Annotated in this window: 57 protein-coding genes (1 of these 57 cut by a window edge); 27 read left to right on the top strand and 30 right to left on the bottom strand. The window is 59.7% G+C overall.

The genetic code is table 11. The annotated features are described in order from the left end of the window. The 3 genes from VCA57_RS06890 to VCA57_RS06880 all read right to left on the bottom strand — a co-directional run. On the bottom strand, positions 1–1328 hold the 5' portion of the coding sequence (locus VCA57_RS06890; protein ID WP_411184229.1) for a GMC family oxidoreductase N-terminal domain-containing protein. Its footprint begins 268 nt before the window's first position; 1328 of the gene's 1596 nt are visible here — the first part of the coding sequence; its start codon is at positions 1326–1328; its stop codon lies off the left edge, out of view. 154 nt (positions 1329–1482) lie between these two features. Then, entirely contained in the window at positions 1483–2028 is a 546-nt protein-coding gene (locus VCA57_RS06885) for a twin-arginine translocation pathway signal protein (protein ID WP_411184228.1), read from the bottom strand. Positions 2029–2082: 54 nt separating this feature from the next. Next, positions 2083–3525 carry a coniferyl aldehyde dehydrogenase gene (locus VCA57_RS06880; RefSeq protein ID WP_411184227.1) on the bottom strand — a complete coding sequence of 481 codons (1443 nt, stop codon included), beginning with the start codon at positions 3523–3525 and terminating at the stop codon, positions 2083–2085. A gap of 236 nt (positions 3526–3761) precedes the next feature. Here VCA57_RS06880 and VCA57_RS06875 point away from each other — a divergent pair, with 236 nt between their 5' ends. Both VCA57_RS06875 and VCA57_RS06870 read left to right on the top strand, forming a co-directional pair. Next, positions 3762–4421, top strand: coding sequence for a TetR/AcrR family transcriptional regulator (locus VCA57_RS06875; protein ID WP_411184226.1), 660 nt, complete (start codon positions 3762–3764; stop codon positions 4419–4421). Between the two features lie 81 nt (positions 4422–4502). Next, a complete protein-coding gene (locus tag VCA57_RS06870) occupies positions 4503–5378 on the top strand; it encodes a hypothetical protein (RefSeq protein WP_411184225.1) in 876 nt (291 codons plus the stop codon). 18 nt (positions 5379–5396) lie between these two features. On the opposite strand, the gene VCA57_RS06865 is transcribed toward VCA57_RS06870, so the two are convergent. The 4 genes from VCA57_RS06865 to VCA57_RS06850 all read right to left on the bottom strand — a co-directional run bounded on the left by VCA57_RS06865 (position 5397) and on the right by VCA57_RS06850 (position 9999). Next, complete coding sequence (locus VCA57_RS06865) at positions 5397–6386, bottom strand: hydrolase (RefSeq protein WP_411184224.1); 990 nt, start codon at positions 6384–6386, stop codon at positions 5397–5399. A 157-nt stretch (positions 6387–6543) separates the two neighbouring features. After that, entirely contained in the window at positions 6544–7152 is a 609-nt protein-coding gene (gene rsmD, locus VCA57_RS06860; protein WP_411184223.1) for a 16S rRNA (guanine(966)-N(2))-methyltransferase RsmD, read from the bottom strand. After that, a complete protein-coding gene (locus VCA57_RS06855; protein ID WP_411184222.1) occupies positions 7152–8651 on the bottom strand; it encodes a M16 family metallopeptidase in 1500 nt (499 codons plus the stop codon). The genes rsmD and VCA57_RS06855 overlap by 1 nt, the downstream gene beginning before the upstream one ends. Then, positions 8644–9999, bottom strand: a complete 1356-nt coding sequence (locus tag VCA57_RS06850; RefSeq protein ID WP_411184221.1) for a M16 family metallopeptidase — start codon at positions 9997–9999, stop codon at positions 8644–8646. The genes VCA57_RS06855 and VCA57_RS06850 overlap by 8 nt, the downstream gene beginning before the upstream one ends. Positions 10000–10204: 205 nt before the next feature. Between VCA57_RS06850 and ftsY the strand changes: the two genes are divergently transcribed. From ftsY to VCA57_RS06825, 5 genes are all read left to right on the top strand, one after another. Beyond that, on the top strand, positions 10205–11617 hold the full coding sequence (ftsY, locus tag VCA57_RS06845; protein ID WP_411184220.1) for a signal recognition particle-docking protein FtsY: 1413 nt from the start codon (positions 10205–10207) through the stop codon (positions 11615–11617). Between the two features lies 1 nt (position 11618). Then, the gene (ftsE, locus tag VCA57_RS06840; RefSeq protein ID WP_411184219.1) at positions 11619–12287 is read left to right on the top strand and encodes a cell division ATP-binding protein FtsE; all 669 of its coding nucleotides are present in this window, start codon (positions 11619–11621) and stop codon (positions 12285–12287) included. Beyond that, entirely contained in the window at positions 12284–13303 is a 1020-nt protein-coding gene (ftsX, locus tag VCA57_RS06835) for a permease-like cell division protein FtsX (RefSeq protein ID WP_411184218.1), read from the top strand. The genes ftsE and ftsX overlap by 4 nt, the downstream gene beginning before the upstream one ends. A 113-nt stretch (positions 13304–13416) precedes the next feature. Continuing rightward, entirely contained in the window at positions 13417–14271 is an 855-nt protein-coding gene (rpoH, locus tag VCA57_RS06830) for an RNA polymerase sigma factor RpoH (protein ID WP_411184217.1), read from the top strand. A 133-nt stretch (positions 14272–14404) separates the two neighbouring features. Further along, positions 14405–15016: a hypothetical protein gene (locus VCA57_RS06825; RefSeq protein WP_411184216.1), complete on the top strand. Its 612-nt coding sequence runs from the start codon at positions 14405–14407 to the stop codon at positions 15014–15016. On the opposite strand, the gene mtgA is transcribed toward VCA57_RS06825, so the two are convergent. Further along, a complete protein-coding gene (gene mtgA, locus VCA57_RS06820) occupies positions 15017–15757 on the bottom strand; it encodes a monofunctional biosynthetic peptidoglycan transglycosylase (RefSeq protein ID WP_411184215.1) in 741 nt (246 codons plus the stop codon). It abuts the gene before it with no gap. 67 nt (positions 15758–15824) lie between these two features. Between mtgA and VCA57_RS06815 the strand changes: the two genes are divergently transcribed. From VCA57_RS06815 to VCA57_RS06795, 5 genes are all read left to right on the top strand, one after another. Beyond that, a complete protein-coding gene (locus tag VCA57_RS06815) occupies positions 15825–16211 on the top strand; it encodes a DUF423 domain-containing protein (protein ID WP_411184214.1) in 387 nt (128 codons plus the stop codon). A gap of 102 nt (positions 16212–16313) precedes the next feature. Next, complete coding sequence (gene thiS, locus VCA57_RS06810) at positions 16314–16514, top strand: sulfur carrier protein ThiS (RefSeq protein ID WP_411184213.1); 201 nt, start codon at positions 16314–16316, stop codon at positions 16512–16514. Positions 16515–16753: 239 nt separating this feature from the next. Next, positions 16754–17548, top strand: coding sequence for a thiazole synthase (locus tag VCA57_RS06805; RefSeq protein ID WP_411184212.1), 795 nt, complete (start codon positions 16754–16756; stop codon positions 17546–17548). Between the two features lie 9 nt (positions 17549–17557). Continuing rightward, positions 17558–18277 carry a tRNA (guanosine(46)-N7)-methyltransferase TrmB gene (gene trmB, locus VCA57_RS06800; RefSeq protein ID WP_411184211.1) on the top strand — a complete coding sequence of 240 codons (720 nt, stop codon included), beginning with the start codon at positions 17558–17560 and terminating at the stop codon, positions 18275–18277. A 179-nt stretch (positions 18278–18456) separates the two neighbouring features. After that, positions 18457–19800: a DUF1329 domain-containing protein gene (locus VCA57_RS06795; RefSeq protein WP_411184210.1), complete on the top strand. Its 1344-nt coding sequence runs from the start codon at positions 18457–18459 to the stop codon at positions 19798–19800. Positions 19801–19927: 127 nt separating this feature from the next. On the opposite strand, the gene VCA57_RS06790 is transcribed toward VCA57_RS06795, so the two are convergent. From VCA57_RS06790 to VCA57_RS06740, 11 genes are all read right to left on the bottom strand, one after another. Then, positions 19928–20251 (bottom strand): DUF3392 domain-containing protein, encoded by a 324-nt coding sequence (locus VCA57_RS06790; protein ID WP_411184209.1) that lies wholly within the window; start codon positions 20249–20251, stop codon positions 19928–19930. A 30-nt stretch (positions 20252–20281) separates the two neighbouring features. Beyond that, positions 20282–21442 (bottom strand): radical SAM family heme chaperone HemW, encoded by a 1161-nt coding sequence (hemW, locus tag VCA57_RS06785; RefSeq protein WP_411184208.1) that lies wholly within the window; start codon positions 21440–21442, stop codon positions 20282–20284. Next, positions 21439–22035, bottom strand: a complete 597-nt coding sequence (gene rdgB, locus VCA57_RS06780; RefSeq protein ID WP_411184207.1) for an RdgB/HAM1 family non-canonical purine NTP pyrophosphatase — start codon at positions 22033–22035, stop codon at positions 21439–21441. The genes hemW and rdgB overlap by 4 nt, the downstream gene beginning before the upstream one ends. After that, complete coding sequence (locus VCA57_RS06775; RefSeq protein WP_411184206.1) at positions 22032–22451, bottom strand: DUF4426 domain-containing protein; 420 nt, start codon at positions 22449–22451, stop codon at positions 22032–22034. Before VCA57_RS06775 ends, rdgB begins: the two co-directional genes overlap by 4 nt. Before the next feature lie 40 nt (positions 22452–22491). Continuing rightward, the gene (gene metW / locus VCA57_RS06770; protein WP_411184205.1) at positions 22492–23112 is read right to left on the bottom strand and encodes a methionine biosynthesis protein MetW; all 621 of its coding nucleotides are present in this window, start codon (positions 23110–23112) and stop codon (positions 22492–22494) included. A 2-nt stretch (positions 23113–23114) separates the two neighbouring features. After that, on the bottom strand, positions 23115–24254 hold the full coding sequence (locus VCA57_RS06765; RefSeq protein ID WP_411184204.1) for a homoserine O-acetyltransferase: 1140 nt from the start codon (positions 24252–24254) through the stop codon (positions 23115–23117). Between the two features lie 457 nt (positions 24255–24711). Next, positions 24712–26694, bottom strand: a complete 1983-nt coding sequence (locus tag VCA57_RS06760) for a dynamin family protein (RefSeq protein ID WP_411184203.1) — start codon at positions 26692–26694, stop codon at positions 24712–24714. 218 nt (positions 26695–26912) lie between these two features. Beyond that, positions 26913–27209, bottom strand: a complete 297-nt coding sequence (locus VCA57_RS06755; RefSeq protein ID WP_411184202.1) for a DUF167 domain-containing protein — start codon at positions 27207–27209, stop codon at positions 26913–26915. 12 nt (positions 27210–27221) lie between these two features. Beyond that, positions 27222–27812 carry a YggT family protein gene (locus VCA57_RS06750; RefSeq protein ID WP_411184201.1) on the bottom strand — a complete coding sequence of 197 codons (591 nt, stop codon included), beginning with the start codon at positions 27810–27812 and terminating at the stop codon, positions 27222–27224. A 9-nt stretch (positions 27813–27821) separates the two neighbouring features. Then, on the bottom strand, positions 27822–28640 hold the full coding sequence (gene proC / locus VCA57_RS06745; protein ID WP_411184200.1) for a pyrroline-5-carboxylate reductase: 819 nt from the start codon (positions 28638–28640) through the stop codon (positions 27822–27824). 35 nt (positions 28641–28675) lie between these two features. Further along, complete coding sequence (locus VCA57_RS06740; RefSeq protein WP_411184199.1) at positions 28676–29362, bottom strand: YggS family pyridoxal phosphate-dependent enzyme; 687 nt, start codon at positions 29360–29362, stop codon at positions 28676–28678. Between the two features lie 63 nt (positions 29363–29425). On the opposite strand from VCA57_RS06740, the gene VCA57_RS06735 reads away from it, so the two are divergent. Both VCA57_RS06735 and VCA57_RS06730 read left to right on the top strand, forming a co-directional pair. Continuing rightward, on the top strand, positions 29426–30460 hold the full coding sequence (locus tag VCA57_RS06735) for a type IV pilus twitching motility protein PilT (protein WP_411184198.1): 1035 nt from the start codon (positions 29426–29428) through the stop codon (positions 30458–30460). 107 nt (positions 30461–30567) lie between these two features. Then, positions 30568–31713, top strand: coding sequence for a PilT/PilU family type 4a pilus ATPase (locus tag VCA57_RS06730; RefSeq protein ID WP_411184197.1), 1146 nt, complete (start codon positions 30568–30570; stop codon positions 31711–31713). Here the strand turns inward: VCA57_RS06730 and VCA57_RS06725 are convergent. Both VCA57_RS06725 and VCA57_RS06720 read right to left on the bottom strand, forming a co-directional pair. Beyond that, the gene (locus tag VCA57_RS06725) at positions 31679–32557 is read right to left on the bottom strand and encodes a TIGR03915 family putative DNA repair protein (RefSeq protein WP_411184196.1); all 879 of its coding nucleotides are present in this window, start codon (positions 32555–32557) and stop codon (positions 31679–31681) included. The two genes, VCA57_RS06730 and VCA57_RS06725, sit on opposite strands and share 35 nt — an antisense overlap. Continuing rightward, on the bottom strand, positions 32557–33768 hold the full coding sequence (locus VCA57_RS06720) for a putative DNA modification/repair radical SAM protein (RefSeq protein WP_411184195.1): 1212 nt from the start codon (positions 33766–33768) through the stop codon (positions 32557–32559). The genes VCA57_RS06725 and VCA57_RS06720 overlap by 1 nt, the downstream gene beginning before the upstream one ends. 151 nt (positions 33769–33919) lie before the next feature. Here VCA57_RS06720 and VCA57_RS06715 point away from each other — a divergent pair, with 151 nt between their 5' ends. Both VCA57_RS06715 and VCA57_RS06710 read left to right on the top strand, forming a co-directional pair. Beyond that, on the top strand, positions 33920–34324 hold the full coding sequence (locus VCA57_RS06715) for an NINE protein (protein ID WP_411184194.1): 405 nt from the start codon (positions 33920–33922) through the stop codon (positions 34322–34324). 164 nt (positions 34325–34488) lie between these two features. Next, complete coding sequence (locus VCA57_RS06710) at positions 34489–36267, top strand: acyl-CoA dehydrogenase C-terminal domain-containing protein (RefSeq protein ID WP_411184193.1); 1779 nt, start codon at positions 34489–34491, stop codon at positions 36265–36267. A 124-nt stretch (positions 36268–36391) separates the two neighbouring features. On the opposite strand, the gene VCA57_RS06705 is transcribed toward VCA57_RS06710, so the two are convergent. The 5 genes from VCA57_RS06705 to VCA57_RS06685 all read right to left on the bottom strand — a co-directional run bounded on the left by VCA57_RS06705 (position 36392) and on the right by VCA57_RS06685 (position 39439). Continuing rightward, a complete protein-coding gene (locus tag VCA57_RS06705; RefSeq protein ID WP_411184192.1) occupies positions 36392–37048 on the bottom strand; it encodes an endonuclease I family protein in 657 nt (218 codons plus the stop codon). A gap of 195 nt (positions 37049–37243) precedes the next feature. Continuing rightward, entirely contained in the window at positions 37244–37456 is a 213-nt protein-coding gene (locus tag VCA57_RS06700; RefSeq protein WP_411184191.1) for a hypothetical protein, read from the bottom strand. A gap of 46 nt (positions 37457–37502) precedes the next feature. Continuing rightward, the gene (locus tag VCA57_RS06695) at positions 37503–37910 is read right to left on the bottom strand and encodes a PaaI family thioesterase (protein WP_411184190.1); all 408 of its coding nucleotides are present in this window, start codon (positions 37908–37910) and stop codon (positions 37503–37505) included. 42 nt (positions 37911–37952) lie between these two features. Beyond that, positions 37953–38852: an alpha/beta fold hydrolase gene (locus VCA57_RS06690; RefSeq protein ID WP_411184189.1), complete on the bottom strand. Its 900-nt coding sequence runs from the start codon at positions 38850–38852 to the stop codon at positions 37953–37955. Then, complete coding sequence (locus VCA57_RS06685; RefSeq protein WP_411184188.1) at positions 38849–39439, bottom strand: TetR/AcrR family transcriptional regulator; 591 nt, start codon at positions 39437–39439, stop codon at positions 38849–38851. Before VCA57_RS06685 ends, VCA57_RS06690 begins: the two co-directional genes overlap by 4 nt. Positions 39440–39636: 197 nt before the next feature. On the opposite strand from VCA57_RS06685, the gene VCA57_RS06680 reads away from it, so the two are divergent. The 8 genes from VCA57_RS06680 (at position 39637) to VCA57_RS06645 (ending at position 48442) form a co-directional block, all read left to right on the top strand. Beyond that, positions 39637–40233: a LemA family protein gene (locus tag VCA57_RS06680; protein WP_411184187.1), complete on the top strand. Its 597-nt coding sequence runs from the start codon at positions 39637–39639 to the stop codon at positions 40231–40233. Between the two features lie 17 nt (positions 40234–40250). Beyond that, on the top strand, positions 40251–42197 hold the full coding sequence (locus tag VCA57_RS06675) for a M48 family metalloprotease (RefSeq protein WP_411184186.1): 1947 nt from the start codon (positions 40251–40253) through the stop codon (positions 42195–42197). 233 nt (positions 42198–42430) lie between these two features. Beyond that, positions 42431–43516, top strand: coding sequence for a GGDEF domain-containing protein (locus VCA57_RS06670; RefSeq protein ID WP_411184185.1), 1086 nt, complete (start codon positions 42431–42433; stop codon positions 43514–43516). A gap of 132 nt (positions 43517–43648) precedes the next feature. Next, positions 43649–45010 (top strand): putative bifunctional diguanylate cyclase/phosphodiesterase, encoded by a 1362-nt coding sequence (locus tag VCA57_RS06665; RefSeq protein ID WP_411184184.1) that lies wholly within the window; start codon positions 43649–43651, stop codon positions 45008–45010. 323 nt (positions 45011–45333) lie between these two features. After that, positions 45334–46335 (top strand): DctP family TRAP transporter solute-binding subunit, encoded by a 1002-nt coding sequence (locus tag VCA57_RS06660; RefSeq protein WP_411184183.1) that lies wholly within the window; start codon positions 45334–45336, stop codon positions 46333–46335. A 52-nt stretch (positions 46336–46387) separates the two neighbouring features. Next, positions 46388–46864, top strand: coding sequence for a TRAP transporter small permease (locus tag VCA57_RS06655; RefSeq protein ID WP_411184182.1), 477 nt, complete (start codon positions 46388–46390; stop codon positions 46862–46864). Beyond that, the gene (locus tag VCA57_RS06650; protein WP_411184181.1) at positions 46854–48152 is read left to right on the top strand and encodes a TRAP transporter large permease; all 1299 of its coding nucleotides are present in this window, start codon (positions 46854–46856) and stop codon (positions 48150–48152) included. Before VCA57_RS06655 ends, VCA57_RS06650 begins: the two co-directional genes overlap by 11 nt. Positions 48153–48283: 131 nt before the next feature. Further along, positions 48284–48442: a YqaE/Pmp3 family membrane protein gene (locus VCA57_RS06645; RefSeq protein ID WP_411184180.1), complete on the top strand. Its 159-nt coding sequence runs from the start codon at positions 48284–48286 to the stop codon at positions 48440–48442. On the opposite strand, the gene VCA57_RS06640 is transcribed toward VCA57_RS06645, so the two are convergent. Beyond that, on the bottom strand, positions 48426–48815 hold the full coding sequence (locus tag VCA57_RS06640) for a hypothetical protein (protein ID WP_411184179.1): 390 nt from the start codon (positions 48813–48815) through the stop codon (positions 48426–48428). The genes VCA57_RS06645 and VCA57_RS06640 overlap by 17 nt on opposite strands. A 220-nt stretch (positions 48816–49035) precedes the next feature. Here VCA57_RS06640 and VCA57_RS06635 point away from each other — a divergent pair, with 220 nt between their 5' ends. Next, the gene (locus VCA57_RS06635) at positions 49036–50667 is read left to right on the top strand and encodes an ATP-binding protein (RefSeq protein ID WP_411184178.1); all 1632 of its coding nucleotides are present in this window, start codon (positions 49036–49038) and stop codon (positions 50665–50667) included. Positions 50668–50670: 3 nt separating this feature from the next. Here VCA57_RS06635 and VCA57_RS06630 read toward each other — a convergent pair whose 3' ends face one another. After that, complete coding sequence (locus VCA57_RS06630; RefSeq protein WP_411184311.1) at positions 50671–51300, bottom strand: LuxR C-terminal-related transcriptional regulator; 630 nt, start codon at positions 51298–51300, stop codon at positions 50671–50673. A gap of 172 nt (positions 51301–51472) precedes the next feature. Continuing rightward, positions 51473–51940, bottom strand: a complete 468-nt coding sequence (gene soxR / locus VCA57_RS06625) for a redox-sensitive transcriptional activator SoxR (protein ID WP_411184177.1) — start codon at positions 51938–51940, stop codon at positions 51473–51475. An 87-nt stretch (positions 51941–52027) separates the two neighbouring features. Here soxR and VCA57_RS06620 point away from each other — a divergent pair, with 87 nt between their 5' ends. Beyond that, positions 52028–52474: a RidA family protein gene (locus VCA57_RS06620; RefSeq protein WP_411184176.1), complete on the top strand. Its 447-nt coding sequence runs from the start codon at positions 52028–52030 to the stop codon at positions 52472–52474. Further along, positions 52471–53691 (top strand): MFS transporter, encoded by a 1221-nt coding sequence (locus tag VCA57_RS06615; RefSeq protein ID WP_411184175.1) that lies wholly within the window; start codon positions 52471–52473, stop codon positions 53689–53691. The genes VCA57_RS06620 and VCA57_RS06615 overlap by 4 nt, the downstream gene beginning before the upstream one ends. A 392-nt stretch (positions 53692–54083) precedes the next feature. On the opposite strand, the gene VCA57_RS06610 is transcribed toward VCA57_RS06615, so the two are convergent. Beyond that, positions 54084–54455 (bottom strand): hypothetical protein, encoded by a 372-nt coding sequence (locus VCA57_RS06610; RefSeq protein WP_411184174.1) that lies wholly within the window; start codon positions 54453–54455, stop codon positions 54084–54086. Between the last annotated feature and the right edge of the window lie 149 nt (positions 54456–54604).

The raw sequence follows: 54604 nt of genomic DNA, 5'->3' as shown, positions 1-54604 counted from the left end.
CCCAGGGTCTTCACGTAGCCGGCATCGGCATGCAGTGGCAGCACAGCCTTGGCGCCGGCGGCAAATTGAATTTCTGCCATCGTATGGAAGGCGCGACGCACGCCGTCCCAGGTGTAATCGGTCATCTGGTAGTCGAGTACGGGGCTGCCATCACCGCGCAGCTCGACCTTGCCTTCGGCGCTGTCCGGGTGGAAACCGTCACGTAGCAAGGCGAGCATTGCGTTGGTATTGGGCAGCTGTTCCATGCGCATGGCGTTATCCACGCCGAAGCGCCCGAGCAAGGTTGCTGTGAGTGCTGGCTGCAGCGGCGGCACCTCTAGCTTGTAAGACATGCGCCCCGTGGTGCCGTCATCCCACTGAAAATGGTCAGAGTAGATTGATTGCGGCGCGCCATAGAAGGGGTTGATCACCTGATCAAACAGTGCAGCGGAGAAGTTGACGAGGTGCAGGTAGGTGCGTTTGCCCGTGCGCTTATGCGGGTCGGGCGCGCCAGAGCGCAGCAGAAGCCCTGGGGTGTTGATGCCACCACCCGAGAGCACATAGTGCTTGGCCTTGACCGTTATTTTGCGACCGTTGGGGGTGACGCAGCGTTCATCCATGCCCAGGCATTCGATACCACTGACCTTGTCGCCGTCCAGCAGCAAGCGTTCGGCGCGTGCGAGATAGAGCAGCTCGCCGCCTTTCTCAAGGGTTGCTGGAATGGTGGTGACCAACATCGACTGCTTGGCGTTGGTTGGGCAGCCCATGCCGCAATAACCGAGGTTCCAGCAGCCGCGCACGTTACGCGGGATAACATGCCAGGTGTAGCCAAGCTTTGCACAGCCGTTGCTGATAACGGCGTTGTTGGCGTTGGGCGGCACGGCCCACGGTGCGACGCCCAGGCGCTGCTCCATTTGCTCGAACCAGGGGGCCATTTCTTCGGGGCTATGGCCTTTTACGCCGTGCTCCTTGGCCCAGTGCTCCAGTGTTGCGGCGGGTGTGCGAAAGCTTGAGGTCCAGTTAATCAAGGTGGTGCCGCCCACGGCGCGGCCCTGCATGATGGTAATCGCGCCATCCTTGCTCATGCGCCCAATGCCTTCCTGGTAGAGGTTGGCGTAGGCCTTATCTTCAAGCATTTTGAAGTCGTCGCTGGTTTTCAGCGGGCCTTCTTCGATAAGCAGCACCTTAAAGCCTGCGGCGCTGAGGATTTCGGCGGTGGTGCCGCCACCTGCGCCGCTGCCAACGATGGCAACGTCCGCTTCGAGGGTCAGGTCACTGTCCAGGCGCGAACCGTTGTAGGTCTTCCAGCCGCTGGCCAGGCCTTGCTTGAAAATATCGGGTACAGGCATTTTCAGATTCTCTTTTTTATGATCGCGCTGCATAAAAGGTTGAGCGAGCTAGAGCCAGGCTAGGCGCAGATGCGCGAGGACGCGGAGTTTACGAGTTGTAAATGAGCAGTCCGAGCGCATCTGCAACAACGCCTGGCCGACGCGCAGCCAGCCGTCAGACAGTAGGCGGACCTGGGTAGCCGCAGTGCGCCCAAGACTCTGCACGGCTGTACCAGCTCATCATCACTAGCTGCAGCAGCGAGGCATGGCCCATCTTCAATAGGCCGATGGAGCTGTTCTGCCAGCGCTTGAGGAAGGCCTGCACATCGGCGGCCGAGGCGTTCTGCCAACTGCCCCACACGCCAGTCAGTGGCCCGCGAGTGATGGGCAGGGCGAGCACGTCGAACAATTGCACGGTCAGCTTGAGTAGCTCCGGGGACAGGTGGCTGAGGCTGTAATCGAGGTTTTCCAGTGTGGCGCTGATGGCCTGGGGCATCTGCGCTGGGGGCACCGCGCCAGCGAGCATGACGGGAATCAGTGCCTGCAGAAATGGCAGGTCGGACTCGCGAATCACCTTTAAACCGACTTTCGGCGTATCGGCCGAGCAACCGCTGAGGGTGGCTGTTAGTCCGGCAGTGCCGAGCAACGCAGAGCCGAGCAGGCCGACCTTGAGCAGCCTGCGGCGTGACAGGCTTGCTACTTCAAAAGTGGTGTTGTGCATTTATTGTTATCACCAAATCAGGCCATCCGCCCCGGTGTACCAGGGCGGGCGGAATTAACGAACGAACAGTTTGTAAACCAGCTTCTGCAGGGCTTTGCCGTAGGGCGGGTAGATCATTTTTGCGGCATTGAAACGCTGCTTGATAAACACGCCTTTGGCTTTGCTGAAGGTCAGGAAGCCTTCATGGCCGTGGTAGTGACCCATGCCCGATGGGCCGACGCCGCCGAACGGCATGTCGTCTTGGGCCACGTGCAGCAAGGTGTCGTTGATGCAAACGCCGCCGGAGTGGGTCTCGTGCAGTACGCGTTGCTGTTCGCTCTTGTCGTAGCCGAAGTAGTACAGCGCCAGCGGCCGGTCACGCTCGTTGATAAAGCTGAAGGCATCTTCCAATTTGTTGTACGGGATGATTGGCAGCAGCGGGCCGAAAATCTCGTCCTGCATCACCTTCATCTCATCCGTGACATTCAGCAGCACGGCATACGGCATGCGTCGACCCTGGGCTTCGGGGTACAGCGGGATGATGCTCGCGCCTTTATTTTCGGCGTCTTGCAGGTAGCTGTTGAGGCGCTGTTGTTGGCGCTCATTGATGATCGCGGTGTAGTCGGGGTTGTCCGTTAACGTTGGATAAAAGCCCTGCACGGCGTTGCGGTAGGCCTCGACAAAGCCATCTACACGGTCTTTCGGGACCAAAACATAGTCCGGCGCCACGCAGGTCTGGCCGGAATTCATGGTCTTGCCGAAGGCGATGCGTTCAGCCGCATCGGCCAGCGGTACGTCGGCGCTGACGATGGCCGGGGACTTGCCGCCAAGCTCCAGGGTTACCGGGGTGAGGTTGTCGGCGGCAGCACGCATCACGTGTTTGCCGATACTGGTCGCGCCGGTGAACAGCAGATGGTCAAACGGCAGCTTGGAGAAGGCCATGCCCACTTCGGCCTCGCCGAGCACCACGGTGACCAGGTCTTCGGGGAATATTTTAGCCAGTAGCTCCTTGACCAGCTGCGAGGTGGCCGGAGTCGACTCGCTCATCTTGATCATCACCCGGTTGCCGGCAGACAGCGCGCCAACGAGCGGGCCGATAGCGAGAAACAGTGGGTAGTTCCACGGCACAATCACCCCAACCACGCCCAGCGGCTGGTAGATAACCTTGGCAGCAGCGGGCATGAACTGCATGCCGACGCTGCGCCGTGAGGGCTTCATCCATTTCTTGATGCGTTTGGTCGCGTAATGGATGCCATGCAGGCTGGGCATCAGCTCGGCGAGCAGGGTTTCGTCGGCGCTACGGTTACTGAAGTCCTGGGAAATGGCGCTGATCAGTGCATCACGCTGGTCACTGAGCAGATCGCGCAGCGCGTTGAGCCACTGAATGCGCTGTTCGGCGGAGGGCATTGGGTTGGCTTTGAAGGCTTGGCGCTGACGGACAAAGCTGCTCTCTAGCTGGCTAAGCTGTTGTTGGCTGTTTTGCAGGCTTTTTTCAAGATAAGCGACGTCGGCGACCATGTGCTACTCCCAGGCATTTCAGCAGTGCAGCGCCGTCAGATGGCTTGAGGCGGCTGCAGATAAGGTGTGCTGAATTTCTAGAGCAATTGCTCTAATATGTCAAATAGCATGGCTTGGTCGGTCGGCGAGTGCAGCCCAACGAAAAGTTAGTACGTCTCGGCAAGCCGTGTTGCGGTAACACTTCGGGCGTTTCTGCGTGTACCTTTGCCGGGCTTTTGAGTTGAGAACGAGCCGCTATGTCAGCCCCACTGAAAACCCGTCAACGCATCATTCAGGAGAGCCTGGCGCTGTTTAACGCCCAGGGCGAGCGCAGTGTCACCACCAACCATATCGCCGCGCACCTGGGGATTTCACCGGGCAACCTGTATTACTACTTCCGCAATAAGCAGGCGATCATCGCCGAGTTGTTTGACCTCTACGAAAGCCAGGTGAGTACCTTTCTGCGCCGACCTGAAGACCGTGCGCTGACGGTGCAGGACAAAACCTTCTACCTGGAGGCGCTGCTCGCGGCGATGTGGCATTACCGCTTTCTGCACCGTGATCTGGAGCACTTGCTGGAAAGCGACGCCGAGCTGGCCGAGCGTTACCGGCTATTTGCTCAGCACTGTCTCGTTCAGGCGCAGGAGATTTATCAGGGCTTTGTCGAGGCGGACATCCTGCAGATGGATGCTGCGCAGATTGAGGCGCTGGCCCTCAACAGTTGGATCATCATGACCTCGTGGGTGCGCTTTCTTTGCACCACGCGCGGCAACCGCGGCGACCTTAGTGAAGAAATGCTGCGGCGCGGCATCTATCAGGTGCTGGCGCTGGAGGGGGGCTACATCAGCCCGCAAGCCCGTGAGGCTGTTGAGGCGTTGTACGCCAAACTGCATGTGCCGCTGGATCAGGTGATTTGATGGGGCGCTTTCTTGTAGGTGAGCAGTTCTTGTCACAACAGTCGCAGACAATTTACGTCCAATTGCAGTGAGTTTGGGTGTATGCGCGATATCAGGCTTTTACTGGTGTTGCTTGGCGGCCTCATTAGCACGACTGTCTGTGCTGATAGTGGGCTGCGAGTCTGCCAACATGAAACAGAGAAGTACGCCTACCGTGTCGAACTCAGCCAGCTGATTCTCGATCGTACTGCTGAGCGCTATGGTGCTCGTCAGATTCTACCCGGCGATGGCCCTGACCCATCGCAGGAGCGCTGCCTTGCTTTGCTCGCTAAGGGCTCAGTGGACTTGGCCTATGTGCCGCCAACAGGGGATCGCCAGCGCGACTTTCTGACACTACCGTTCGACCTGCACAACGGCATGCTCGGCTTCCGCGTGCTGTTGATCCATCGTGCAGATGCCGCGCGCTTTGCCAAGGTCAATAATCTCGATGATCTACGCCAACTGCTGGGCGGGTTTGGTCGCCAGTGGGGCGACTTCGCCTTGTTCGCGCGCAATCGTTTGCCAGTGGTAGGGGTTGTTAACCCGGATAACCTTTTACCGATGCTCGACAAGCGTCGTTTTGCTTATTACCACCGCGGACTGCATGAGGCCTGGAAGGAGCTTGCGGCACATGCCGAGCAATACCCGCAGTTGATGGTTGAGCCACATCTGGCACTGGTCTACGACATGCCGGTGTTCTTCACCTTTAATCGCGATGACCCGCAACTCCTGCAGCGGTTCGCTGAGGGGCTTGCGTTGATCCGTGCAGATGGCAGCTTCGGTGCGCTATTCCAGCGTCACTTTGGTCAATTGGCTGAGCGGGCGCAGTTGCAGCAGCGCACGATTATTCATCTTGATTACCCAGCATCCCCTGGCTTGCCGCCTCGCGACACCAGCCTCTGGTTGAGCCCTATAGAGGCGCCGGCTCAGGTGCAATGATGCGTCGGGTTTGGTTGGTCAGGTTTGGGCGCGCTCGGCCAGCCACTGTGGGATACGCCGTTCCAGGTAATAACCCGGCTTGCCCAGGCTACCTTCGACAAAACCGACATGGCCGCCGTGGGCGTGCAGTTCAAGCTCAATACTCGCTGACAGCTCACTGGCCTCCGGGAGGCTGTGCGGAAAGACAAAGGGGTCGTCGGCCGCCTGGATGATCAGTGTGGGCGTCTCGATCTGGCCGAGGAAATAGCGGCTAGAGGCGCGCCGGTAATAGTCCTCGGCATCGGCGTAGCCATGCAGCGGCGCGGTGATGCGTCCGTCGAAATCCCAGAAGGTGCGCATATTGTCCAGCGGGCCGAGTTTTTCCAGGATGGAAAGCCGATCGGCCATGCCCTGGTGAGCGAACAGGCGCTGCTTGTCCTTCACATAGGCGACCATCTCACGCATGAAATGGCTTTGGTAAACCTTTGAGAAGCCCATGCCGATGCGGTCGGCGCACTGGTCCAGACGAAACGGCACGGACACCGCTGCCGCACCCTGTAGCTGACTGTCCGTGCCCGTCTCACCGAGGTACTTGAGCAGCACATTGCCACCCAGCGAATAGCCCACCGCATACAGCGGCGCCATGGGTCGTTGGGCGCGCAGGTGGCGCACGGTTTCCGCCAGGTCCTCACTGGCCCCGGAGTGATAACCACGGGCCAACAGGTTCGGTTCACCGGAGCAGCCACGCCAGTTCAGCGCCACGCTGGCCCAGCCCTGGGCTGCCAGTGTCTGCTGCAAACCCAGCACATACAGCGAGTTGGATGAGCCGGTCAGGCCATGCAGCACCAGCACCAGTGGCGTATCGGCTTGATGCGGGCCGTGCCAGTCGAGATCGAGAAAGTCACCATCCTCCAGCCACAGCCGCTCGCGTACGCGCGCCAGCTTCGCCGGCTGGCGACACATTGGGTTCCACAACGTTTGCAGGTGCGGGCCGGGCAGCCACCAGGCGGGCTTGAAGGATGAGCTCATGGGTGGGTTATCAGTTCCGTAGGTTGGATTAGCGAAGCGTAATCCGACAGGGAGCGCGTAGCACTCCGCTCGGCGATGGTTCGGCATTGTACTTGTGGCTGAAGTGGGCTGATCCCGCGACACCCGGATTACGCCTGCGGCTAATCCGGGCTACAGGCTAGTCCGCCGCGCTGCGCCGCCACAATGCGTAGTAGACCTGGCCGGCTTTCTGCTCGCGGTGCAAGCGCCAGTTGCCGGGCATGCCGAGGCAGGACGGGGCGTTTTCGCTCTCGGTGTAGACCCATGCATCGGCCGCTAACCAGCCGTTCTGCTCCAGCAGAGTGCAGGCCGGCAGCAGCAGGTTTTGGTTGAAGGGCGGGTCGAGAAATACCAGGTCAAACGGTATCGCCGCCGAGTTTTGCAGGTAGAGCAGGGCGTCTATCTGCTGCAGTTGGCCGTTGTCGCAGTTCAGCGTTTGCAAGTGCCCGCGCAGGCTAGCGATGGCGGCTGGATTGAGGTCCAGTGCCAGGGCGCTGCCGGCACCGCGCGACAGGGCTTCGAGAAACAGCGCGCCGCTACCGGCGAACAGGTCGAGCACTTTGGCGCCTTCGACGTAGGGCGCCAGCCAGTTGAACAGGGTTTCCCGCACGCGGTTTGGCGTTGGGCGTAAGCCCGCCGCCATGGGGAAGTTGAACTGGCGTGAGCGCCATTGCCCGGCAATGATCCGCAGCTGGCCGTCGCCGCCATGGGCGGGCGCCGCTTTAGCGGGTTTGAGTCGCTTGCTCATCAATGCTCCGGAATGGCAGTAGGTTGTTCGACGGGCCGGTCGGTGGGCGGCGGCAGCTCTTTCTGCGCGACCGTTGGGCCGGCGGTGACAATCACCAGGTCGTTGGGGTTGAGGTGTTTGGCCATGGCGGCTTTGACCTGCTCAACACTCAGCGCCTGCACGTCACGCATAAAGTCTTCCAGGTAGCTCAGCGGCAGGTCATAAAAACCCATGGAGCCGAGCTGGCCGACAATCGCTGCGTTGCTCGCGGTCGACAGCGGGAAGCTACCGGCCAGTTCGCGCTTGGCGTTGTTCAGCTCGTCGGCGGTTGGGCCGTTTTTGATGAAGTCGGCAAGCATGCTTTTGACCAGCTGCAGGGTGCCGTCGCTCAGTTCTGCGCGGGTTTGCAGGTTGATCATAAAGGGGCCGCGTGCCTGCATGGCGCTGAAGCCGGAGTAAACGCCGTAGGTCAGGCCGCGTTTCTCGCGTACTTCAGTCATTAGGCGAGTGCCGAAACCACCGCCGCCGAATACTTGGTTGCCCAGGTAAAGCGCGGCGTAGTCCGGGTCGCGGCGGTCGATGCCGAGCTCAGCGATCATCAGGTGAGTTTGCTTAGACGGGAACTCGATGTGCTGCAGGCCAGGCTTGGGTTCTTCCGGCTGGGCGATGCGCGGCAGGGCCGGGCCTTTTGGCAGCGCGGCGGACACCTCGTTGGCGAGGGTTTCAGCGTCGCTGCGTGAGAGGTCGCCGACCAGCGCGATGATCGCGTTTTTCGCGGTGTAGGCCTTGGCGTGGAAGGCTTGCAGCTGTTCACGGCTAATGCCAGGGATCGACTCGGCGGTGCCGTCGCTGGGGTGCGCGTAAGGGTGCGTGCCGTACAGGCGCTCGAACAGCGCCAGGCTGGCCAGCTTGCCGGGGTTCTGCTTCTGGTATTCGAAACCGGCGAGCAGTTGGTTCTTGATCCGCGCCAGCGAGTCTTCGGGGAAGGTGGGTTGGCCAAGCACTTGGTTGAACAGTTTTATGGCCGGCTCGCGCTGCTCTGGGGCGCTGAGGCTGCGCAGGCTGGCGATGGCCATGTCGCGGTAAGCGCCGTTGCCAAAGTTGGCCCCGAGGTTTTCGAAGCCTGCGGCAATCGCGCCGACATCCTTGCCCGGTACGCCTTCGTTGAGCATGGCGTTAGTCAGCATGGCCACGCCGGCGACGCCGTCGTCATGGCTGCTGCCGGCGGCAAAGGTCAGTTGCAGGTCGAACATTGGCAGCTCGCGGGCTTCGACGAACAACACCTTGGCGCCTTCAGCGGTTTGCCAGGTTTGGATATTCAGCTTGCGCCGGCTGGGCGGCTGGTCGCCCAAGGCAGCGAGAGACTCGATAGTGTTCGACTCGGCCAGCGGCGTTGCCGCCGGTGTCGGAGTTGGCTCGGTGCTGCTAGGCGTGCGGTTGATCACCAGGGCCAGCAACGCCAGCAGTATTAATAGCGCCAAGCCGAGCAGGCCGTAGCGCAGACCATTGCGCTCACTCATTGCGCTTCTCCTCAGGCAGAACATAAGCGACGCTCAGGCGGTCGCGGGTAAAGAAGGTTTTCGCGACTTGTTGAATGTCGGCCGGGGTGACGGCTTCCAGCTCACTCAGTTCCTTGTCGATCAGTTGCCACGACAGTCCCACGCTTTCCAGCTGGCCGATGGCCGTGGCCTGGCTGCTGATTGAATCGCGCTCGTAGACCAGCCCGGCAATCACTTGGGCGCGTACACGGGCTAACTCCTCGGCGCTTGGTGGGTTGTTCTGCAGGTCTTGCAGTTCACGCCACAGGCCCGCTTCCGTTTGCTCCAGGGTTTTGCCGGTTTGCACATTGGGGGTGGCCGAGAGAATGAACAGGCTGTCGCCACGGGAGAAACCGTCGTACCAGGCGGATGCGCCGGACACCAGTTCTTCACCGCGTTCCAGACGTGTTGGCAGGCGTGCGCTGTAGCCGCCGTCGAGCAGGGCGGCAACCAGGCGCAGGGCGTGCACTTGGCGCGGCTGTTCGGCAGTGGCCAGGCCTGGCACGTTAAAGCCCATCATCAGGCTCGGCAGTTGGGTTTTCAGGTGCAGAGTGATGCGTCGCTCGCCGGGCGTGGCCAGTTCAAGTGGAGCCTTGGCGGTGGGCACGCTGCGCTTGGGGATTGGGCCGAAATAGCGCTCGGCGAGGGTTTTCACCTCGGCCACACTGACGTCACCGACTACCACCAGGGTGGCGTTGTTCGGTGCATACCAGGCTTCGTACCAGGCGCGTAGCTCCTCGACGGTCATGCGATCGAGGTCGGCCATCCAGCCAATGGTTGGCGTGTGGTAGCCGCTGGCTGGGTAAGCCATGGCTTTGAAGCGCTCGTAAGCCAGGCTCGACGGTTTGTCGTCGGTGCGCAGGCGGCGTTCTTCCTTGATCACCTCAATCTCTTTGGCGAACTCATCGGGCGGCAGTGCCAGGCTGGCCAGGCGGTCGGCCTCCAGCTCAAGGGCCACGGCCAGGCGGTCGCGGGCGATCACCTGGTAGTAGGCGGTGTAATCGTCGCTGGTAAAGGCGTTCTCCTCCGCACCCAGATCACGCAGCACGCGCGATGCTTCGCCAGGGCCAAGCTTGCGGCTGCCTTTGAACATCATGTGTTCGAGGGCGTGGGAGAGTCCGGTCTTGCCGGGCGTTTCATAGCTGGAGCCGACTTTGTACCAGATCTGCGAGACCACCACGGGGGCGCGGTGATCCTCGCGGACGATGACCTTGAGGCCATTGTCCAGGCTGAACTCGTGAGTCGGTTGGGTTTCTGCGGCAAGGGCTAGCAGCGGGGTACAGAGCACACCGAACAGCAGGGCTGTGGTGCGTTTGGCAATCATATGCATGAATTCTCGACCTGTCGGACGGGCCCGCTTGGTCTTAGCGTCGGCGGGCGCGGAGGTGCTAGGATACGCATCCGTTTTACTGGCGACCACGCCTGCGAAGGCATCTGATGGTTACTGCGTGCACTCTTCAGCTTTTAAAGTTGCGTGAGTAATGCTTTCAGAGCCTTTTGCCTGGCGCGTCGCTCCTTTGAGATAGCCGTCCTCCATGTTTGGTTCCAACGACGACAAGAAGAACCCCGCACCCTCTGCGCCGGCCTCTGCCGAGAAACCTGCAGAGAAGAAAGACCTGTTTGGCTGGCTGCGTAAAAAGCCACAAACACCGGTTAATCCTGAGCCGCAACCGGCCGCCGTTAGCGAGCAGCTTGCGCCAGCGCCCGCGGCAGAAGTTGCCGCACCTGCGCCCGTTGAGCCGCTCAGCGAAACCGTCGGGGCTGATGCTAAGTCGCTCGATACGCCGGCGCTTGAGCCTGTGCCCGTTTCTGTTGAGGCCGCAGCACCCGCTGTATCGACACCGGCTGAAGCGAGCGAGCCGCCACGTCCGTCGCGGTTTCGGATCAATGCGGGCAGTGAAGTGCTGCATAGCCATGTTGAACCCGCCGTGGTGGTTGAGCCCGTCATTGAGCCTGTTGTTGCGCCGGTGCCCGTGGTTGAACCGGTCAAGGCTGTTGCGTCCGCCAAGAGCAGCGAGGAAACCCGCACTGGCTTTTTTGAGCGGCTCAAGCAGGGTTTGTCGAAAACCAGCGTCAGCCTCGGCGAGGGCATGGCCAGTCTGTTTCTCGGCAAGAAAGCCATCGACGATGACCTGCTCGAAGACCTGGAAACCCGCCTGCTGATCGCTGACGTTGGCGTCGAGGCCACCACTGCGATCATTGGCAGCCTGACCAAACGTGTGGCACGCAAAGAACTGGCCGACAGTGGCGCACTGTACAAAGCCCTGCAGGAAGAGCTGAGCCTATTACTCAAGCCGGTTGAGCAGCCGCTAAAAATCGATAGCAGCAAGCAGCCCTATGTGATTTTGGTGGTTGGCGTAAACGGCGCGGGCAAGACCACCACCATCGGCAAGCTGGCGAAAAAGCTTCAGCAGGATGGCAAAAAGGTCATGCTGGCTGCCGGTGACACCTTCCGCGCGGCGGCTGTCGAGCAGTTGCAGGTGTGGGGCGAGCGCAACCAGATTTCGGTGATCGCCCAGCACACCGGTGCCGATTCTGCTTCGGTGATCTTCGATGCGGTGCAGGCCGCCAAGTCGCGCGGCATGGACGTATTGATCGCCGACACCGCCGGCCGACTGCACACCAAAGACAACCTGATGGAAGAGCTGAAGAAGGTTCGCCGGGTGATTGGCAAGCTGGATGACAGCGCCCCCCACGAAGTGCTGCTGGTACTGGATGCCGGCACCGGGCAGAACGCGATCAGCCAGGCCAAGCAGTTTAATCAGACGGTGAACCTCACCGGCCTGGTTCTGACTAAGCTGGACGGCACGGCCAAAGGCGGGGTGATTTTTGCCCTGGCCAAGCAGTTCGCCCTGCCGATCCGCTATATCGGTGTCGGCGAGGGTATCGACGATTTGCGGACCTTTGAGGCCGAAGCGTTCGTTCAGGCCCTGTTCGCGGAGAAGTAGGATGATCAAATTCGAGCAGGTCGGTAAGCGCTACGCCAACGGCCACATTGGGCTGCACGAGCTGAGCTTCCATGTGCGCCGAGGCGAATTTCTCTTCGTTACCGGCCACTCTGGCGCTGGCAAGAGCACCCTGTTACGCCTGTTGCTGGCGATGGAGCGGCCAAGCAGCGGCAAGCTTTTGTTAGCCGGGCAGGACTTGTCGCACATCACCAATGCACAGATTCCCTTCCTGCGTCGGCAGATCGGCGTGGTGTTCCAGAACCACCAACTGCTGTTTGATCGCAGCGTGTTCGACAACGTGGCGCTGCCGCTGCAGATCCTTGGCCTGTCCAAGGACGAGATCGGCAGCCGTGTGCGCACCGCGTTGGAGCGGGTATCGCTGGCCGACAAGGCTGAGCAGTACCCTGGCGACCTGTCCACCGGTCAGCAGCAGCGCGTCGGTATTGCTCGTGCCGTGGTCCATCGCCCAGCCTTGCTGCTGGCGGACGAGCCCACCGGTAACCTCGATCCGCGTTTGGCGGCCGAGATCATGGGGGTGTTTGAAGACATCAACCGCTTGGGCACCACCGTGCTGATCGCCAGTCACGATTTGGCGCTGATTGCGCGCATGCGCCATCGCATGTTGACCCTGCAGCGCGGCCGCTTGATTGGCGACGGGGAGGCCGCATGAGCGCAACCCGTATGCCGCCACCGCAACCGGCGCAGCGCGTCGGTGCCGCGCCGAAGAAAACCGAATCGCCGACGCCAGATGATGACGGCCCGAGCTTTTCTCATCAGTTCCACGCTTGGCTGGAAAACCACCGTGCCAGCCTGGTCGATAGCTTGCGGCGTTTGGCTAAACAGCCGATTGGCAGCTTCTTTACCTGTCTGGTAATGGCCGTGGCCCTGAGTCTGCCGATGGGCCTGTCGCTGTTGCTGAATAACGTCGAGCGGTTGGGTGTGTCTTGGCAGCGTGCCGCACAGATTTCGCTGTACTTGCAGATCGACGCCACTGAGGCGCAAGGCCAGGCGCTGCGCGAGCAGATAGCCGGCATGGATGATGTGGCCGAGGCCGAATGGATCAGCCGAGAGCAGGCGCTGAGCGAGTTCCAGCAACAGTCGGGCCTCGGTGAGGCGCTCAAAGAACTGCCTGATAATCCATTGCCCGGCGTGATTGTGGTGACGCCGCAAGAAGTCGACAAGGTTGCCCTGGAAGCCTTGCGTTTGCGTCTGGCCGAGTTGCCGCGCGTGCAACAAGCGCAGCTTGATTTGCTCTGGGTCGAGCGCCTGAGCGCCATGCTCAAGCTCGGCGAGCGCTTCGTCTTTGGTCTGACCCTGCTATTGGTCATGGCCTTGCTGCTGGTGATCGGCAATACCATCCGCTTGCACATCGAAAACCGTCGTACCGAGATCGAAGTTATCAAGCTGGTTGGCGGCACTGATAGCTATGTTCGTCGCCCCTTCCTCTATATGGGTGCACTGTACGGTGTTGGCGCAGGTGTATTCTCCTGGCTGCTGTTGGCCTTCGGCCTGGATTGGCTAAACGATGCAGTGGTGCGCCTGGCCGGGTTGTATGGCAGCGACTTCGCTTTGGATGGTGTGCCGATGGCCGATGGTCTGTCGCTACTGCTCGGCGCGGTGTTGTTGGGCTATATTGGCGCCTGGCTGGCTGTCGCAAGGCACTTGAGTGAGCTAGCGCCAAGGTAGTAAGTTATTGTTTTTTTTGATATTGACTATGTGTAAGGGAACTTGTAGCTACATACAAAGTCCCATTGAGCAGTGCTAGACTGCTGCACGATTTCGTAAGTCGGAGGATTCAAATGTCCACTTCTTTGCAACCTGTTCATGCTCTGGTTCCGGGTGCCAACCTAGAAGCATACGTGCATGCGGTAAACGGCATCCCGCTGTTGACCCCCGAGCAGGAGCGCGAGCTGGCGGAAAGTCTCTTCTATAAACAAGACCTTGAAGCAGCCCGGCAAATGGTCCTGGCGCACCTGCGTTTTGTTGTGCATATCGCCCGTAGCTACTCCGGTTATGGCCTGGCTCAGGCAGACCTGATCCAGGAAGGTAACGTCGGCCTGATGAAAGCGGTTAAGCGCTTTAATCCGGAGATGGGCGTGCGCCTAGTGTCGTTCGCCGTGCATTGGATTCGTGCAGAAATTCACGAGTTCATCCTGCGTAACTGGCGCATCGTCAAAGTCGCCACCACCAAGGCGCAGCGCAAACTGTTCTTCAACCTGCGTAGCCAGAAGAAGCGCCTGGCCTGGCTGAATAACGAAGAAGTGCATGCCGTGGCGGAAAGCCTGGGTGTTGAGCCGCGTGAAGTGCGTGAGATGGAAAGTCGTCTGACTGGCCATGACATGGCCTTTGATCCGGCCGCCGAGGCTGACGACGAAAGCGCCTTCCAGTCGCCTGCGCATTACCTGGAAGACCATCGCTACGACCCTGCGCGCCAGCTGGAAGATTCCGATTGGAGCGACAATTCCAATACCAATCTGCACGAAGCGCTGGAAGGCCTGGACGAACGTAGTCGCGATATCCTTTACCAGCGTTGGCTGGCCGAGGAGAAAGCCACGCTGCATGATCTGGCTGCCAAGTACAACGTGTCAGCCGAGCGCATCCGGCAGTTGGAGAAAAACGCGATGAACAAGCTCAAGGGCTCGATCGCCGCGTAAGCCGCGCCACTAAAATAGCCGCACTCAGGTGCGGCTTTTTTATGGCCTACTATCCCTGGCGGCCACCCTTCGGGCCGTTGCTGCGCGACGTTAAAATCGCTCCCGGCGATTTTTCTGGCCAAGGAAAACCCTGATGAAATTACCGCCCATACGCCTGCAGCACTGGTTGATCTTTGCTGTGGTTGCCGCCCTGTTCTTTGCTTGGGGCGCGTGGCTGATGCGCCCGCAGCCGGCCGCGCAGCCGATACCTTGGCTGGCGCAATGGCAGGGTGAGGTGCTCACGCCTCTGGCTGATGACCGATTAAACCTGGGGCAGTTGCGCGACACTGTGGCGGGCGAGTTGTGGCTGCAACCCAGTCTGGATGGCGCGCGCCTGCTGTATCGCGGTGAGTTGCAAGATGGCGACGAGACCTGGGCCGTGGAGGCTGAGATCGGCCTCGATAAAGCCGAGCGGGAGAGTTTGCTGGCTGCCGCTGGGCTAAAGCCAACCGACAAGGAGCAGCCATTGGCTAGTCAACTGCTGGAGCCATTGGCTAATCACCCGATTATTGCCTTGACCTTGCTGCCGCCGGCTCCGCTGGATGCTGCGCGTTTGGCGGCTAGCCTCGGCCAGCCGCGCCTGACTCTAGAGTTGGCGCAAGGTCAGGCCTGGGTTTATCCCGAGTTGGGCATGACCGCGCATTTGCAGGATGACGCGCTGTACTTTCTCTATGCGGTGCCGCGGCATCTGCTTCAACAGCGCTAGCTAGAGGCCGCTGGGTAGCCATTCACGTAGCCACTCGGGGCGGTTAGGTTGCAGGCGGTTGAGGTAATTGCTGCCGCCCAGTTGCCACATCTGCTGGCGAATCCAGCTGGCGCGGCGGCTGATGCGTGCGCTGGGGCGGCTGGCGCTCCATTCGCGTGGGTTGGGCAGTACGGCAGCCAGTAGGCTGCTCTGCTGGCGTGACAGATAGGGCGCGCCGACCTTGAAATGATGCCGCGCCGCCGCTTCTGCGCCGAACACGCCATCGCCCCACTCGACGCTATTGAGGTACACCTCAAGAATCCGCTGCTTCGACCAGAGTAGTTCGATCAGGCCGGTAAACCACACCTCGATACCCTTGCGCAGCCAGCTGCGGCCCGACCAGAGAAACAGGTTCTTCGCCACTTGCTGGCTGAGGGTGCTGGCCCCGCGAATAGAGCCGCCTTGCTGGTTATGTTCCAGAGCCGCCTGGATCGCGGCAACATCGAAGCCCCAGTGCTCGGCGAACTTCTGATCTTCGCCGGCAATGACGGCCATCTTCAGGTCGTCTGGCAGCTCACTCCAGGGTCGCCAGGTGCGCTGTAAATCGATGGGTTTGTTATCGATCCAGGACTCAACCTTTCGCTCGACCATCAGCGCGGTGCCGGGTGGTGGTATCCAGCGCAACAGCAGCACCAGCAATGCCGAGCCGAGCATCAGCCAGAGCAGGAGTTTGAACAGTCGGCGAGAGAGGGAGCGAAACATACGCGCTTGGCCAGGATGAATTTGCCGGCCATTATAGCCAGCCCTTTGTTTATAGCTGGAGTGATGCATGGCTCGTCTGTGGTTATTGCTATCTGCCTGTGCTGGTTTTACCGGTGTTGCACTGGGCGCTTTTGCCGCCCATGGCTTGAAAGACCAGCTAACGCCGGCCTACCTCTCGGTATTTCAGACCGGCACGCACTATCAGTTGGTGCACGCGTTGGCGTTGTTCGGTGTTGGGCTGCTGGCCATGCTGCGGCCGTCGCGCTTGGCCAATTGTGCCGGCGCGCTGTTTGCGTTGGGTATTGTGCTGTTTTCCGGCAGCCTGTATGCGTTGACCTTGAGTGGCGTGAGTGCGTTGGGGGTCGTCACGCCGTTCGGTGGGCTGGCGTTTCTCGCCGGCTGGTTGTACCTAGGTGTGGCAGCCTGGAAGCTGACCCCGCGCGTTAGCACCTGATCCGCAGGTCAGAAGGGCAGGTGTGCGGCAGCCTTTCGCCTTGGTCAACGCCCATGATCAGGCTAGAATGCCGGCCCTTTTCCACGTTATGACCGACTCGGTATGCATATTCAGTTAAACGGTGAAACATTCGAATTGGCCGATGGCGAAACCGTCGCCGGGCTTATCGACCGTTTGGATCTGGCCGGCCGCCGCGTGGCGGTAGAGCTCAATCTGGATATCGTGCCGCGCAGCCAGCACGCCACGACTGCCTTGCGCGAAGGTGATCAGGTGGAAGTGGTACATGCCATTGGTGGCGGTTGAGAAACTACCTACGTTGCCCTTCTTTAGAAAAGACAGCAGGCGTTAAAAACAGGTTCAGCAAGCCGTTTACGGCTAACGCGCTTTAGCGCGGCCCGGAGGGCGAGTGGAACGAGTAATGCTCATTTACACCAGTAAACTCCGCTTTTTCGCCTGTTTTTGCCTTGTCTCGGCGGCCTCGGCTACGTTTCTCCGCGACTGGCCGTTTGCCTGACTGTCCGCCCACTTTACGAGGATTACCCATGAGCCACGCTCCCAGCGACAAGCCCTTCACTCTGGCTGGCCGTACCTACCAATCGCGTCTGCTGGTAGGCACGGGTAAGTACAAGGATCTTGAAGAAACCCGTCTGGCCATCGAGGCCTCGGGTGCCGAGATCGTCACCGTGGCAGTGCGCCGTACCAATATTGGGCAGAACCCTGGCGAGCCGAACCTGCTGGATGTAATCAGCCCCGAGCGCTACACCATCCTGCCGAATACCGCAGGTTGTTACGACGCGGTGGAAGCAGTGCGCACCTGTCGCCTGGCCCGTGAGCTGCTCGACGGTCATAAGCTGGTCAAGCTGGAAGTGCTGGCTGATCAGAAGACCCTGTTTCCCAATGTGATCGAAACCCTCAAGGCCGCCGAAGTGCTGGTCAAGGACGGCTTCGACGTCATGGTGTACACCAGCGATGACCCGATCATTGCCCGCGAACTGTCGGCCATGGGTTGTATCGCCGTGATGCCGCTGGCCGGTCTGATCGGCACAGGCCTGGGTATTTGCAACCCCTACAACCTGCGCATCATCCTCGAAGAAGCCACCGTGCCCGTGCTGGTCGACGCTGGGGTCGGCACTGCGTCCGATGCCACCATCGCCATGGAGCTGGGCTGCGAGGCCGTGCTGATGAACAGCGCGATTGCCCATGCGCAAAACCCGATCCTGATGGGCGAGGCGATGAAGCACGCGATTATCGCTGGGCGCATGGCCTATCTGGCCGGGCGCATGCCGAAAAAACTCTATGCCAGCGCCTCGTCGCCGCTGGATGGTCTGATTAAGTAAGAGCACAGCATGACTGAATTGCAGCAACAGCCCGAGCCGGCTGAAGACACCTCCAAGCACCGTGCGATCAAGAGCTTTGTGATGCGCGCCGGGCGCATGACTGAAGGCCAGCAACGTGGCCTTGATCAGGGCTGGCCGAAGTTTGGCTTGCAGCTTGCGGATGGCCTGCAGGATTTCGATCAGGTATTTGGCCGTAGTGCGCCGCGCACCTTTGAAATTGGCTTCGGCATGGGCCATTCGACTCTGGAAATGGCGGCCGCCTCGCCAGAACAGGACTTTATTGGCGTTGAAGTGCACCGGCCGGGCGTCGGTGCGCTGCTTAATGGCTTGATGACCCACAACCTGCAGAACATGCGCGTATACAGCTGCGATGCCCTGGAAGTGCTGCGTGACTGTGTGGCGGATGCCAGCCTGGATCGCGTGCTGCTGTTCTTCCCAGACCCGTGGCACAAGGCCAAACATAATAAGCGGCGCATCGTACAGCCGGCGTTTGCCGAGCTGGTGCGGCAAAAGCTCAAGGTCGGTGGTGTGTTGCACATGGCCACCGATTGGCAGCCTTATGCCGAGTACATGCTGGAAGTCATGAATGTAGCGCCCGGTTATCAGAATCAGGCTGAAGATGGCCAGTATGTACCGCGCCCAACTGAGCGTCCGACGACCAAGTTTGAGCGCCGCGGCGAGCGTCTGGGGCATGGCGTCTGGGACTTGAAGTTTCAGCGCATCAGCTGATTACCCCGCGAAAAGGTAACCACGCAGCAAGAGCATAACCACAAGGATGATTACACCAGATCGGAATAATCCGACGCCCGCCAGGACGGCACCTCACCAAAACGACATATATACCCGGCAGTACGCACGGGTCATAAAAACAGCAGCCCTGTCTCTGACTAGGTTGTGAGGAGATCGTTGTGTTGAGAACACTTTCCATTCTGCTATTGGCGACGTTTACATTGCAGGCGCAAGCCAAGGTCGACAATGCTCAGGCGGCGCGCCTGGGCCAGGACTTGACCCCTTTGGGTGGTGAGCGCGCGGCTAATGCTGCCGGCACCATCCCCGCCTGGGACGGTGGTTTGGCGCAGCCGCCCGCCAACTATCAGCCGGGTATGCACCATCCGGACCCTTACAGTGCTGAGGTGCCGTTGTATCGGGTCAACAGCCAGAACCTGGCGCAGTACCAGGCGCAGTTGCCGGCCGGCCTGAAAGCCTTGCTGGAAAATAACCCGGACTACTTCCTGCGCGTGTTCCCCAGCCATCGCAGTGCTGCCGCGCCGCAGCGCATCTATGACGCTACGCGCTTCAATGCGCTGAACGCCGAACTGATTTCCGGGGGCAATGGTGTCGCCGGTGTGGCGGCTGGTATTCCTTTCCCTCTGCCGAAAAATGGCCAGGAAGCGATCTGGAACCACATCATGCGTTACCGTGGCGATCAGGTTCATTTCGTCACTAACCAGGCGGCTGTGCTGTCCAACGGGGCGTATAACCTGCTCAAATTGGACCGCGATATTTACTTTCTGTACGGGCGTGAAGGCGTTAGTCCGAAGGATCTGGATAACACCCTGTTCTATTACAAGTACAAGGTGGTTGCGCCTGCCAAGTTGTCTGGCTCGGCACTGGTGGTCCAGGAAACCCTCGACCAGGTGTTGGCGATCCGTAAGGCGTGGCGCTTCAATCGTGGCGAGCGCCGCGTGCGCCGTTTGCCGATGCTGGCCTACGACACCCTGCAGCCCGACAGTAACGGTATGGCCACTGCCGACGTGGTCGACGCCTACAACGGTGCGCCGGATCGCTACGACTGGCAGCTGGTGGGTAAGCAGGAAATGCTGGTGCCTTACAACAGCTATGCCGTGCACCAGCAAGGCATTCCCTACGACAACATCCTGCGCCGCAGTACCGTCAACCCTGAGTTGCTGCGCTATGAGCTGCACCGTGTATGGATTGTTGATGCCTCGCTGCGTAAGGGCTTTAGCCATCCATATGCCAAGCGTCGTTTTTATCTCGACGAGGACAGCTGGCAGATCCTCGCCGTTGATCTGTATGACAAGAGCGGTGAGCTGAGCGGCGTGCAAGAAAGTCATCCGATCAGTTATTACGACGTGCCGATGTTTGCGAGCACCCTGGAAACCATCTACGACTTCAAGGGTAAGCGCTACTTCGTCGACGGTTTGGATAACAACGAGCCGATGTACGACTTCAAGGCCAAGCTGACACCGCGTGATTTCACCCCGCAGGCATTGCGCCGCGAAGGTAACTAGGGTCTGTTGCCGTTTCATCGCGAGCCGCGTTGCAGCGAGAAATGGCAACAGATCCTCAGCCGCAAAAAAAACCGCCTCCAAGTAGGCGGTTTTTTCTGCGCGGTGAGTGGGTTGGTGCTCGGGGACCTTAACTACGGTCGGCGAGGATGCCGATGATAAAGAACACCAAAATCAGCACCGGAGCCAGGGTGAAGTTGTTGAAGAAGCCCAGGCCTTTGGCCAGATACGGCGTGGCAAAGATGATCAACAGGCCGTAGCCGACGGCGCAGAGCAGCACGAAGATCAGCGTACGGAAGATGAAGTTCATGCTGCTGGTATTGCGCTGCACCCAGGCATTGATACCAGGGCCGAATAGCACCAGTAGGGTGGCCATGATTGCCAGGGAAATATCGTAGAGGTGACTGCGGCTCCAGCGCGACAGGGTAACGATCAGGTCGAGTAGCAGGTCCATCCGGTTTCCTTAGCCGTGGCGGCGTGTACGTCAGGGTAGAAAGTGTTGCAGCAGGTCATTGAGAAATAGCTGACCTTCGCGGGTTGCACTCAGGCGTGTCGGGTCGCTGTGCAGCAGGCCGCGTTGCTGAGCGTCAAGGCGTGCTTGGGCAAGTTGGCTCAGCGGTAGGCCGGTGCGCTGAGTGAACAGTTCGCTGGCGACGCCGTCTGTGAGGCGCAGCACATTCATCAAAAATTCGAAGGGCAACTCATCGGCACTGAGAACGCGCTCGCCGGCGTTGAAGCGTTTGCTGCTATCCAGGTAGTCCTTGGGTAGGCGGGTTTTCCAACTGCGGCTAATGCTGCCATCGGGATTGCTGAGCTTGGCGTGTGCGCCCGCACCGATGCCGAGAAAGTCGCCAAAGGTCCAGTAATTCAGGTTGTGCCGCGCCGCTTTGCCGGCCTGGGCGTAGGCCGAGACTTCGTACTGCGCGTAGCCTTCGGCGGCCAGCAGGGCCTGCCCGGCTTCCTGAATGTCCCAGAGAATATCGTCCTCGGGCATTACCGGCGGCTGGTTCCAGAACACTGTGTTCGGCTCCACCGTTAGTTGATACCAGGACAGGTGCGTTGGCCCTTGGGCGATGGCGGTGCGCAGGTCGCTGAGGGCGTCCTCGATGGACTGATCCGGCAAGCCGTGCATCAGGTCCAGGTTGAAGTTGTCGAAGCCGGCGGCGCGGGCCATGTCGGCCGCCCGTACGGCTTCAGCGCCGTCGTGGATGCGACCAAGGGCGATCAGCTTGGGCGGCTGGAAGCTCTGTACGCCAATCGACAGGCGATTAATGCCAAGGCTGCGGTAGTCGCGGAACTTGGCTTGCTCGAAAGTACCCGGATTGGCTTCCAGGGTGATCTCGATATCGGCGGCAAACGCCACACGCCGTTCTACGCCTTCAAGCAGGCGGCCGAGGGCTTTGGCGGAAAACAGGCTGGGCGTGCCGCCACCGAAGAAGATCGAACTCAGCGGGCGGTTATGTACCTGCGCCAGGTCGGCATCCAGGTCCGCGAGCAGGGCGTCGACGTATTGCTCTTCCGGCAGGTCCGGCCCGGCGGCGTGGGAGTTGAAGTCGCAATACGGGCACTTCTTCACGCACCAGGGGATGTGCACATAGAGCGCAAGTGGCGGCAGCTCGAAGCCGCCGCCGAACGCCGTGGTCATGCCAGGCCCAGCCGTTGTTTCAATAGGGCCATGGCGCGGGCGCGGTGGCTGATCTGGTTTTTCTCGGCGGCTGGAAGTTCAGCGCTGGAGCAGTCGCGCTCGGGCACCCAGAACAGCGGATCATAGCCAAAGCCCTCTACGCCTTGTGCGGCGTGGAGGATGCGCCCAGGCCAGAGGCCTTCGCAGATGATTGGCAGCGGGTCATCAGCGTGGTGTACCAGGGCCAGACAGCAGACGAACTGCGCACCGCGCTCGGCGTCGGGCACGTCCTTCAGCACGTCGAGCAGTTTGGCGTTGTTCGCTGCATCGCCTTGGCCGTCGGCGTAGCGTGCCGAGTAGATGCCCGGCGCGCCCCCGAGAAAGTCCACCGCCAGTCCCGAATCATCAGCCAGCGCCGGCAGGCCGGACAGCCGCGCGGCATTGCGTGCTTTGAGGATGGCATTTTCGATAAACGACAGGCCGGTTTCTTCTGGCTCGATGTTGGAAAACTCCCCCACCGAGCGCACCTGTACGCTGCTGCCGAGCATGGCTTGCAGTTCTTTGAGTTTGCCGGCGTTATGGCTGGCGAGGACAAGCTGGTTGAAGTGCATCATTCGTCTGGGAAGAATTCCTGGTTGAAATCGAAACTGTGCGCCACGCCATCGGCCGCGCTGACAGTGATAGTGAAGCGCAGCATTTCCCGCTGGGTGAAGGGGAACTGCGCCAGGTAATAGATGGCCTCGCCCTCATTGACCTGCTTGAACACCAGCGGCTGGCTGCGCCCGACTAGATCCTTGACCTCGCCGCTGACGCTGGCATTGCTGGCTTTGCCGGCCTTGAGCACGGAAATGTTCACCACCCCTTGGGTTTTGCTGCGTACCAGGCCGCTGGCGGCGGCGATATCCGGCTGCAGAAAGCCCGAGTTGAAGGCAATGTAGTGCACGTCGAGGTCGCCGTAGCTCTGCTTGCGTTCAGCAAGCGCCGGCAGGCTCAGGCACAGGGCGATAAACAGTAAGGCGATGCGGCGCATGATGCTTCTCCAGCTAGACGGCGGCTTGTATTGCGGCCGCTCAATTGGCGATTGATAGGTCTTTGGCAGCGTGTCCGCTGATCCGGTAAATACCGATCTCACCTAACAGGTTAGGCCAAATACGGCTGGCCCAGCCGTGCCGGTGGTCGCGGTCTACCGCCAAGCGATTGAGGATTTTCGCATCCTGATCGTGGCAGAGGTTTTCGAAGTCTTCGAAGGTACAGAAGTGGATGTTTGGCGTGTTGAACCAGGTGTAGGGGAGAAAGTCCGACACCGGCATGCGGCCCTTGGTGGTGAGGTACCAACGGCAACGCCAGTGGGCGAAGTTGGGGAAGGTAATGATGCAGGTCTTGCCAACGCGCAGCATTTCCGCGAGGACTTTATCCGGGTAATGCAAGGCTTGCAGCGACTGGGTCATGACCACTACGTCGAAGCTGTCGCTGGCAAAGTTACCCAGGCCTTTATCAAGGTTCTGCTCGATCACGTTGACGCCCTTGCCGACGCACTGGGCGATATTTTGCGCATCAATTTCCAGGCCGTAGCCGCTTACCTGCTTGTGCTCCGTTAGCCAGGCGAGCAATTCGCCGTTACCGCAACCGAGGTCGAGCACACGGCTGCCAGCGGGAATCCATTCTTGGATGATCTCTAGATCCGCGCGCATGGCTACACCTTAATCCGTTTCATATAGCTGTCGAATGCCTGCAGGTAGCGCGGGATCGGCATCAGGAACGCGTCGTGGCCCTGAGGGGCATCGATCTCCAAATAGCAGACGTTTTTCCGTGCGGCCATCAGGGCGTCGACTATTTCCCGTGAGCGCGCCGGCGAAAACCGCCAGTCCGTGGTGAAAGACATCACGCAGAAGTCGGCCGTGACGTGAGCCAGGGTCTTGGCTAGGTCATCGTCGAAGGCGGCCGCAGGATCGAAGTAGTCGAGCGCTTTGGTCATCAGCAGGTAAGTGTTGGCATCGAAACGCCCGGAGAACTCCTCGCCCTGGTAGCGCAAGTAGCTTTCCACCTGGAACTCGACGCTGTGGAAGTCGTAATTGAGTTTTTCGCTCTTCAGGCCACGGCCGAATTTCTCCCCCATGGCGTCATCCGACAGGTAGGTGATGTGGCCAACCATGCGTGCCAGCATCAGCCCGCGTTTGGGGATCACGCCCTGTTCCTGGAAGTGTCCGCCATGGAATTGCGGATCAGTCAGGATCGCCTGGCGCGCCACTTCGTTGAAGGCAATGTTCTGCGCTGACAGCTTGGGCGCTGAAGCAATGGCCAGGCAGTGACGCACGCGTTCGGGGTAGCTGATGGTCCATTGCATAGCCTGCATGCCGCCGAGGCTGCCGCCGATCACTGCGGCCCACTGGCGGATGCCGAGGTTGTCGGCCAGTCGCGCCTGGCTGTGTACCCAGTCTTCCACGGTCATTACCGGGAAGTCGGCGCCGAAGGGTTTGCCGGTGGCCGGGTTGAGGCTGCTGGGGCCGGTGGAACCATTGCAGCCGCCGAGGTTGTTCAGGCTGACAACGAAGAATTTGTTGGTGTCGATGGGCTTGCCGGGACCGATGCAGCTGTCCCACCAACCCGGTTTACGGTCTTCTGAGCTGTGATAACCGGCGGCATGGTGGTGGCCGGACAGCGCGTGGCAGATCAGCACGGCATTGCTCGCCGTGGCGTTGAGCTCGCCGTAGGTTTCGAAAATCAGTTGATAGTCGGCCAGGCTGCGCCCGCAGGCCAGCGCCAGAGGCTCTGCAAAATGCAGAACCTGCGGAGTGACCAGGCCAACAGAGTCTTGGGGAAAGGCAGTCGACATCGACCCTGCTCGCAATAAAAGAAGGCCGCAGTCTAGGGTCTGTTCCCATTTCGTCGCAAGCCGCGTTGCTGCGCAAAATTTCGCCATGGCCGGGCGGCGTTCCGCTAGGCGGAGGGCGCAGGTAATGGTTGTTCCCTTGCCAAGTCCTCCAACACAGCATGGCGAAATTTTTCGCGCAACCCGCAGGGCCGGGCCAGTTTTTACGCGATGCAGCGTTTCTCGACACTCATTTGGAATAACCACAAAAGCGCCGGGAGCGTTTTTGCGCGCAAGCCCCGAAGGGGTGAAGCACATGGATGTGCTGAACAAACTTCGTGTCTCGTGCCTTGCCTCGCGCTAAAACAGGCTCCGGCACGGCCGCGCACGAAACGGGAACAGACCCTAAGAGCGCCGCCCCAAGCGGCAAGCGCATGGGGCGGCTGGCGTACGGCGGTCTGGGTGATGATGGCCGCGTTGGCTATTCGCCAATACTGTGTGGACGCGCGCGCCCAGGTAGGTTGACCACTTTGCCTTGCCGTTGCACCGGAGCCGGGCGGCGCAAGACGCGCAGCATGTCGTTGGCCTGTGCCAGTTGCTGCTCCAGCTCGACGCTGTAGTGCGCCAGCTGTTGGCCGCGCTGCCGTGCTTGCTGGGTTTCCTGAGCCAGGGCCTTGAGCCGCAGCATGTGGGTTTCCAGCAGTTGTTTGTGTTCCAGGGTGTGTTGCATCAGGGGCATCAGCGCATCATTGGCCCATTGTTCGGCGTCCTGACGGATGCGTTGGTGCAGGCCGATGACTTCTTGCACCAGGGTGGCGAAGAAGCGCTTGGTCAGGCTGCGCTGTTCGGTCAGCAGGGTTTTCAGCTGCAGGCGGAACTGGTCGGCCTTGGTCTGTTGTTGCTTGAGTTCGCGCAAGTAGCGGTTGATGTTGAACTGTGGTGCATCGACGCCATGCAGCGGGTTCTCTTCGTTATGCCGGCGATAAATGGCCGCCACCATCTTGTTGGCCATCTGGGCTTCGTGCGCTAGGTTGTGCAGATCCTGCTCAACGCTGCGGAAGAAATGCAGGATTGCCTGGTTGATGCCCAGGGTTGTCCAGCTGCCGGTGAGGTTTTTACGCACTTTGTTCAGGTGTTCGTCCAAGCGCTCGCTGCGTGAGGCGTGGCGCAGCAGATCGCCTTGACGCTTGAGTAGGCGCTGGTTGGTTTTCAGGCCCAGCAGGCGTTTGTGATGCTGGCTATGGTCTTCTTTGGTTTTCGCCGTCAGTTCGAAGAGCATCTGGCCGTTGTCATGCTGATGGTTATGCAGCAAACCCTGCTGCTCGTTAACCTTCTCCAGGCGGAGGTTAAGGACGTGCTGGCTGTTCTGCAGCAGAGCCAGTACCTGGTTGACCACGCGGTCTTCGATTAGGCGTTCTTTCTGCGCGATGATGCGTTCGCAGAGCAGGTTTTCCAGATTGCTCATCTGACTGCGCGCGAGCAGTTCTGGATCTTTGCGCACCTTGGCCAGCATCGCCTGCTTGGCCGATAGCGGCAGTACGTCGGAGGCGTCGATGCCGAGCTGTTTGGCGGTGTTGGTCTGGATCTGGCGGATGGCGTTCTGCACAAAGGCTTCACCAGCCAGGTCATCCCAGAGCACGTCGATCTTGTTCAACACGGCAAACAGGCTGGTTTGGGTGTCTTCGTCGAGCTGGCGGATATGTTGCTGCCAGACCGCCATATCGCTAGCTGTTACCCCGGTATCGGCGGACAGCAGAAAGATAATTGCCTGAGCGCTGGGTAGCATCGAGAGGGTCAGTTCCGGCTCGCTGCCCAAGGCGTTCAGGCCTGGCGTGTCGAGGATGCGCAGGCCCTGGCGCAGCAATGGATGGTCAAAGTTGATCATGGCGTGTCGCCACGCCGGCACCAGGACTTCGCCGCGCTTGCTGGTGCTTTCCAGCATGTCGGGGTGGAAGCCCAGGGCAATCGCTTGTTCAACCGGCATGGGTTTGGTGCGCGCGACCTGGTTAAAGGCCAGGGCCATATTGTCCGGGTCAGTGATGTCCAGCGGGATATTCACCCAGTGCCGTGGAATGCGTTTGAACTGCGCGATGCTGGCTTCGGCAACGCGGGTCTCTATGGGTAACAGGCGGATATAAGAGTGTTCCGAGCGCGGGTCGAAGAACAGCTCGGTGGGGCACATGGTGGTGCGCCCGGCCTGGGATGGCAGCATGCGCTGGCCATAGGAGGAGAAGAACAGGCTGTTGATCAGTTCGGTTTTACCACGCGAAAACTCACCGACAAAGGCCAGGGTGATGTGGTCGGTGCGCAGCAGTTTCATGGCGCGTTCAAGCTTGCCTTCGACGGCCTCGGAGTTCAGCCGACTATTGGCCAACCAGCTGCGATAGCGCGTGATCTCGCGCATTAGCTCGCGCTTCCAAGCGACATAAGCATCAACTTGCTGACTGAGACGTTCCATGCTCATTGTCGGTTCTCCTGTTGACGCATCCATTGCGGGCGGTTGGCGCCGTGTGGCGCGAATATGAAGCATGCCGCACGCTGGGTTGGTGCGGCAGATCACCGTTGCAAATCTGTCAAATTACGCCATATCCACGAAGTTTTCGTGATTTGAGCTTCTTGGCATTATGCGGGTCGCAGCTATGGCGTCAATTGCATGCAGTTATCGGCCAGTCTTATGGTCAGTCAGGGCGACTGAACGGTCAGTTGCAGTTCAGCAGGCAGGCGTTGTGGCTGTTTGATGCGTACACGTTTCTGCCGGCTTTGTTGGCCGCTTTCCAGGCTGACCTGGCTTTTGCTGACGGCGAAGGCGCTGGCCAGAAAGGCCAGCAGGTGGGCATTGGCTTTGCCATCCACGGGCGGCGCGGTGAGGCGGATCTTCAGCCGTTCACCATGCAGCCCGGCGAACTCATCGCGGCTCGCCTTGGGTTGCAGGTGACAGTCGAGGATCAAGTCGGCGCCGTCCCAGCGGTAATGACTCATCAGGCGCTCGGCTTAGATCGCTAGGCTGAGGCCTTTGTACATGCCGGTCATAACCGCCAGGTTGCGGATCACCAGCATGTCGAGCAGGTTAAGGATCAGAAACGCGACAATTGGCGACAGGTCCAGGCCGCCCAAGCCTGGCAGAATACGGCGGATTGGCGAGAGCAGCGGCTCGCAGATCTGGTTGATCAGCATCGCGGTCGGGTTATGGCTGCCTTGGGCAACCCAGGAGAGGATCACGCTGATGATCAAGGCGAAGAAGAACACCTTGAGGAACAGTGCGGTCACGCCAATGATCGACCACACCAGTAGCTGTAATGGGTTATCCAGGCCATAGCCGAACAGCATCAAGGTCAGTGCCATCAGCACCAGTTGCACCAAAATCGCCAGTACCAGGGAGGCCAGGTCGAGCCCGGCGATACTTGGGATGATTTTGCGCAGCGGCTTTAGCAGCGGGTGGGTGGCGCGCACGATGAACTGGCTAACCGGGTTGTAGAAGTCAGCCCGCACCAGTTGCAGGATAAAGCGCAGCAATACGATCAGCAGATACAAGCTACCAATGGTCTGCAGGATATAAACAGCGGCGGTATTAAGTCCGATCATCTTCGTTCCTTATTGACCTAGTTGTTTGGCCAGCTCGGCTGAGCGGTGAGCCGCAGCGTTTAGGGCTTTCTCGACCAGCGCTTCAAAGCCATCGGCCTGGAAGCTCTTGATTGCTGCTTCAGTGGTGCCCGCGGGTGAGGTCACGCGGCGGCGCAGTTCGCTGGCGTCCGCGTCGCTTGCTACGGCCATGCGCGCTGCGCCAAGGGCGGTTTGCAGGGTTAGTTGGGCGGCGGTATCACGCGGCAGGCCGAGTTTCTCGCCAGCAGCCGTCATTGCCTCGATCAGCAGGAAGAAGTACGCCGGGCCGCTGCCTGACACGGCGGTCACGGCGTCGATCAGCTCTTCCTTGTCCAGCCACAGCGCCAGGCCTACGGCACTGAGCAACTGCTCGGCCTGCTGGCGCTGGTTTGGCGCTACCAAGGCATTGGCATACAGGCCGCTAACACCCTGACGCAGTAGCGCGGGGGTGTTGGGCATGCAGCGCACGATGGCGCGAGGGCCGAGCCAGTTTTCCAGGCTGGCGCAGCTGATGCCGGCGGCAATCGATACCACCAGTTGTTGTTCGCTGATGTGTGCCGCGAGGTCCAGACAGACGTCCTTCATGACTTGCGGCTTGACCGACAACACGATCACGTCGGCATTCTGGATTGCCTCGGCATTGCTGGCGAAGGTCTCGATGCCATGCTCGGCGCTGATTTTGCTGCGCTGTTCGTCACCACGGTCACTGGCGCGGATAGCCTGGGCGTCGACGCCTTGGGCGCGCAGGCCACCGATCAGGCTGGCAGCCATATTGCCTGCACCGATAAAGGCAATGCGGGGAGAGGTCATACGGGCTTCCTTAATAGGGCAGAAGATAAACTCAATCAGGTTTTGCTGTAATCACGTGCGCCGAACAGTGCCGTACCGATACGCACCCAGGTCGCGCCTTCGGCGATGGCTGCTTCCAGGTCATGGCTCATGCCCATGGACAAGGTGTCGAGGTTCAGGTTCAGGCCTTGCTGCAGTTCGCGCAAGCGGGCGAAGGCCGCGCGCTGCTCAACGGGGTCGTCAGTGGGCTCGGGAATTGTCATCAATCCGCGCAAGCGCAGGTTAGGCAGTTGTGTAACCGCTTGTGCCAGGGCCGTTAGTTCTTCTGGGCTGCAGCCCGATTTGCTAGCCTCGCCGCTGACGTTTACCTGCAGGCAGATATTCAGCGCGGGTAGGTTAGTCGGACGCTGTGCGGACAGGCGTTCGGCGATTTTCAATCGGTCTACCGAGTGCACCCAGCTGAAGTGCTCGGCGATGGGCTTGGTCTTGTTCGACTGGATCGGACCGATGAAGTGCCAGGTCAGTGGCAGGTCATGCAGTTCAAGTTGTTTATCCAAGGCTTCCTGCAAGTAGTTCTCGCCGAAATCCTCGGAGCCAGCAGCAAATGCCTCACGCACGGCAGCCGCCGGTTTGGTTTTGCTCACCGCGAGCAGGCCGATCGACGCACAATCTCGCTGCGAGGCTTGCGCCGCCTCACGTATGCGCACTCCGACCTTTGCAATATTCTCTGCTATCGTGGACATTACTTGCGCCCGCCGCCTGGGTTTTGCGGCATTCTACCTGCTTGTTTGTCATTAGGGAGTCCCATGGATATCACTGAATTGCTGGCCTTCAGCGCCAAGCAAGGTGCATCGGACCTGCATCTCTCCGCTGGCCTGCCCCCGATGATTCGGGTCGACGGTGATGTACGCCGGATCAATTTGCCTGCACTAGACCATAAACAGGTGCACGCGCTGATCTACGACATCATGAATGACAAGCAGCGTAAGGATTTCGAAGAGTTCCTGGAAACCGACTTTTCCTTTGAAGTGCCAGGCGTAGCGCGCTTCCGGGTTAACGCCTTCAACCAGAACCGTGGTTCTGGGGCGGTGTTCCGTACCATTCCGTCGAAAGTGCTGAGCATGGAAGACCTCGGCATGGGCGAGATCTTCCGCAAAATCTCCGATGTGCCGCGTGGCTTGGTACTGGTCACAGGGCCTACCGGTTCGGGTAAGTCGACTACTTTGGCGGCGATGCTCGACTATATAAACAGCAACAAGTATCACCACATTCTGACGGTTGAAGACCCCATTGAATTCGTGCACGAATCAAAGAAATGTCTGATCAACCAGCGGGAAGTGCACCGTGACACCCTCGGCTTCTCCGAAGCTCTGCGCTCGGCACTGCGGGAAGACCCGGACATTATTCTGGTCGGCGAGATGCGTGACCTGGAAACCATTCGCCTGGCGCTGACCGCTGCGGAAACCGGTCACTTGGTTTTCGGCACCCTGCATACCACTTCGGCGGCCAAGACCATCGACCGCGTGGTTGACGTATTCCCAGCCGAAGAGAAGTCCATGGTGCGCTCCATGCTTTCCGAATCCCTGCAATCAGTTATCTCGCAGACCCTGCTGAAGAAGATTGGCGGTGGCCGTGTCGCGGCCCACGAAATCATGATTGGCACCCCGGCCATCCGTAACCTGATCCGTGAGGACAAGGTGGCGCAGATGTATTCGGCGATTCAGACCGGCGGTTCGCTGGGCATGCAGACGCTGGACTCCTGCCTGAAAACCTTGGTCTCGAAGGGCATCGTGACCCGCGAGGCGGCCCGCGAGAAGGCCAAAACCCCGGAAAACTTCTAATTCGACAGTGTCCGGTTGGCATCTGCCGGCCGGGTTCACCCCAGCGGTAATTCACGCGCCTACCGTTGGCCTTTGCATAACCGCGTGCTGCACATGGGCGAACAATGATGGAATTCGAGAAACTGCTGCGCCTGATGGTCGAAAAGGGCGGCTCCGATCTGTTTATTACTGCTGGCGTGCCACCGTCGATGAAGGTCAACGGCAAGATCATGCCGATCACCAAGACGCCCATGTCGCCTGAGCAAACCCGTGAAACCGTGCATTCGGTGATGAACGAGCAGCAGCGTCGCGACTTTACCGAAAACCATGAGTGCAACTTTGCCATCAGTGCCCGTGGTATTGGCCGTTTCCGGGTGAGTGCTTTTTACCAGCGCAACCTCGCCGGTATGGTGCTGCGGCGGATCGAGACCAATATTCCGACCCTGGATGAGCTGAAACTGCCGGAGATTCTTAAGAAACTGGCGCTGACCAAGCGTGGTTTGGTGCTGTTTGTGGGTGCCACCGGCACCGGTAAATCGACCTCGCTGGCGGCGATGATCGGCTACCGCAACAGAAACAGCAGTGGTCATATCATCTCCATCGAAGACCCAATCGAATACATCCACCAGCACCAGAGCTGCATCGTCACGCAACGTGAAGTGGGGATCGACACCGAATCCTTTGAGGTCGCACTGAAGAACACCCTGCGTCAGGCTCCGGACGTGATTCTCATCGGTGAGGTGCGTACTCGCGAGACCATGGACCATGCCGTGGCCTTCGCCGAGACCGGCCACTTGTGCCTGGCCACCCTGCACGCCAACAACGCTAACCAAGCGCTGGACCGGATCATCAACTTCTTCCCGGCGGACCGGCAGAACCAGGTGTGGATGGACTTGTCGCTTAACCTCAAGGCTATCGTCGCTCAGCAACTGATCCCGACGCCGGACGGCAAGGGCCGTCGCGCGGTGATTGAGGTGCTGATCAATACCCCGTTGGCCGCTGACCTGATCCGTAAGGGCGATGTGCACGAGTTGAAGGCACTGATGAAACGCTCCACCGAGCAGGGTATGCAGACCTTTGACCAGGCGCTTTACGCCCTCTACAGTCAGGGCGAGATCACCTACGAAGATGCGCTGCTTTACGCCGATTCGGCCAACGACCTGCGCCTGATGATCAAACTCGGCTCGGAAACCGATGGCGATCACCTGAGCAGCATGACCCAGGGGCTGTCGCTGGAAGTCAGCGAGGACGATCCGGGTCGGCGTTTTCGCTGACCGGCACTTCCTGCGCAGCGCTGTAGCGAATGCGCTTGCCGGTTTGCCGCGCAACAGCCTCAGCTTGGCCGTTGCGCTGCGCGCCAGCGCGGGCCTGACTCATCAATTGTGGAATCAATGGGCCTTCCGGCAAATTCTTCCAGAAGCGCACAGGCAGGCTGCTTTCCAGTGCGCTGCGGTTCAGGCGCGCCGGGTTGAAGGTGCTGCCGTAGTAGGCCAGCCACAGCGCCTCTCCGTCGTCCTCGGGTGATTGCGCCAGGTGTTGCCATTCAGGTGGGCAAGGCCGCTGATAGTGCAAATGTTGGCCATCCCAATACACGCCGTCATCTGGCGTGGCAATCATCCAGGTGCTGCGACCCAGACGTTCGGCAAAGTGCGCGCTGGCGCTGTGCAAGATGTCATGAGCCGGTTCGTGCCAGGCCACTAGTTGCGGTCCTTCTGCATTTGCCAGGCGTGGATGAAAGCGCAGGAACGCATGCAGGTGATGAGCCTCGCGGCGTATCGCTTTGAGCCGTTTGTGCAACTGACTACCGTCGACATCTCCCGGCAACATGGCGGCGCGATCACCTTGGGCGACGCGCCAGAGAATGCGATAGAGCAAGCTCCAGCGGTCCGCGATACGAAAACAGGCGGCGCTCTCCAGCAGCCCAAGTAACTGCTTGGGAATGCGTGGTGTTGATCCTTTTGGCAGTGGGCTGCTGGGTGCCGGCGCATGATCGAACAGGCCGCCACTGTCGCCTTCGCCTAGCCAGTTGATCTGGTGTGGCGGCACGCCTTGCTGCAGTAACGCCCTGGCGACGCCACGCCAGCCGGCAAAGCTGCCGTCAAACGCTGCGCTGTGCATTACCACAGCGCCATTTGCGCGGGCGTTTCGCTCAATTGTTGGCGCAGCAGGAGTGATTCGCGGCTGGCCTGCAGCGGGCGGTAGTCTTGGGTGACGATAAAGGGTTTGGCTTTTTCCAGGGCACAACGCAGGCGTGTTAGGTCGTCGAAACGGATACGTTTCTGTCGGCGCAGGGCGACCAGGCGCTTAGCGCTGAGCACGCCGATGCCCGGCACGCGGGCGATCATCGCTGCTTCGGCGCGGTTGAGGTCGACCGGGAAATGCTCACGGTTATTCAACGCCCAGGCCAGTTTTGGGTCGATATCCAGAGCCAGGTTGCCAGGGCCTCTGAGCAGTTCGCCCACCTCGAAACCGTAACCGCGCAGCAGGAAGTCGGCCTGATAAAGACGGTGCTCGCGTAACAGCGGCGGTGCCTCGAATGGCACGGTGTTGGGGCTTTGCGGGATTGGGCTGAACGCCGAGTAATACACCCGGCGTAGGTGGTAGTCGCCATAGAGCGAGGCGGCGGTGTGCAAAATGGTGCTGTCATCGGTGGCGTCGGCGCCAATGATCATCTGCGTGCTCTGGCCGGCCGGGGCGAAACGTGGCGCGCGTATCTCCGCCCGTGATTCGCTCTCACCCAGATGGATTGAGTGCATGGCCTGCTTGATCGTGCGCACCTGCTTCTCGGGTGCGAGGCGGATAAGGCTGGCTTCGGTGGGCAGTTCGATATTCACACTGAGGCGGTCGGCGTAGCGTCCGGCTTCGGCGATTAGCAGCGGATCAGCGTCGGGAATGGTCTTGAGGTGGATATAGCCGCGAAACTCGTGTTCTTCGCGCAGCAGCTTGGCCACGCGGATCAGCTGCTCCATGGTGTAGTCGGCGGAGCGGATGATCCCGGAGCTGAGAAACAGCCCGCTGATGCAGTTGCGCTTGTAGAAATCGATGGTCAGGGCCACCACTTCTTCCGGGGTAAAGCGCGCCCGCGGCACATCGCTGGAGCGGCGGTTGACGCAGTACTGGCAGTCATACAGGCAGAAGTTGGTTAGCAAGATTTTCAGCAGCGCTACGCAGCGACCATCCGGTGTGAAACTGTGGCAGATACCCATGCCGCTGGTCGAGCCGATGCCGCTTTTACCCTTTGAACTGCGCGTTGGCGCGCCGCTGCTGGCGCAGGAGGCGTCGTACTTGGCGGCGTCGGCGAGCACGGTGAGTTTTTCGATCAATTGCATGCTGCTGTCTGGTTTTGCTGTTTATTTGTACAGTATTAAGTAATCTCTGGCAGGCTTCAAGCGCGCATGTGTCTGTCTGTGTCGCGATTTCCTCCAGCCGCGAACCTTGCGTAGAGTGGGGCATCAGATGCAGCACAAGTCATCAGGAGGTATGCATATGCAGAGGCAAGATACGCACAGCAAAGTTATCGGTTATCTGCTGTGGATTTTCGGTTTTCTCGGCGCGCACCGCTTCTATTACGGCAAGCCTGTAACCGGCACGATCTGGTTCTTCACCTTCGGCCTGCTGTTTATTGGCTGGATCGTCGACCTGTTCCTGATCCCTGCCATGGATCGTGAGGCCGACCTGCGCTTTACCGCAGGCGATACGGATTACAACGTGGCTTGGATTTTGCTGACCTTCTTCGGCATTTTCGGTGTGCACCGCATGTACCAGGGCAAGTGGATTACCGGGATCATCTATCTGTTTACCGGTGGTCTATTCCTAGTAGGTGTGCTGTATGACTTCTGGACACTGAATACTCAGGTATCGATCAAAAACGCCCAGCGTGGCTGATTGTCCGGGGCAATAAACTGCGTTTTGCGCGGGGCGATATTTGTACTGGGTGTGAATATGCGGTCACAACGCGACCCTATGTGTCTGAAATGTTGTTCGGTTAGACTCGGGCACGCTCGTCTATCTACTTCCGTATAGCTACTGCTTCGTTTGAGGATTTGCCCATGGCTGACTACAAAGCTCCCCTGCGCGATATGCGCTTCGTGCTCAATGAAGTGTTTGAAGTTTCCAAGCTTTGGGCGCAGTTGCCGGGCCTGGCGGAAGTGGTAGATGAAGAGACTGCCGCAGCGATTCTCGAAGAGGCTGGCAAGGTCACCGGCGGCGTGATCGCCCCGCTGAACCGTAGCGGCGATGAAGAAGGTTGTTCTTGGGCTAATGGTGCGGTGAAAACCCCGGCCGGCTTCCCGGATGCCTACAAAACCTACGCTGAAGGCGGCTGGGTCGGCGTTGGTGGTGATCCTCTATTCGGCGGCATGGGCATGCCCAAGGCGATCTCGGCCCAGGTCGAGGAGATGGTCAACTCGGCCAACCTGTCGTTCGGCCTGTACCCGATGCTGACCGCCGGTGCCTGCCTGTCGATCAACGCCCACGCCAGCGAAGAGTTGAAAGAGAAATACCTGCCAAACATGTATTCGGGTCAGTGGGCCGGTTCCATGTGCCTGACCGAGCCGCACGCCGGCACCGACCTGGGCATTATTCGCACCAAAGCCGAGCCACAGGCCGATGGCAGCTTCAAGGTATCCGGCACCAAGATATTTATCACCGGCGGTGAGCACGACCTGACTGAGAACATTATCCACCTGGTACTGGCCAAACTACCGGACGCCCCGGCGGGCCCGAAAGGTATCTCGCTGTTCCTCGTGCCGAAGTTCATGGTCAATGCCGATGGTTCGCTGGGCGAGCAGAACAACCTGTCCTGCGGCTCAATCGAGCACAAGATGGGCATTAAAGCCTCGGCCACCTGCGTGATGAACTTCGACGGTGCCACCGGTTGGATTGTTGATGCGCCGAATAAGGGCCTGGCCGCCATGTTCACCATGATGAACTACGAGCGTCTGGGGGTTGGTATCCAGGGCTTGTCGCTGGGTGAGCGCTCTTACCAAAACGCCGTGGAATACGCCCGCGACCGTATCCAGAGCCGTGCGCCGACCGGCCCAGTGGCTAAAGACAAAGCCGCTGACCCGATCATCGTGCACCCGGACGTGCGCCGCATGCTGCTGACCATGAAGGCGTTGAACGAAGGCGGGCGTGCCTTCTCCAGCTACGTCGCGATGCAACTCGATACTGCCAAGTACAGCGAAGACCCAACTACGCGCAAACGTGCCGAAGAACTGGTGGCCTTGTTGACTCCCGTGGCCAAGGCTTTCCTCACCGATATGGCGCTGGAAACCACCGTACACGGCCAGCAGATATTCGGCGGCCACGGCTTTATCCGTGAGTGGGGCCAGGAGCAGCTGATCCGCGACTGCCGGATCACCCAGATCTACGAAGGCACCAACGGTATTCAGGCGCTCGATCTGGTTGGCCGTAAAGTGGTCGGCAGCGGCGGTGCTTTCTACAAGCACTTCGCCGAAGAGATCAAAGCCTTTACTGACTCGGCCGACAGCAGCCTGGCCGAGTTCGTTAACCCGCTGAAAGAGGCCATCGCCAACCTGGAGTTGATGACCGCTGATCTGCTTGAGCGCGCTAAGACCAATCCGAACGAAGTCGGCGCTGCGTCGGTAGAATACCTACAGGTATTTGGTTACACCGCCTACGCCTATATGTGGGCACTGATGGCGCGTACTGCGCTGGCCAAGCAGGATCAGGACGAGTTCTACGTCAGCAAGCTGGGCACCGCACGCTTCTTCTTTGCCCGCCTGCTGCCGCGTATTCACTCGCTGACTGCATCGGTTAAGGCCGGTAGCGAAAGCCTGTATCTGCTGGATGCTGCGCAGTTCTAAAGCGCGTTCGCTAACAACAAACCCCGGCCTGCGTGCCGGGGTTTTTGTTTGAGGCTTGGTGTGAGCCGGGCGTGCTTATCAGTGCATCGCGACGGGTTATGTGCCTGGCGGCGACTGATGCGGATCAGTTGCTGATCTGCTGCTCGACCAGTTCTGGATTGTCGATAAAACGGTTGCGGGTGCCCTGCAGGCCGGCAATCTTGTCGTTGCGCGCCTTCTCTTCGGCGTCAGGCGGGTCCATCTGGTGCCATTTTTTGTACATCCGTACGGGCCCGACAATCGGTAAATCGTATTCGACGTGCATATAGAAGATCGCTCGGGCGATGTTGCCCTTGGCTTCATCGCGCGGCTCAACCAATTGGAAGCTGGTCTTCATGTTGCAGCCGATGTCGTCGAATTTGCTTGGCACTTGGGTATCCAGTTCGCCGAACTGGGCGTTACGCCGAACCAGTTCGACGCGGGTCAGTGTCGGATAGAGGTTGTGCAGGTCAGACGCTATATAGCCGTAACGTGGATTCATGATGGTGCACTGACGATCAGTTATGCAGCGCAGGGCGCTTTTCAGCTGCTTGTTGCTGTAGATCGGGCTGGCTTTGAGTTGGCTGCTTTCTGTGCTGAATGTTTGGCCACAGTAAAGAGTGCTGCCGCCCTGGCCGTAGAGTTGGCTCCAGAGCAGTTGCGTGGCGGCTTTGGGGTCAGACAGCTGGTTTTGCCCGCTAGCCAATGCAAGTGGGCTGATGCTGGCTGCCAGGCAGCCAATGGCCAAAAATAGTGAGCGCATAGTCCGGCCCCTATGACCACCGTTGACGGGGTCTTTTATTGTTCTAAGAGGGCTTTGAGTCTAACAAGAGCTGTGTCACAAAATAAAGCCAAGCGTTTGCTTGGTTGTCTTCGGCTTCGTACGTGCTCAATGCCTTGTCAGCAGGGCGTTTCGAGCGGTTAAGTAGGTCGCAATAGATGCCATGTAAGCCAAGGCTTACATGGCGAGAGTGTAGTTCGCCACTATGCCAGGCATCGGGCGATGGCTAATCTGCTGCTCGTGGACGTCGCGCAGGAAGCGCACTTTAGCAACAAGGATACGTGGGACAGCTGCCAGGATGGCAAGCAGATCAAGGATGTCAGCAAACAGTCTGCAAAGCCCCGCAATGGCGGGGTTTTCTTTTTTAGGGCTTGCCGTAATGGCAGCCACTCTCCTGGCACTCGCCAACGCTTTACAACTCATCTCTACCGACCACTTAGCGCGCCAGTACGCTGAATACTGCACTGGCTCGGGCTATGCGTTTTGATTCGACGAAAAAGTAGCAGTTGGCAAATGCCAGGCTTTTGCCGACCTTTTGCACGTCCGTTTCAATGCTGATCCAGTCGCCCAGTTTGGCGGTGCCGGCGTAGTCGATAGTCAGGCTGCTGGTGACCAGTGGTGTTGGCGGCTCCTGGGTGAAGGCGCTGTTGTAGCCTAAGGCGACATCGGCCAGGCTGCTGAGTACCCCACCATGTACTAGACCACGTGCATTGCAGTGTTTCTGCTCGGCGTGCAGGCCGATGATCAGGCCACCATCGCTTTGCTGGTTATAGATCGGCCCTAGCAAATCCAGAAAGGGGCTGCTGCGAAATAGCGGGGTAAAGCCTGCTGGGATCATGCTCATCAATCAACCTTCCTGTTGTTTGGGCCGACGCTGATACGTGCGTCATGACGTGGTCGTTTCAGGCCTTTGGCGCTGTGCTTGCAGTGCGGCAAACCAGTTCAGCGTTTCATCCCACAGTGTTTCTGCCGCTGGGCGGAAGTAGCCCATATGACCGATTGCGCCGATGCTGGCGGCTGAGTCGATGGTGCGTGCTTCATAGGATGCTGCGCTGTAAGCCGCCATAAAGGCATCGCGCGAGGCGGGTGGTGCCCAAAGGTCATCCAGGGCGTTGGCGGCAATGATTGGTGTGTTGACTTGGGCGAAGCGCTCGGCAAGACCGGGCATCTGTGGGTCGTCGAAGAAGTAACGCGGGTAGCGGCACCAGCGCTTCCATTGTGTGTAGACGCCCAGCGGCAGATCTTCGCCCATGCCCAGCTTGCTCCAGGCCAGGTAGCCCTTGATGCGGGTCATCAGTGGGCCTACCAGTCGCCACATGGTCAGTACACGCCATTGCTCGGCCTTGGGCATCCAGCCATGCCAACCGGCACCGGTGCCAAAGGTGTAGAAGCCTTGGACCTGATCATGATTCGGCAGCAGGCCGAAGGCATGGCCGCCAAAGGAGTGCCCGACCATATACAGCGGCCGTTGTGGGTGGCGATGCTGATCGACAGCTGCCGCCAGGTCGAGGTTCGCCCAATCCAGATAATCCATGGCAAAGCCGCGCAGGTTGGCCGGTTTGGACTGGCCAATACCGCGATAGTCGAGGGTCAGGGTGCTGTAGCCACGCTGCGCGGCGTATTCGGCAAAGCGCCGGTAAAAGCCTTGGGGTACGCCGGTCGCGCCAGCAATCACCAGTTGCGCCACTGGTTCCGGGGCGTGATACAGCGTGGCTGTCAGCGGATAACCGTCGAGGGCAGGCAGCGCGATGCTTTCACTGAGGATGGCCGGTGTGTTGAGGTTCATGGACGGACGCCTCCTGGAAATTGTTCGCGGGTCAGGTTGAACAGGGCGGTGGCGGCGCGCTTGAGTGGCTCGCTGCTACCGGCAACACGGGCTTGCAGCAGCCCGCCTTCGTAAAGGGCGACAAACAGCGCCGCGAGGTTGCCCGCTTGTTCAGTGGGGTAGCCGTAGGCATGCAGATGTCGGCCCAGAGTCTGGCGCACGGCGGTGAAACTGCGCTGTAGGGCGGCGCGAATGGCCACATCTTCCGGGCCGCTCTCCAAGGCGATAGTGGCCAGCGGGCAGCCGCGCTCGAATTGGCTGTTTTCCAGTTGCTGCAGCGCCCCTTGTAACCAGTTGTGCAGCGCCTTGAGCGGATCGGGCTGCTGAGCAAAAAGCTTGGCGAACAGGCTGTCGATGTGCAGGCCGATATAGTCGACGGCGGCCACTGCCAGCTCACTCTTACCGCCGGGGAAGTGGTGATACAGGCTGCCCTTGGGCGCGCCGGCAATTTCCAGTAGCTCAGTCAGGCCGACGCCATGCAGCCCCTTGCGTTGCAGGGCATCAGCCATGGCGTGGATTAGTTTGTCGCGAGTTGAGGTCTTTTTCATGGGGTAAATATATAGACCGGTCGGTCTATTGCCCAAGAGATTTCCCCCTTAATAGCGGGTCTGTATGACGCTATATAAATAGAGCGCTGGGGAATTTGCAGTCTCTGGCGTGCAGCCAAAGTGCGCCGGTGAGCATTTCCCGAGGCACTTTTCCGCTACCATCGATCTCTCACTCGCATGCGATAAGGATTTCCCCCATGTCTATTTCCACGCTGATTGTTGTGGCCGTTATCGCCGCCCTGATTTTCTTCGTGATTGGTATCTACAACCAACTGGTGACCTTGCGTAACCGCTTTCAGAATGCCTTTGCGCAGATCGAAGTGCAGCTCAAGCGCCGTTATGACCTGATCCCCAATCTGGTGGAAACCGCCAAGGGCTATATGGCCCATGAGCGCGAGACCCTGGAGGCGGTGATTGCCGCGCGTAACAATGCGGTAACCGGTCTCAAGGCCGCTGCGGCGCAGCCGGGCAACGCGCAGAGCATGGCGCAACTGGGCGGCGCGGAAGGGCTGTTGAGCAGTGCCATGGGGCGCTTGAATGTCACGCTTGAGGCTTACCCGGACCTCAAGGCATCGGCCAATATGCAGCAGCTCAGTGAAGAGCTGAGCAGCACTGAGAACAAGGTGGCCTTTGCTCGCCAGGCATTCAATGACGCAGTGATGGCCTACAACTCCTACAAACAGTCATTCCCACCGGTGTTGCTGGCGGCCCGCTTTGGCCACGCTCAGGATGCCAGCCTGCTTGAGTTCGCCGACAGCGCGGCGATTCAGGAAGCGCCAAAGGTGTCGTTCTGAATTAAGGGCGCACTGAGATGAATTTCTTCGAGCAACAGGATCGCGCCCGGCGTAACAGCGGGCGCTTGCTGATTCTGATGGTGTTGGCAGTGCTCAGCTTGATCACCCTGACCAGCCTGGCCTTGGGGTTGGTGTGGCAGCTGTTTGGTCAACAACACACCTCTTTGTGGCTGGCCGGTGAGGCTCCGATGGGTGTGTTGCCCAGTTGGCCGCTGGTGGGTGTCGTGGCGTTAGCCGTGATCGGCGTGGTGCTCTTGGGCAGTCTCTACAAAGGGTTACAGCTGAGCCGGGGTGGGTCGGCGGTGGCCGAGCGTCTGGGTGGTCGCTTGATCAACCTAGCCCCGCAAAGCCTGGATGAGCAGCGCCTGCTTAACGTGGTGGAGGAGATGGCCCTGGCCTCGGGCACGCCAGTGCCGCCGGTGTATGTCCTTGATGATGTGGGCATCAACGCCTTTGCCGCCGGGCTGACCCCGCAGGATGCGGTGATCGGTATTACCCGTGGGGCCATCAGCCTGCTCTCGCGTGAAGAGCTGCAAGGGGTTATCGCCCATGAGTTTAGCCATATCTTTCACGGCGACATGCGCCTCAATACGCGGCTGGTTGCGGTGCTGCACGGCATTCTGTTACTCGGCCTGATTGGCGGTTTTCTATTGCGCGGGAGCTCGCGTTCCAGCTCGCGCTCCAGTCGGGATAATTCTGCCGCCGCGATCATGGCGGCGGGTGCTGCGCTCTGGCTGCTGGGTTATGCCGGAACCTTTTTCGGTAACCTGATCAAGGCTGCCGTAAGCCGCCAGCGCGAGTTTCTCGCCGACGCCTCGGCGGTGCAGTTCACCCGTAATCCGCAGAGCATTGCCGGTGCGTTGCAGAAAATTGGTGGCAACCTCAATGGCTCGCAGCTGCGTGCTGGGCATGCTGCCGAATTCAGCCATATGTACTTTGCTGCCGGTATCAGTCAGGCGCTGGAAGGCATGTTGGCGACTCATCCGCCACTGGCTGAGCGGATTCGCCGCATCACGCCGGATTGGGATGGCAGCTATCCGCTTGTGTCGAGTATGAGCCTGTTGCCTGACGAGGCCTCGCCGGATCAGCGCAGCGTGGCCCAAGGTTGGGATCAGGCGTTGGCGTCACAAGCAGCAGGCTTCAGCGCGGCGGCGGCGACAGCGGCCATCGGCAGTATCGGTGAGCCGCAAGCGGCCCATTTGCAGCAGGCGCACAGCGTGTTGCACGGTTTAAACCCGTTGTTACGTGAGGCGGCTCATCACGGCAGTGGCGCACAAGCACTGCTCTACGGTCTGTTGCTGGCGCCGGTTGCGCCCTTTCGTGAGCAGCAACTGCAGTTGTTGCGGCCAGTGGTCAATGCCGAGGTGATGGATACCTTATTGGCGCTGACGCAGCCGCTACGTGAGTTGCCGCTGAGTCAGCGTTTGCACCTGCTGGATCTGGCTATACCCGCGCTCAAGCAATTAAGTGCCGAGCAGGTTACTGAGTTGTGCCGGCATATGGCGCAGCTGATCCGCGCGGACGCTAAGGTCGATCTGCTGGAGTGGACACTGCTGCGCATCGTTGAGCGCAATCTGGCCCCGAGTCGTCGCCTCAGCGGGCACGTCAAGCTGCTCGATGTCAGCAGTGAGGTGCAAGTGCTGTTGTCATTTCTGGCGCGGGCCGGTAGCGCCAGGCCGGAACAGGCTCAGGCGGCACTGACGCACGCGGCCAGCGAATTACCCTTTGCCCCGCAAACGCTGCTACCCGCTGCGCAGAGTGATCTGAAAGCGCTGGAGGCGGCGCTCAAACGGCTTAACCAGTTGCAACCGCTGCAGAAGCCGCGATTGCTCAAGGCCATGGCGCGCTGTATCGAACATGATGGACGCATTGAAGTCGCTGAGGCCGAGTTGCTGCGCGCTGTTGCCGACCTACTCGATTGCCCGATGCCACCTCTGCTGCATGCGTCCGTTGGGCGGTCGTGAGTTGACTCTGGCTGCTTGGTTCAGGCCTACAGGCGAGTGATGAGCTGGATAGGCGGTGTGGCAGGCAATTCAATACGGGCTGCACTGCCGCAGCTGTTGGCCGTCGATGAAGTCCGTGATTTTGGTTGTTTTGGCGTCAGTAAAATAGCGCGGCAGTATCTTGGGTGAGTCTCTAGTCAATAACTTAGCCTTTCAGGCACAGTGAGCCATTACTCCCACATTTGTGCTGAGCCATGTTCTTCCGACCGCGCACTAAACAGAGCAATGAGAAACATGCCGGCGTTGCCGATTTACAAGATATCGGCCAGCGCTCGCTGATTCGCATGATATTTGTTTCCACAGGGCTGATTCTTTGGGTGTTCTGTGCGCTGCAGTTCGCCGCTGGCGAGTACCTGCTGGCCAGCGGTGAACTGCTGTCTGGCAGCGTGCTGGTGTGGGGTGGCTGGCGCATTGTCAGGGTGCGCAATGTGTTGCCCTGGGTTTACCTTTACCTGCTGCCGATGTTCAGCTTTCTGCTGTACATCATCGTTGTCCCCAATGCCTCCAAGACCGCGTTTGTATGGGTTTACAGTGTGCCGGTGCTGTCCTATCTGCTGCTTGGACGTGAGCGTGGCAGCTTGCTTACGCTGCCCTTTGTGCTTGGGGCGTGCCTGCTCTACCTGTACACCTACCCGATCCAGCTGGATGCCGAAAGCCTGATTGATCTCGGCAATGCGCTGTTCTGCGGGGTGATGATCATCGTTTTTGTTCATTTCTACGAAACCCGCCGCGCTTATGCCCACCAACAGCTGCAGCATATGGCGCGTACTGATGCGCTAACTGGCGTAGCCAGCCGTGGCAGCTTCCAGCAAAGCCTGGAGCAGAGCATTCATGAGGTGCAGCGCAGCTACGACAAACTGGTGTTGGTGATTCTCGACGTCGACCACTTCAAGGCGGTCAACGATCAGTACGGCCACGATGCGGGTGACCAGGCCTTGCGGCATATCTGCAATAGCCTCAGCCAGCGCTTGCGTAACACCGATACCTTGGGGCGTTTGGGTGGCGAGGAGTTCGGTCTGCTGCTGCGCAATACCGAGCTCGCCGCGGCTGAGCCGTTGGTAGAAATGCTCCGTGAGCAGATTGCCAGCAAGCCGCTGATTTATGGCGAGGCGCGCATTGCGCTTACCGTGACCTTCGGCCTGGCGGAGTGGCCCCGCGACGGCCAGACCGCCGATGAGCTCTATCGCTGTGCTGATCAGCGGCTGTATCGCGGCAAGGCGTTGGGGCGTAACCGCTTGATTAGTTGTAGCGCAAGCACGGTGCCATCTGGCGAGGCGTAACGTGCGCTCGCCGGCCGAAATCTTTCGGGCACGCAAACTCTGGCGGCTACACTCAGCTTGCCACTGCTGCTGTTTAAGTCTGCCGCAGAGTGGGACTTTCTGGCGTATATACGCGTCAACCAGGGACTTTAAATGCTCGTCCTTTCGTCCTTTTTCAAGCAGGTTATCAAGCTCTGGCATGCCGCTGATCTTGCATTGATTGGCCAGCGCCGCGAGCGCCGTATGCGCATGCTGGCCAGCTTGGTACTGCTGCTTATCGGTAGCCTCTGGGGCACCGTCTTCACCCTGCGCGGGGCATGGGGTATTGCCCTGCTGGACTTGTTGCTGATTCTTTGTGGCGTTGGGGTGTTTATCCTCACGCTGCGCAATAGGGTGCGCCTGGCTAATCTGCTGCTGTTTGGCGTGATTATCTTGATCATCGTTGGCATCACCCTGGTGCTGGACCCCTACAGCACAGCGGCACCACGGGCCACCCACTTGTATCTGCTGCCGCTTGCAGTGGCGGCGCTGATGGCCTTTCGTGATGAGCCGTTATGGATGCGCTACGGCGTCACCTTGCTGTGCCTTGGCCTGTTCACCGTGCTGGCGTCTTCATCCTGGAGCCCCACCAGCGCTTACGTGTTACCGGATGAGGTGCGGGTTAGCGGCACCTGGGTGCAGAGCATTGCGGCGATGCTGATGCTGTTTGTGCTGCTGCATATTTTGCAAAGTGATGCGGCCGAGCGCTCGATGCTCGACCGTGACCTGCAAGCGGCGCTGCGTGAGCAGCAGTTTGTTGTGCACTACCAACCGCAAGTGGATTGCGCCGGCAAGGTAACCGGTGCCGAGGCGTTGATTCGTTGGCAGCACCCGCAGCGCGGGCTTATCGCGCCTGCCGAGTTTATTGAGCATGCGGAGAAAACCGGGATGATCATCCCGATTGGCCAGTGGGTGCTGGAGCAGGTCGCCAGGCAACTGCATCTGTGGAGAACTCAGCCACTCTTCGCTGATATCGCACTGGCGGTCAATATCAGCCAGAAGCAGTTCCGCCAGCCCAGCTTCGTTGCCGACATACTCCGGCTGCTGGATGAGCACGCTATCGATGCGCGCCGCCTCGACCTGGAGCTGACCGAAACGCTGATCGTGCAGGATATTGAAGACCTGCTGAGCAAAATGGCGGCCTTGGTCGAGCGCGGTGTGTGCTTCTCCATGGACGATTTCGGTACTGGGTTTTCCTCCTTCAGCCACCTCAAGCGCCTGCCCCTTAATACCCTGAAAATCGATCGTTCATTTATCTGCGACGTGCTGACCGACCGCAGCAGTGAAGCCATCGTGCGCACGGTTATTAGCCTGGCGCAAAGCCTTGGCATGACGGTGATCGCCGAAGGTGTTGAGAACGAAGCGCAGCAGCAGTTTTTACAAAACCACGGTTGTACACAGTTTCAGGGCTATTTCTTTAGCAAAGCGCTACCGCTTGAGGAGTTCAAAGCCTTTGTGGCACAGCACAATGCGTGAGCTGCAATAAGCCATGTGCCATAGCGCGACACCCTTAAGCGCCGATTTATAAGGCGTTATGCGCCAAGTTTGCTGGCGCAGATGGCCAACTGCCGCCTTCGTCTGATGGCATTCAGCGCGCTCTTCTGGAATAGTTACCCGGCTGTGCGTAACCCGCTGGCCTCTGCCGTTCGCTCAAAAGGCCTGCCCGGCAGTAGTGACACCCTCCGTGTCCCCCTCCGCGTGCCTACCTGGCGCGTCAGGCGAGCTACCCGCTTGCCGCTGGATCGCACCGTTTCTGGTGCCATAACGACAACGACCAAGATCCATACAAGGACGCCCTAATGAAACTCAAACAACTCTTTGCCGCGCTCGCCACTGGCGCTGCGTTGACTGCCCTGTGCGCCACCGCGCAGGCGCGTGAATACTCCGTCTCCACCGTACTGTCGGACGCCTTCCCCTGGGGCCAGGCTGCGCAGAAGTGGGCTGATTTGGTCAACGAACGCTCCGAAGGCCGCATCACCCTGCGGGTTTACCCCAACGCGCAACTGGTGGCCGGTGACCAGACCAAAGAATTCTCCGCGATGCGCTCCGGGCTGATCGACATGGCTGTGGGCTCGACCATCAACTGGTCGCCGCAGGTCTCGGAACTCAACCTGTTCTCCCTGCCATTCCTGATGCGCAACGATGCTGATCTCGACGCCATCACCCAGGGCGAGGCGGGCAAGCTGGCTTTTAGCGCTATCGAGCAGCGCGGCATCGTGCCCCTGGCCTGGGGCGAGAACGGCTTTCGTCAACTGTCCAACTCGGCCAAGCCGGTGCGCACTCCAGCCGACCTGGCCGGTTTGAAAATCCGCGTAGTGGGTTCGCCGCTGTTCCAGGACACCTTCACTGCCCTGGGTGCCAACCCAACGCAGATGAGCTGGGCCGATGCCAAGCCAGCGCTGACCACGGGTGCCGTGGACGGCCAGGAAAACCCGCTGTCGGTGTTCGACGTGGCGCGTATCGATCAGGTTGGGCAGAAGTACCTGACCCTGTGGAACTACATGGCCGATCCGCTGATTTTTGCCGCCAACCAGCGCGTATGGACCGCACTGCCAGAGGCTGACCGCGAGCTGCTGCGCCAAGCGGCCATCGACGCCGGCAAGTGGGAGATCGAGCTGTCGCGTAACGCCCAAGCGCAACGCCTGGCAGACATCCGCGCGCGCGGCGTGGAAGTAGTCGAACTGAACGACGCTGAGCGCGCTGCTTTTGTTGAAGCCACCGCGAGCGTGCAGGAAAAGTGGGCACCGCGTATCGGCGAGCCGCTGATGAATGCTGCGCGCAAGGCCGTAGCCCAGCCCTGATTTATATCCGCAAGACCCGGGAGCCGGCCGGCTCCCGCTGTTCGAGGTTGTCATGAACAAGCAAGTCGACGCGCCGCTTGAGCGCGTTTTGGCCACCCTGGCCTTGGTGATCATTAGCCTGATCAGTCTGGCCAACGTGGTGGTGCGCTATTTCACCGATGCATCTTTCGCCTTCACCGAGGAAATCTCGGTGTTTCTGTTGGTCATCCTCACCTTCGCCGGGGCCTCTGTGGCCATGCGCAGCAACCGGCATATCCGTATCGGCCTGCTTGAACGCCTGTTCCCGCGCCTGCGCACGCCGCTGATTCTGCTGCAGTGGCTGGCTGGCATGTTGGTGCTGGCGCTGGTGTGCTGGTACGGCGGGCAATTTGCCTGGGAGGAGTACCAGTGGCAGTCGGAGTCGCCCGGCCTGGGTCTGCCCAACTGGTGGTACGTGGTGTGGCTGCCGATTCTTGCGCTGCTGATTGTTGTTCGCCTGAGCCAGATGACCCTGGATCGTCTGCGCGGGAGGATCAGCGATGAGCCCTGATCTCTGGCTAATTATCAGTTTCATAGTGCTGCTGGTCCTCGGTGTACCGGTGGCCTTCGCCCTCGGCTTATCGGGCGCCATTGGCATTGTCGCCGGCTTGTCGCCGGACATGCTCGCCACCCTCGGCACCAATACCTTTAACGGCGTGGCCAAGTACCCGCTGATTGCCATTCCGTTGTTTATTCTCACCGGCTTGGTCTTCGAGAAGGCCGGTGTAGCGCTGCGCCTGGTGCGCTTCGCCCAAGCCTTGATTGGTCCGCGCCACGGAGGCCTGGCTCTGGTGGCAGTGCTGGTGTGCCTGATCATGGGCGGTATGAGCGGTTCCGGCCCGGCGGATGCTGCCGCTGTGGCCATGGTGATGCTGCCGAGCATGACCAAGGCCGGTTACCCCAAGCCGTTCTCGGCCACGCTGATCGCTGCGTCGGCATCCACTGCCATCCTGATTCCACCGTCAATCGCGCTGATCCTCTATTCGATCGTGGTGCCCGGTGTGGATCTGCGCGCGCTGTTCGCCGCCGGCCTGTTCCCCGGCATCCTGGCTGGTCTGGTGTTGCTGTTACCGGCCTGGTTGTTGTCGCGCCACTATGGCTGGGAATCACCGGAGGAGGGCGAGCGCCCTGCACTGAGTGAGAGCTTCAAACAGGCGCTGCCGGCACTGTTCGCGCCCATCCTGATTCTCGGCGGCTTGCGCAGTGGCCTGTTCACCCCGACCGAGGCGGCCGTGGTGGGTGTGGCTTATGGCGTGTTGGTAGGGCTGTTCGTCACCCGCGAGCTGGACTGGCGCAACCTCTGGCGCTTGTGCGGTGAGGCCGGGGTTATCTCCGGCGTGGTGATGCTGATCATCGCGCTGGCCGGCATCTTCGCCTGGGCCGGCACGTTGCTCGGCACCTTCCGCCATCTGGCCGAGTGGCTGATCTCGCTATCCGACAACGGCTGGGTGCTGCTGGCGCTGGTGATGCTCGCGGTATTGCTGGCCGGCATGCTGTTGGATGCGATCTCCATCTATCTGGTGCTGATGCCAATCCTGATTCCGGTGATGCAGCACTTTGGCTGGAATCCGGTGTGGTTCGGCATTCTCCTGGCGATGAACATTGCCATCGGCCAGTTCACCCCGCCGGTGGCGATAAACCTGATGGTGACCGCCGAGGTGGCGAAAATCCGCCTGGAGCAAACCATCGGCTGGGCGCTGCTGTTTGTGGTAGTGATGGGCGCGGCGCTATTGCTGGTGGCGATCTTCCCGGAAATCGCCCTGTGGCTCCCGCGAACTCTGGGCTACAGCTTGGGATAGGTTAGGGGCTGGTGCCGTTATAAACCTAAGCTGGCGCCGCGTGAGCGGCGCCAGTTGAGGAACCAGAAGGGCGCGCAGAGGGTCGATTATCAGGAATGGCCCATCAGGGCTTGCAAACAAGGAGTCACTTCATGGACCTGATCCGCATTCTAATCGCCATCCTTTTGCCGCCTTTGGGCGTGTTCCTGCAGGTGGGTTTTGCCGGTGCATTCTGGCTAAACATCCTGCTCACCCTGCTGGGTTACATCCCCGGCATCGTCCACGCTGTGTGGATCATTGCGAAGCGTTAGCCGTCGCGCCCTCAGTGCAAGGTGCGTTGCCGGCTAGGCTGCCCACTTTGCCAGTGAGGTTTTCAACGCCATTAAGCATGTTGTTGCCCTGATTGAGCCGCTGTGCGTTTTCCGCGACCTGCACCCGCTGCGCATAAGAGGCAGAGCTGCCAGTGAAGCTTTGCTGGGTTTCCAGCAGCGAATTGGTCAGCTGCAACAGGCTGCGGCCGGTGGCCACCAACTCGCTGGTAGCGCTTGGCGTGCAAGGGCCGTTAGCGTTGGTTGCTTGCGCGTTCTGCAGGCCTTGAGGTTGAGTGTTCTGCGGCAGGCAGCCGGCAAGCGTGACAAACAGTGGCGCAACGAGCAGCGCACCTAGCGTCCCTTTGATGTTCATTTAATACTCCCTTACTCGGTAACCGGGCCTCGACCCTATGCCGAAGCGATGCTCAGGAGTCTATTGAGCGCAGCAGGAGGCCGGAATAGTACGGGTGTACTAGGGGCTGCTGACGTTTCGTCGCGCTAAAATTGGCTCCGGCGCGGCCGCGAACGACTTACACAGGCGACAGCCAGCCCAGGCTTGAGCCTCTGTTCAGGCGTATTTGTAAGGACTCTCAATGTCAGCGACCACCTCTCCTGAGCACGACACAGAGCGCGCCCAGGCCGTTGTGCGCATGGTTATCGCGCCCATTGCCAGCGCCTACATGCTCTGGACCTACCACGAGTCGCTGCTGGCCTCGGAGGCTGCCTGGCTGATTTCCGCGCTCAGCGTGGTGTTTTGCCTGGTCTCCGTATTGTTATGGATCGACATCGTGCGTCGTCCCGGCACCTTTACTGGCAGGCGACTATTCGCCCTGCTCAATGACTACGGCTGCATCACCCTGACCATGTCCGTCGGCGGGCAAGCCATGCTGCCTGTTTACAGCATCTTGCTCTGGGTCACGGTGGGTTATGGCTTGCGCTACGGCTCACGCTACCTGCAGGTGGCAACCATCGCCGCGATCGCTTCGTTGGCGCTGACTGCCAGTTTTTCTGCGTACTGGCAGTCGCAGCCGTTTCTGATTATCACCATGCTGATCACCACCCTAGTGGTGCCCGGCTACATGAATGCCCTGCTCAAACGCTCGCGCCTGGCAGCCGAGGCCGAGCGGGCGGCCAACCTGGCCAAGTCGCAGTTCCTCGCCCAGGCCAGCCACGACCTGCGCCAGCCGATTCACTCCATCAGCCTGTTTACCGCCTGCCTGCGCGACGGCAGCCTTGGCACCGAGCAGCGGCAGTTGGTGGATAACATCGACAAATCCCTGCACAGCGTGACCCGCCTGTTTCGCACCATTCTCGATATGTACTCGCTGGACAGTGGCCGGGTGGTTCCGCACATGGAGCCCGTCGCACTGCGCAACCTATTGCAGCAACTGGTGCAGCAAAATACCGAGGCTGCACGCTGGGCAGGGGTCGAAATACGCCTGCATTGCCCGCCGTTGTTCGTCCGCGCCGACCCCGTATTGCTCACCACCATGCTGCAGAACCTGTTATCCAACGCGCTGAAGTACGCGCCGGGGCGTCCGCTGCTTATCGGCTGTCGGCGGCGCGGCGCAGGCATCACGGTTGCGCTGTACGACCAGGGGCGCGGCATCGCCGAGGGGCATATCGACAGCATCTTCGACGAGTTCTACCGCGTGCGTCAGGTGCGCGATAAAGACGTCGACGGCATGGGCTTGGGGCTGGCCATCGTCAAGCGTCTGGGCCAACTGATGGACCTGAGCATTCGCCTAAGTTCCGTGGAAGGTCGCGGCACCCAGGTGGCTATCGACGGTTTACAGCCGGTGTCGGCACCGCTTGTACTCAGCCCGGTTACACGCAGCGAACCGCACGTACCGCGCATGCTCGACGGCTTGCGTGTGTGCCTGATTGAAGATGACCAGAACGTACTGCTGGCCACCGCGACCCTGCTGCAAAAGTGGGGGTGCCAGGTGGAAAGCCATGCCTCGATCCCCGATACAACCAGCCCCATTGACCTGGTTATCAGCGACTTTGACCTCGGCACCGAAGCATCCGGCGCGGACTGCATCAACTACGTACGGCAACTGAACGGGCGCAATATCCCGGCCATCATCCTCACCGGGCACGACGTGCGGCGGGTGCAGGATGCGCTGAATGATGAAGAAATTCCGGTGCTGTCCAAGCCAGTGCATCCGGCCGAACTGCGCTCGCTGCTGGTGGCGTTCAAGCTTGAGCGGCAAGCCCGCTAAGGCTCAGCCCAGCCCGGCTTTAGCCGCCATGGCCGCTGCCGCCGCGCGAGTGCTGACATCCAGCGTGCGCAGCAGCGACGACACATGGATACGCACCGTAAACGGCGAAATATCCAGCTCGCGGGCGATTTCCTTGTTGGACAGGCCGCGCGCCACCAACTGCAACACCTCATGTTGGCGCGGCGTTAGTTGATCCAGCGGGCTGCCCTCTTTAGCGAACGCCGGCAGGCCAGCCGGGCCGAGGGTCAACACAAACTCACCGGCGCGCACCGCCAGCAACGCCGCAACAATCTCATCGGGCGGCGTGGCCTTGCCGATAAAGCCGTCCGCGCCCGCAGCCATCACCTCATCGATCAACGCACGGTTATCGACCATCGACACAATCACAAGCGAACTGCGCTTGAAGCGCTGGCGCAGGGCACTCACCGCCTGCGGAGATTGCCCAGGGAACAGCAAGTCCAACAGAAACAAACTCGGCGCTGGCCCAGCTTGAGCCAGGCTCAACACCTCATCCATATCGCCCGCTTCGAGGATGCACGCCTGCGGGAACACGCGCTGCACAATCCGGCTTAGCCCCTCGCGGAACACCGGATGATCATCGGCCACTATGATGCGGTCTTGTTGTTCTGGCATAAGCGCATGGTTCGTCATGGGCTCAGCCTAAAGTCATCTTCGTGGCGATGCCAGCAGTTGCTTGTCGGTCTGATTGGTGTGTCGCAGGTCATACCGAGGCGTTGTGCACAAGCCTCGGTTTATCGCGAGTGGACCGTTCCTGTTGTGGGCAGCCTGCTCATGCATTTTTAACCTAATAGCGGAAGTGCGGTCCTGGTCCTTCATCGGCCAAGTCGTCCCCAGGGTTACGCAGTGGGCAGGCTTTGAGTGACAAGCAGCCACAGCCTATGCAGCCATCGAGTTGATCACGCAGCTGGGTCAGCGCATGGATGCGCTCGTCGAGTGACTGCTTCCAGTTTCGTGAAAGGCGTCGCCAGTCCCGCACTCCCGGCGTGCGTTCAGAGGGCAGTGCTTGCAGAGCCTCTGCGATGTCGGACAAGGGTACTCCCACCTTCTGCGCCACTTTGATCACCGCAAGTCGCCGCAAGATGGAGCGCAGATAGCGGCGCTGGTTGCCTGCACTGCGGAATGCCTTGATCAGTCCTTTGGACTCGTAGAAGTGCAACGTGGATATCGTTAAACCACTGCGCTGCGCAACCTCGCCAACTCCCAGGCTGGTGTCTTTGGATGTGGTCCGGGTCGGACCCTTGGCTTGTTGCATATTGCCCTCCGAGAAAGCTCTTGACCTCAAGTTAAGTTGAGATCTTAAAGTTCACGCGGCTTTCTCACAACGACCGTGGAGTGACTTATGCAACGGAACCAGAACAACGCCAACGTACTGACCATGCTGAACCCAGCAGGGCTTTATGACCCTTCGGCTAACGGCTATTCACACGTAGTAGTGACGCCTGGGGCGGGTTCTTGGGTGTTTGTTTCAGGGCAGGGAGGGGAGGATGTTCGTGGTGTTCTGGTCGCTGATTTTGCGGTTCAGCTACGCCAATCACTGGCTAATCTGGTTACCGCACTGGCCGCCGCTGACGCCGACTTACAAGACATCGTACGGATGACGATTTTGGTTGTGGATCACGACGAGCAACGTTTGGCGCTGATCAGCAAAGCTGTCAATGAGGCATGGGCGGGTCGGCCAACCCCCGCCTGCACCCTGATACCGGTCCCTCGTCTGGCGTTAGACGGCATGCTGATTGAGATCGACGCTATCGCAAGCCTTATCGCGCATGGAGTAACGACGGCATGAGGCAATCCCCCGCCGAAACGATTAATGCGAACACCGCCAATCACTACCTATCTACCGGGGTACTGCTAATGATGGCAGCGGCCACCGGGTTGTGCGCCGGTGCAAATTACTTCAATCAGCCATTACTCAGTTCTATTGCTTTGGCGCTCGGCGTTAGCGAAGGGATGGCCGCGCTGACCGTAACGCTATCGCAGGTGGCCTATGCGGTCGGCCTGCTGTTCTTAGTGCCGCTGGGTGACAAGCTGGAGCAGCGAGGGTTGGCCGTCGGCCTTATGCTCGTTGCCACCCTGGGCCTGATAATCAGTGGTTACGCGCAGAGCTTTAGCATGCTGCTGGTGGGTACTCTGATCACCGGCTTCTTTTCCGTGGCAGCACAAATTCTGGTGCCGATGGCCGCAAACCTATCCGATCCGGCGCGCAGTGGCCGAGCGGTTGGGCTGGTCATGAGTGGTTTACTGGCAGGCATTCTATTGGCCCGCACAGCTGCAGGGCTGCTGTCAGAGGTGGATGGTTGGAGCACCGTATACCGTCTTGCCGCAGTGCTTATGTTGCTGTTGTCCGGTGCACTTTGGATGGTCTTACCGCGTGCTCGTAATACGCATCCGGGTAGCTACGCGGACACCTTGCGCTCGCTGGTACAGTTGCTGGTTGCCCATCCCCGGCTGCGCAGCCGGGCGGCGCTCGGTGGCCTAGTGTTCGGTTCGGTCAGCGTACTGTTTTCGACCATGGCCCTGCTGCTTTCGGGGCCAGGTTATGGTTTTAGCGATAGCCAGATAGGCTTGGTCGGTTTGCTTGGTATTAGTGGTGTGATGACAGCCACTCTTGCTGGTCGTCTGGCCGATAGAGGGCGGGGGCAGCTCGTCAGTTCCAGTGCCTTGGGTCTACTGCTGCTCGGTTGGCTCGGGCTTTATATTGGTGGCAGCAATCTGTATTGCTTCCTACTGGCGTTGCTGCTGTTGGATGTGGCCCTGCCAGCGGTACACATCAGTAATCAGAGTGTTATCTACCAACTCGCGCCACAGGCCCGAGCCCGGGTCAACGCCGTGTACATGACGGCTTATTTCATCGGTGCCGCCAGCGGTTCGGCGCTGGGTGCTCTGGCCTGGAGTCATGGCGGTTGGGGTGCCACATGCCTAGTCGGTGCAGTGCTCGGTGTGCTGGCATGCTTGGTTTTGTGGCATGACCAACATCTAGTGCGGCAGCAGTTCGCCAAGTGAATGCGTGGCTGTCTGGGCTCTACCCCGGTTCCACGGCCGCTTTAAAAGGGCTGACAGATTGCAAATCTTACCGGGCGACTCTCCGTTGCTTGTCGGTCTGATTGCTGCGTCGCAGGTCATGCCGAGGCCTTGTCGAGGGGGATGCATAGCCAAGGGGTGTCGCGAGTGGGGCGTTCCTGTTGTGGGCAGTCGCCTTTGCCCACGCAAGTGCCCTCCAAAGTGATCAAAAATAAATCACTCCGCCTCCTTTAGTACCGACAAGTCCCAAAAAGGGAACGATAGGTCCCTTTTTGCGACTTATCGGGCCTGTGTTAGTCGGGTATGGGGATCTGGGGGAGCGTTTTGATCTTGGAGGCAGTGGGAACAGCCAATAAATCTGCACCTCGCTTTCCCTAATTAGTTACAGCCTCTTCCTTTGCAAACTCCTGCGCCAGCCGATCAGCTTGTCGCCCGGCATACTCAATACACGAGTCAATCTCGCGTCGCACTTTGATGTACTCAACAGCTGCATAGAGTGAGCGGTCGCTCAGGCATTTTTCGATTAAAGCAGTACCGAGCGGCAGCGCTTCAGCTGGCATATCTGGCAGGTATTCATGGACAAAATCCGCAGCGGTCGCGAGGCGGTTAGCATCGGTCGCGAAGGCCCAATCACGAAGGGTAGCTCCATGCAAATTACCGCCACGCTCCCAGCCTTCGGCAAAGCGGTCTGGCTTACCGCAGCCCCCAAGTAGCGCAGCAGCCAATACAACGGCCAGCCAGTTCAACGCACTCTTTAGGGAAACTCTGAAAAAGACTTCCTGATTTTGGCAAAATACCCAGACTCCACCCGCTGAGTTTTCCGATGAAGCAGATGACCTTCGCCGACGCCGAGTACGCCGGTAAGCGCAAGCAGACCCGCAAAGAGTTGTTCCTG

Origin of the sequence: Pseudomonas sp., assembly GCF_046581935.1 — a bacterium.
Lineage (GTDB): Bacteria > Pseudomonadota > Gammaproteobacteria > Pseudomonadales > Pseudomonadaceae > Aquipseudomonas.
The sequence above is the reverse complement of the archived record's forward strand: the minus strand, read 5'-3'. Positions and strand labels throughout refer to the sequence as shown.

What these genes read in the sequence shown, in the direction of transcription:
- VCA57_RS06675 (WP_411184186.1), top strand. Translation starts at nt 40,251, where the DNA reads ATGAATTTCTTCGAGCAACAGGATCGCGCCCGGCGTAACAGCGGGCGC.
- VCA57_RS06815 (WP_411184214.1), top strand. Translation starts at nt 15,825, where the DNA reads ATGGCTCGTCTGTGGTTATTGCTATCTGCCTGTGCTGGTTTTACCGGT.
- ftsY (WP_411184220.1), top strand. Translation starts at nt 10,205, where the DNA reads ATGTTTGGTTCCAACGACGACAAGAAGAACCCCGCACCCTCTGCGCCG.
- ftsX (WP_411184218.1), top strand. Translation starts at nt 12,284, where the DNA reads ATGAGCGCAACCCGTATGCCGCCACCGCAACCGGCGCAGCGCGTCGGT.
- VCA57_RS06775 (WP_411184206.1), bottom strand. Translation starts at nt 22,451, where the DNA reads ATGCGCCGCATCGCCTTACTGTTTATCGCCCTGTGCCTGAGCCTGCCG.
- VCA57_RS06750 (WP_411184201.1), bottom strand. Translation starts at nt 27,812, where the DNA reads ATGATCGGACTTAATACCGCCGCTGTTTATATCCTGCAGACCATTGGT.
- VCA57_RS06875 (WP_411184226.1), top strand. Translation starts at nt 3,762, where the DNA reads ATGTCAGCCCCACTGAAAACCCGTCAACGCATCATTCAGGAGAGCCTG.
- VCA57_RS06765 (WP_411184204.1), bottom strand. Translation starts at nt 24,254, where the DNA reads ATGTCGACTGCCTTTCCCCAAGACTCTGTTGGCCTGGTCACTCCGCAG.
- VCA57_RS06755 (WP_411184202.1), bottom strand. Translation starts at nt 27,209, where the DNA reads ATGAGTCATTACCGCTGGGACGGCGCCGACTTGATCCTCGACTGTCAC.
- VCA57_RS06880 (WP_411184227.1), bottom strand. Translation starts at nt 3,525, where the DNA reads ATGGTCGCCGACGTCGCTTATCTTGAAAAAAGCCTGCAAAACAGCCAA.
- ftsE (WP_411184219.1), top strand. Translation starts at nt 11,619, where the DNA reads ATGATCAAATTCGAGCAGGTCGGTAAGCGCTACGCCAACGGCCACATT.
- VCA57_RS06855 (WP_411184222.1), bottom strand. Translation starts at nt 8,651, where the DNA reads ATGAGTGAGCGCAATGGTCTGCGCTACGGCCTGCTCGGCTTGGCGCTA.
- VCA57_RS06725 (WP_411184196.1), bottom strand. Translation starts at nt 32,557, where the DNA reads ATGCACAGCGCAGCGTTTGACGGCAGCTTTGCCGGCTGGCGTGGCGTC.
- VCA57_RS06760 (WP_411184203.1), bottom strand. Translation starts at nt 26,694, where the DNA reads ATGAGCATGGAACGTCTCAGTCAGCAAGTTGATGCTTATGTCGCTTGG.
- VCA57_RS06740 (WP_411184199.1), bottom strand. Translation starts at nt 29,362, where the DNA reads ATGTCCACGATAGCAGAGAATATTGCAAAGGTCGGAGTGCGCATACGT.
- VCA57_RS06695 (WP_411184190.1), bottom strand. Translation starts at nt 37,910, where the DNA reads ATGAGCATGATCCCAGCAGGCTTTACCCCGCTATTTCGCAGCAGCCCC.
- VCA57_RS06615 (WP_411184175.1), top strand. Translation starts at nt 52,471, where the DNA reads ATGAGGCAATCCCCCGCCGAAACGATTAATGCGAACACCGCCAATCAC.
- VCA57_RS06640 (WP_411184179.1), bottom strand. Translation starts at nt 48,815, where the DNA reads ATGAACATCAAAGGGACGCTAGGTGCGCTGCTCGTTGCGCCACTGTTT.
- VCA57_RS06885 (WP_411184228.1), bottom strand. Translation starts at nt 2,028, where the DNA reads ATGCACAACACCACTTTTGAAGTAGCAAGCCTGTCACGCCGCAGGCTG.
- VCA57_RS06650 (WP_411184181.1), top strand. Translation starts at nt 46,854, where the DNA reads ATGAGCCCTGATCTCTGGCTAATTATCAGTTTCATAGTGCTGCTGGTC.
- VCA57_RS06735 (WP_411184198.1), top strand. Translation starts at nt 29,426, where the DNA reads ATGGATATCACTGAATTGCTGGCCTTCAGCGCCAAGCAAGGTGCATCG.
- VCA57_RS06645 (WP_411184180.1), top strand. Translation starts at nt 48,284, where the DNA reads ATGGACCTGATCCGCATTCTAATCGCCATCCTTTTGCCGCCTTTGGGC.
- VCA57_RS06690 (WP_411184189.1), bottom strand. Translation starts at nt 38,852, where the DNA reads ATGAACCTCAACACACCGGCCATCCTCAGTGAAAGCATCGCGCTGCCT.
- VCA57_RS06705 (WP_411184192.1), bottom strand. Translation starts at nt 37,048, where the DNA reads ATGCGCTCACTATTTTTGGCCATTGGCTGCCTGGCAGCCAGCATCAGC.
- VCA57_RS06630 (WP_411184311.1), bottom strand. Translation starts at nt 51,300, where the DNA reads ATGCCAGAACAACAAGACCGCATCATAGTGGCCGATGATCATCCGGTG.
- VCA57_RS06680 (WP_411184187.1), top strand. Translation starts at nt 39,637, where the DNA reads ATGTCTATTTCCACGCTGATTGTTGTGGCCGTTATCGCCGCCCTGATT.
- VCA57_RS06620 (WP_411184176.1), top strand. Translation starts at nt 52,028, where the DNA reads ATGCAACGGAACCAGAACAACGCCAACGTACTGACCATGCTGAACCCA.
- VCA57_RS06730 (WP_411184197.1), top strand. Translation starts at nt 30,568, where the DNA reads ATGGAATTCGAGAAACTGCTGCGCCTGATGGTCGAAAAGGGCGGCTCC.
- VCA57_RS06665 (WP_411184184.1), top strand. Translation starts at nt 43,649, where the DNA reads ATGCTCGTCCTTTCGTCCTTTTTCAAGCAGGTTATCAAGCTCTGGCAT.
- hemW (WP_411184208.1), bottom strand. Translation starts at nt 21,442, where the DNA reads ATGACCACGGCGTTCGGCGGCGGCTTCGAGCTGCCGCCACTTGCGCTC.
- VCA57_RS06715 (WP_411184194.1), top strand. Translation starts at nt 33,920, where the DNA reads ATGCATATGCAGAGGCAAGATACGCACAGCAAAGTTATCGGTTATCTG.
- trmB (WP_411184211.1), top strand. Translation starts at nt 17,558, where the DNA reads ATGACTGAATTGCAGCAACAGCCCGAGCCGGCTGAAGACACCTCCAAG.
- VCA57_RS06825 (WP_411184216.1), top strand. Translation starts at nt 14,405, where the DNA reads ATGAAATTACCGCCCATACGCCTGCAGCACTGGTTGATCTTTGCTGTG.
- VCA57_RS06805 (WP_411184212.1), top strand. Translation starts at nt 16,754, where the DNA reads ATGAGCCACGCTCCCAGCGACAAGCCCTTCACTCTGGCTGGCCGTACC.
- mtgA (WP_411184215.1), bottom strand. Translation starts at nt 15,757, where the DNA reads ATGTTTCGCTCCCTCTCTCGCCGACTGTTCAAACTCCTGCTCTGGCTG.
- VCA57_RS06790 (WP_411184209.1), bottom strand. Translation starts at nt 20,251, where the DNA reads ATGGACCTGCTACTCGACCTGATCGTTACCCTGTCGCGCTGGAGCCGC.
- VCA57_RS06850 (WP_411184221.1), bottom strand. Translation starts at nt 9,999, where the DNA reads ATGCATATGATTGCCAAACGCACCACAGCCCTGCTGTTCGGTGTGCTC.
- VCA57_RS06655 (WP_411184182.1), top strand. Translation starts at nt 46,388, where the DNA reads ATGAACAAGCAAGTCGACGCGCCGCTTGAGCGCGTTTTGGCCACCCTG.
- VCA57_RS06635 (WP_411184178.1), top strand. Translation starts at nt 49,036, where the DNA reads ATGTCAGCGACCACCTCTCCTGAGCACGACACAGAGCGCGCCCAGGCC.
- VCA57_RS06660 (WP_411184183.1), top strand. Translation starts at nt 45,334, where the DNA reads ATGAAACTCAAACAACTCTTTGCCGCGCTCGCCACTGGCGCTGCGTTG.
- soxR (WP_411184177.1), bottom strand. Translation starts at nt 51,940, where the DNA reads ATGCAACAAGCCAAGGGTCCGACCCGGACCACATCCAAAGACACCAGC.
- VCA57_RS06710 (WP_411184193.1), top strand. Translation starts at nt 34,489, where the DNA reads ATGGCTGACTACAAAGCTCCCCTGCGCGATATGCGCTTCGTGCTCAAT.
- VCA57_RS06670 (WP_411184185.1), top strand. Translation starts at nt 42,431, where the DNA reads ATGTTCTTCCGACCGCGCACTAAACAGAGCAATGAGAAACATGCCGGC.
- VCA57_RS06720 (WP_411184195.1), bottom strand. Translation starts at nt 33,768, where the DNA reads ATGCAATTGATCGAAAAACTCACCGTGCTCGCCGACGCCGCCAAGTAC.
- rsmD (WP_411184223.1), bottom strand. Translation starts at nt 7,152, where the DNA reads ATGAGCAAGCGACTCAAACCCGCTAAAGCGGCGCCCGCCCATGGCGGC.
- proC (WP_411184200.1), bottom strand. Translation starts at nt 28,640, where the DNA reads ATGACCTCTCCCCGCATTGCCTTTATCGGTGCAGGCAATATGGCTGCC.
- VCA57_RS06870 (WP_411184225.1), top strand. Translation starts at nt 4,503, where the DNA reads ATGCGCGATATCAGGCTTTTACTGGTGTTGCTTGGCGGCCTCATTAGC.
- rpoH (WP_411184217.1), top strand. Translation starts at nt 13,417, where the DNA reads ATGTCCACTTCTTTGCAACCTGTTCATGCTCTGGTTCCGGGTGCCAAC.
- metW (WP_411184205.1), bottom strand. Translation starts at nt 23,112, where the DNA reads ATGCGCGCGGATCTAGAGATCATCCAAGAATGGATTCCCGCTGGCAGC.
- rdgB (WP_411184207.1), bottom strand. Translation starts at nt 22,035, where the DNA reads ATGATGCACTTCAACCAGCTTGTCCTCGCCAGCCATAACGCCGGCAAA.
- VCA57_RS06685 (WP_411184188.1), bottom strand. Translation starts at nt 39,439, where the DNA reads ATGAAAAAGACCTCAACTCGCGACAAACTAATCCACGCCATGGCTGAT.
- thiS (WP_411184213.1), top strand. Translation starts at nt 16,314, where the DNA reads ATGCATATTCAGTTAAACGGTGAAACATTCGAATTGGCCGATGGCGAA.
- VCA57_RS06865 (WP_411184224.1), bottom strand. Translation starts at nt 6,386, where the DNA reads ATGAGCTCATCCTTCAAGCCCGCCTGGTGGCTGCCCGGCCCGCACCTG.